The sequence below is a fragment of the Pseudomonas sp. PAMC 26793 genome (genome assembly GCF_000313235.1).
Classification (GTDB): Bacteria; Pseudomonadota; Gammaproteobacteria; order Pseudomonadales; family Pseudomonadaceae; genus Aquipseudomonas; species Aquipseudomonas yamanorum.
Window position 1 is genome coordinate 1 of the sequence record NZ_AMXG01000004.1, and the last position, 55362, is coordinate 55362.

Annotated in this window: 61 protein-coding genes and 1 pseudogene (1 of these 62 only partly in view); 27 read left to right on the forward strand and 35 right to left on the reverse strand. The window is 61.0% G+C overall.

Features of this window, described 5'->3' with window-relative positions; translation table 11 throughout:
* On the forward strand, positions 1 to 530 hold a 530-nt coding region (locus D109_RS01000000131640; protein ID WP_032868019.1), incomplete at its 5' end, for a YjbH domain-containing protein.
* Between the two features lie 282 nt (positions 531 to 812).
* Here D109_RS01000000131640 and D109_RS0100155 read toward each other — a convergent pair.
* The 5 genes from D109_RS0100155 to D109_RS0100175 form a co-directional block, all read right to left on the reverse strand.
* Positions 813 to 2207: an undecaprenyl-phosphate glucose phosphotransferase gene (locus D109_RS0100155; RefSeq protein ID WP_026077666.1), complete on the reverse strand. Its 1395-nt coding sequence runs from the start codon at positions 2205 to 2207 to the stop codon at positions 813 to 815.
* 220 nt (positions 2208 to 2427) lie between these two features.
* Positions 2428 to 3117: a winged helix-turn-helix domain-containing protein gene (locus D109_RS0100160; protein ID WP_026077667.1), complete on the reverse strand. Its 690-nt coding sequence runs from the start codon at positions 3115 to 3117 to the stop codon at positions 2428 to 2430.
* Positions 3118 to 3149: 32 nt separating this feature from the next.
* Positions 3150 to 3908 carry an EAL domain-containing protein gene (locus D109_RS0100165; RefSeq protein ID WP_026077668.1) on the reverse strand — a complete coding sequence of 253 codons (759 nt, stop codon included), beginning with the start codon at positions 3906 to 3908 and terminating at the stop codon, positions 3150 to 3152.
* Positions 3901 to 4629, reverse strand: a complete 729-nt coding sequence (locus D109_RS0100170; protein ID WP_017475074.1) for a winged helix-turn-helix domain-containing protein — start codon at positions 4627 to 4629, stop codon at positions 3901 to 3903. The genes D109_RS0100165 and D109_RS0100170 overlap by 8 nt, the downstream gene beginning before the upstream one ends.
* Positions 4630 to 4919: 290 nt before the next feature.
* Entirely contained in the window at positions 4920 to 5771 is an 852-nt protein-coding gene (locus D109_RS0100175; protein WP_026077669.1) for a helix-turn-helix domain-containing protein, read from the reverse strand.
* Positions 5772 to 5879: 108 nt separating this feature from the next.
* Between D109_RS0100175 and D109_RS0100180 the strand changes: the two genes are divergently transcribed.
* On the forward strand, positions 5880 to 6290 hold the full coding sequence (locus D109_RS0100180; RefSeq protein WP_017475076.1) for a hypothetical protein: 411 nt from the start codon (positions 5880 to 5882) through the stop codon (positions 6288 to 6290).
* Between the two features lie 217 nt (positions 6291 to 6507).
* Here the strand turns inward: D109_RS0100180 and D109_RS0100185 are convergent, their stop codons facing one another.
* Positions 6508 to 7005, reverse strand: a complete 498-nt coding sequence (locus D109_RS0100185; RefSeq protein ID WP_032868028.1) for a signal peptidase II — start codon at positions 7003 to 7005, stop codon at positions 6508 to 6510.
* Positions 7006 to 7176: 171 nt separating this feature from the next.
* Here D109_RS0100185 and glsB point away from each other — a divergent pair, with 171 nt between their 5' ends.
* Positions 7177 to 8085 (forward strand): glutaminase B, encoded by a 909-nt coding sequence (gene glsB / locus D109_RS0100190; RefSeq protein WP_017475078.1) that lies wholly within the window; start codon positions 7177 to 7179, stop codon positions 8083 to 8085.
* A 117-nt stretch (positions 8086 to 8202) separates the two neighbouring features.
* Positions 8203 to 8889 carry a M24 family metallopeptidase gene (locus D109_RS1000000132280; protein ID WP_017475079.1) on the forward strand — a complete coding sequence of 229 codons (687 nt, stop codon included), beginning with the start codon at positions 8203 to 8205 and terminating at the stop codon, positions 8887 to 8889.
* 62 nt (positions 8890 to 8951) lie between these two features.
* On the opposite strand, the gene D109_RS0100200 is transcribed toward D109_RS1000000132280, so the two are convergent.
* The 4 genes from D109_RS0100200 to D109_RS0100215 are packed head-to-tail and all read right to left on the reverse strand — an operon-like array spanning position 8952 to position 12409.
* Positions 8952 to 10217: an FAD-binding oxidoreductase gene (locus tag D109_RS0100200; protein ID WP_017475080.1), complete on the reverse strand. Its 1266-nt coding sequence runs from the start codon at positions 10215 to 10217 to the stop codon at positions 8952 to 8954.
* Entirely contained in the window at positions 10159 to 10965 is an 807-nt protein-coding gene (locus D109_RS0100205; protein ID WP_017475081.1) for an amino acid ABC transporter ATP-binding protein, read from the reverse strand. Before D109_RS0100205 ends, D109_RS0100200 begins: the two co-directional genes overlap by 59 nt.
* Positions 10962 to 11630 carry an ectoine/hydroxyectoine ABC transporter permease subunit EhuD gene (ehuD, locus tag D109_RS0100210; RefSeq protein ID WP_017475082.1) on the reverse strand — a complete coding sequence of 223 codons (669 nt, stop codon included), beginning with the start codon at positions 11628 to 11630 and terminating at the stop codon, positions 10962 to 10964. Before ehuD ends, D109_RS0100205 begins: the two co-directional genes overlap by 4 nt.
* Positions 11627 to 12409 (reverse strand): ABC transporter substrate-binding protein, encoded by a 783-nt coding sequence (locus D109_RS0100215; RefSeq protein ID WP_017475083.1) that lies wholly within the window; start codon positions 12407 to 12409, stop codon positions 11627 to 11629. The genes ehuD and D109_RS0100215 overlap by 4 nt, the downstream gene beginning before the upstream one ends.
* Before the next feature lie 215 nt (positions 12410 to 12624).
* Between D109_RS0100215 and D109_RS0100220 the strand changes: the two genes are divergently transcribed.
* On the forward strand, positions 12625 to 13404 hold the full coding sequence (locus D109_RS0100220) for an IclR family transcriptional regulator (RefSeq protein ID WP_017475084.1): 780 nt from the start codon (positions 12625 to 12627) through the stop codon (positions 13402 to 13404).
* A gap of 210 nt (positions 13405 to 13614) precedes the next feature.
* Here D109_RS0100220 and D109_RS0100225 read toward each other — a convergent pair whose 3' ends face one another.
* Positions 13615 to 14859: a saccharopine dehydrogenase family protein gene (locus tag D109_RS0100225; RefSeq protein ID WP_017475085.1), complete on the reverse strand. Its 1245-nt coding sequence runs from the start codon at positions 14857 to 14859 to the stop codon at positions 13615 to 13617.
* 29 nt (positions 14860 to 14888) lie between these two features.
* Positions 14889 to 15986 carry a carboxynorspermidine decarboxylase gene (locus D109_RS0100230; protein WP_017475086.1) on the reverse strand — a complete coding sequence of 366 codons (1098 nt, stop codon included), beginning with the start codon at positions 15984 to 15986 and terminating at the stop codon, positions 14889 to 14891.
* Between the two features lie 445 nt (positions 15987 to 16431).
* On the opposite strand from D109_RS0100230, the gene D109_RS0100235 reads away from it, so the two are divergent.
* The 7 genes from D109_RS0100235 (at position 16432) to D109_RS0100265 (ending at position 23399) form a co-directional block, all read left to right on the forward strand.
* Complete coding sequence (locus D109_RS0100235; RefSeq protein WP_017475087.1) at positions 16432 to 17436, forward strand: LacI family DNA-binding transcriptional regulator; 1005 nt, start codon at positions 16432 to 16434, stop codon at positions 17434 to 17436.
* Positions 17436 to 18440 carry an ABC transporter substrate-binding protein gene (locus D109_RS0100240; protein ID WP_017475088.1) on the forward strand — a complete coding sequence of 335 codons (1005 nt, stop codon included), beginning with the start codon at positions 17436 to 17438 and terminating at the stop codon, positions 18438 to 18440. The genes D109_RS0100235 and D109_RS0100240 overlap by 1 nt, the downstream gene beginning before the upstream one ends.
* A complete protein-coding gene (locus tag D109_RS0100245) occupies positions 18441 to 19262 on the forward strand; it encodes an iron ABC transporter permease (protein WP_017475089.1) in 822 nt (273 codons plus the stop codon).
* Positions 19259 to 20053, forward strand: a complete 795-nt coding sequence (locus tag D109_RS0100250; RefSeq protein WP_017475090.1) for an ABC transporter permease — start codon at positions 19259 to 19261, stop codon at positions 20051 to 20053. The genes D109_RS0100245 and D109_RS0100250 overlap by 4 nt, the downstream gene beginning before the upstream one ends.
* A complete protein-coding gene (locus D109_RS0100255; RefSeq protein WP_017475091.1) occupies positions 20050 to 21081 on the forward strand; it encodes an ABC transporter ATP-binding protein in 1032 nt (343 codons plus the stop codon). The genes D109_RS0100250 and D109_RS0100255 overlap by 4 nt, the downstream gene beginning before the upstream one ends.
* A gap of 16 nt (positions 21082 to 21097) precedes the next feature.
* A complete protein-coding gene (locus tag D109_RS0100260) occupies positions 21098 to 21931 on the forward strand; it encodes a phosphodiesterase (protein ID WP_017475092.1) in 834 nt (277 codons plus the stop codon).
* A 148-nt stretch (positions 21932 to 22079) separates the two neighbouring features.
* On the forward strand, positions 22080 to 23399 hold the full coding sequence (locus tag D109_RS0100265) for an OprD family porin (protein ID WP_017475093.1): 1320 nt from the start codon (positions 22080 to 22082) through the stop codon (positions 23397 to 23399).
* 45 nt (positions 23400 to 23444) lie between these two features.
* Here the strand turns inward: D109_RS0100265 and D109_RS0100270 are convergent, their stop codons facing one another.
* From D109_RS0100270 to D109_RS1000000132400, 3 genes and pseudogenes are all read right to left on the reverse strand, one after another.
* A complete protein-coding gene (locus D109_RS0100270; protein WP_017475094.1) occupies positions 23445 to 23894 on the reverse strand; it encodes a GNAT family N-acetyltransferase in 450 nt (149 codons plus the stop codon).
* On the reverse strand, positions 23887 to 24279 hold the full coding sequence (locus D109_RS0100275; protein WP_026077671.1) for a GFA family protein: 393 nt from the start codon (positions 24277 to 24279) through the stop codon (positions 23887 to 23889). Before D109_RS0100275 ends, D109_RS0100270 begins: the two co-directional genes overlap by 8 nt.
* A gap of 75 nt (positions 24280 to 24354) precedes the next feature.
* Positions 24355 to 24534: pseudogene (locus tag D109_RS1000000132400) on the reverse strand (spermidine/putrescine ABC transporter substrate-binding protein PotF); the annotation flags it as partial.
* A gap of 120 nt (positions 24535 to 24654) precedes the next feature.
* On the opposite strand from D109_RS1000000132400, the gene D109_RS0100285 reads away from it, so the two are divergent.
* Complete coding sequence (locus D109_RS0100285; RefSeq protein ID WP_026077672.1) at positions 24655 to 25500, forward strand: LysR family transcriptional regulator; 846 nt, start codon at positions 24655 to 24657, stop codon at positions 25498 to 25500.
* Position 25501: 1 nt separating this feature from the next.
* Here the strand turns inward: D109_RS0100285 and D109_RS1000000134770 are convergent, their stop codons facing one another.
* Positions 25502 to 25627, reverse strand: coding sequence for a hypothetical protein (locus D109_RS1000000134770; protein WP_017475098.1), 126 nt, complete (start codon positions 25625 to 25627; stop codon positions 25502 to 25504).
* Positions 25628 to 25840: 213 nt separating this feature from the next.
* On the opposite strand from D109_RS1000000134770, the gene metE reads away from it, so the two are divergent.
* Entirely contained in the window at positions 25841 to 28129 is a 2289-nt protein-coding gene (gene metE, locus D109_RS0100295; protein ID WP_017475099.1) for a 5-methyltetrahydropteroyltriglutamate--homocysteine S-methyltransferase, read from the forward strand.
* Positions 28130 to 28373: 244 nt separating this feature from the next.
* On the opposite strand, the gene D109_RS0100300 is transcribed toward metE, so the two are convergent.
* A complete protein-coding gene (locus D109_RS0100300; protein WP_017475100.1) occupies positions 28374 to 29432 on the reverse strand; it encodes a HoxN/HupN/NixA family nickel/cobalt transporter in 1059 nt (352 codons plus the stop codon).
* A gap of 103 nt (positions 29433 to 29535) precedes the next feature.
* Here D109_RS0100300 and D109_RS0100305 point away from each other — a divergent pair, with 103 nt between their 5' ends.
* The gene (locus D109_RS0100305; protein WP_017475101.1) at positions 29536 to 30084 is read left to right on the forward strand and encodes a DUF924 family protein; all 549 of its coding nucleotides are present in this window, start codon (positions 29536 to 29538) and stop codon (positions 30082 to 30084) included.
* Here D109_RS0100305 and D109_RS0100310 read toward each other — a convergent pair.
* Entirely contained in the window at positions 30081 to 31511 is a 1431-nt protein-coding gene (locus D109_RS0100310) for a hypothetical protein (RefSeq protein ID WP_017475102.1), read from the reverse strand. The two genes, D109_RS0100305 and D109_RS0100310, sit on opposite strands and share 4 nt — an antisense overlap.
* 170 nt (positions 31512 to 31681) lie before the next feature.
* On the opposite strand from D109_RS0100310, the gene yfcF reads away from it, so the two are divergent.
* Positions 31682 to 32314, forward strand: a complete 633-nt coding sequence (gene yfcF, locus D109_RS0100315; RefSeq protein WP_017475103.1) for a glutathione transferase — start codon at positions 31682 to 31684, stop codon at positions 32312 to 32314.
* 33 nt (positions 32315 to 32347) lie between these two features.
* On the forward strand, positions 32348 to 33079 hold the full coding sequence (locus D109_RS0100320) for a GntR family transcriptional regulator (RefSeq protein WP_026077673.1): 732 nt from the start codon (positions 32348 to 32350) through the stop codon (positions 33077 to 33079).
* Between the two features lie 15 nt (positions 33080 to 33094).
* Here D109_RS0100320 and D109_RS0100325 read toward each other — a convergent pair whose 3' ends face one another.
* Positions 33095 to 33358 (reverse strand): hypothetical protein, encoded by a 264-nt coding sequence (locus D109_RS0100325; RefSeq protein WP_017475105.1) that lies wholly within the window; start codon positions 33356 to 33358, stop codon positions 33095 to 33097.
* Positions 33359 to 33501: 143 nt separating this feature from the next.
* Between D109_RS0100325 and D109_RS0100330 the strand changes: the two genes are divergently transcribed.
* Positions 33502 to 34140: a hypothetical protein gene (locus D109_RS0100330; protein ID WP_026077674.1), complete on the forward strand. Its 639-nt coding sequence runs from the start codon at positions 33502 to 33504 to the stop codon at positions 34138 to 34140.
* A 29-nt stretch (positions 34141 to 34169) separates the two neighbouring features.
* Positions 34170 to 34511, forward strand: coding sequence for a hypothetical protein (locus D109_RS0100335; RefSeq protein ID WP_017475107.1), 342 nt, complete (start codon positions 34170 to 34172; stop codon positions 34509 to 34511).
* A 90-nt stretch (positions 34512 to 34601) separates the two neighbouring features.
* On the opposite strand, the gene D109_RS0100340 is transcribed toward D109_RS0100335, so the two are convergent.
* Positions 34602 to 35351, reverse strand: a complete 750-nt coding sequence (locus tag D109_RS0100340) for a creatininase family protein (RefSeq protein ID WP_017475108.1) — start codon at positions 35349 to 35351, stop codon at positions 34602 to 34604.
* A gap of 86 nt (positions 35352 to 35437) precedes the next feature.
* Positions 35438 to 36151 carry a murein L,D-transpeptidase catalytic domain family protein gene (locus tag D109_RS0100345; protein ID WP_026077675.1) on the reverse strand — a complete coding sequence of 238 codons (714 nt, stop codon included), beginning with the start codon at positions 36149 to 36151 and terminating at the stop codon, positions 35438 to 35440.
* A gap of 37 nt (positions 36152 to 36188) precedes the next feature.
* Here D109_RS0100345 and D109_RS0100350 point away from each other — a divergent pair, with 37 nt between their 5' ends.
* Positions 36189 to 37751: a murein L,D-transpeptidase gene (locus D109_RS0100350; RefSeq protein WP_017475109.1), complete on the forward strand. Its 1563-nt coding sequence runs from the start codon at positions 36189 to 36191 to the stop codon at positions 37749 to 37751.
* Here the strand turns inward: D109_RS0100350 and chrA are convergent.
* The 5 genes from chrA to D109_RS0100375 all read right to left on the reverse strand — a co-directional run bounded on the left by chrA (position 37741) and on the right by D109_RS0100375 (position 41890).
* Positions 37741 to 38931 carry a chromate efflux transporter gene (gene chrA / locus D109_RS0100355; RefSeq protein WP_017475110.1) on the reverse strand — a complete coding sequence of 397 codons (1191 nt, stop codon included), beginning with the start codon at positions 38929 to 38931 and terminating at the stop codon, positions 37741 to 37743. The two genes, D109_RS0100350 and chrA, sit on opposite strands and share 11 nt — an antisense overlap.
* Before the next feature lie 54 nt (positions 38932 to 38985).
* Positions 38986 to 39912, reverse strand: coding sequence for a CDF family Co(II)/Ni(II) efflux transporter DmeF (gene dmeF, locus D109_RS0100360; protein ID WP_017475111.1), 927 nt, complete (start codon positions 39910 to 39912; stop codon positions 38986 to 38988).
* Positions 39913 to 39925: 13 nt separating this feature from the next.
* Positions 39926 to 40201, reverse strand: coding sequence for a metal/formaldehyde-sensitive transcriptional repressor (locus tag D109_RS0100365; protein WP_017475112.1), 276 nt, complete (start codon positions 40199 to 40201; stop codon positions 39926 to 39928).
* A gap of 78 nt (positions 40202 to 40279) precedes the next feature.
* Entirely contained in the window at positions 40280 to 40786 is a 507-nt protein-coding gene (locus D109_RS0100370; RefSeq protein WP_017475113.1) for an AAA family ATPase, read from the reverse strand.
* A gap of 45 nt (positions 40787 to 40831) precedes the next feature.
* Positions 40832 to 41890, reverse strand: a complete 1059-nt coding sequence (locus D109_RS0100375) for an alginate lyase family protein (protein WP_017475114.1) — start codon at positions 41888 to 41890, stop codon at positions 40832 to 40834.
* A 131-nt stretch (positions 41891 to 42021) separates the two neighbouring features.
* Here D109_RS0100375 and dapF point away from each other — a divergent pair, with 131 nt between their 5' ends.
* Positions 42022 to 42855: a diaminopimelate epimerase gene (gene dapF, locus D109_RS0100380; RefSeq protein ID WP_017475115.1), complete on the forward strand. Its 834-nt coding sequence runs from the start codon at positions 42022 to 42024 to the stop codon at positions 42853 to 42855.
* On the opposite strand, the gene D109_RS0100385 is transcribed toward dapF, so the two are convergent.
* Entirely contained in the window at positions 42824 to 43999 is a 1176-nt protein-coding gene (locus D109_RS0100385; protein ID WP_017475116.1) for a PAS domain-containing sensor histidine kinase, read from the reverse strand. The genes dapF and D109_RS0100385 overlap by 32 nt on opposite strands.
* Positions 43986 to 44804, reverse strand: coding sequence for an alpha/beta fold hydrolase (locus D109_RS0100390; RefSeq protein ID WP_017475117.1), 819 nt, complete (start codon positions 44802 to 44804; stop codon positions 43986 to 43988). The genes D109_RS0100385 and D109_RS0100390 overlap by 14 nt, the downstream gene beginning before the upstream one ends.
* 127 nt (positions 44805 to 44931) lie before the next feature.
* On the opposite strand from D109_RS0100390, the gene D109_RS0100395 reads away from it, so the two are divergent.
* From D109_RS0100395 to D109_RS0100410, 4 genes are all read left to right on the forward strand, one after another.
* Positions 44932 to 46137, forward strand: coding sequence for a YgcG family protein (locus D109_RS0100395; RefSeq protein ID WP_017475118.1), 1206 nt, complete (start codon positions 44932 to 44934; stop codon positions 46135 to 46137).
* A 121-nt stretch (positions 46138 to 46258) separates the two neighbouring features.
* Positions 46259 to 46786 (forward strand): GNAT family N-acetyltransferase, encoded by a 528-nt coding sequence (locus tag D109_RS0100400; RefSeq protein WP_017475119.1) that lies wholly within the window; start codon positions 46259 to 46261, stop codon positions 46784 to 46786.
* Positions 46787 to 46861: 75 nt separating this feature from the next.
* Positions 46862 to 47407 (forward strand): hypothetical protein, encoded by a 546-nt coding sequence (locus D109_RS0100405; RefSeq protein ID WP_017475120.1) that lies wholly within the window; start codon positions 46862 to 46864, stop codon positions 47405 to 47407.
* A complete protein-coding gene (locus D109_RS0100410) occupies positions 47400 to 47612 on the forward strand; it encodes a hypothetical protein (protein ID WP_017475121.1) in 213 nt (70 codons plus the stop codon). The genes D109_RS0100405 and D109_RS0100410 overlap by 8 nt, the downstream gene beginning before the upstream one ends.
* A gap of 10 nt (positions 47613 to 47622) precedes the next feature.
* Here D109_RS0100410 and D109_RS0100415 read toward each other — a convergent pair whose 3' ends face one another.
* From D109_RS0100415 to D109_RS0100425, 3 genes are all read right to left on the reverse strand, one after another.
* A complete protein-coding gene (locus D109_RS0100415; RefSeq protein ID WP_017475122.1) occupies positions 47623 to 48048 on the reverse strand; it encodes an N-acetyltransferase in 426 nt (141 codons plus the stop codon).
* Positions 48045 to 48536 (reverse strand): GNAT family N-acetyltransferase, encoded by a 492-nt coding sequence (locus D109_RS0100420; RefSeq protein ID WP_017475123.1) that lies wholly within the window; start codon positions 48534 to 48536, stop codon positions 48045 to 48047. The genes D109_RS0100415 and D109_RS0100420 overlap by 4 nt, the downstream gene beginning before the upstream one ends.
* Before the next feature lie 223 nt (positions 48537 to 48759).
* Positions 48760 to 50175 (reverse strand): cytosine permease, encoded by a 1416-nt coding sequence (locus D109_RS0100425; RefSeq protein WP_003210161.1) that lies wholly within the window; start codon positions 50173 to 50175, stop codon positions 48760 to 48762.
* A 251-nt stretch (positions 50176 to 50426) separates the two neighbouring features.
* On the opposite strand from D109_RS0100425, the gene D109_RS0100430 reads away from it, so the two are divergent.
* Positions 50427 to 51338 (forward strand): LysR substrate-binding domain-containing protein, encoded by a 912-nt coding sequence (locus D109_RS0100430; RefSeq protein ID WP_017475124.1) that lies wholly within the window; start codon positions 50427 to 50429, stop codon positions 51336 to 51338.
* A gap of 117 nt (positions 51339 to 51455) precedes the next feature.
* Here D109_RS0100430 and argE read toward each other — a convergent pair whose 3' ends face one another.
* The 4 genes from argE to D109_RS0100450 are packed head-to-tail and all read right to left on the reverse strand — an operon-like array spanning position 51456 to position 55051.
* On the reverse strand, positions 51456 to 52601 hold the full coding sequence (gene argE, locus D109_RS0100435) for an acetylornithine deacetylase (protein WP_017475125.1): 1146 nt from the start codon (positions 52599 to 52601) through the stop codon (positions 51456 to 51458).
* Positions 52598 to 53275: a DUF1028 domain-containing protein gene (locus tag D109_RS0100440; protein WP_017475126.1), complete on the reverse strand. Its 678-nt coding sequence runs from the start codon at positions 53273 to 53275 to the stop codon at positions 52598 to 52600. The genes argE and D109_RS0100440 overlap by 4 nt, the downstream gene beginning before the upstream one ends.
* A gap of 10 nt (positions 53276 to 53285) precedes the next feature.
* On the reverse strand, positions 53286 to 53696 hold the full coding sequence (locus tag D109_RS0100445; RefSeq protein ID WP_026077677.1) for a RidA family protein: 411 nt from the start codon (positions 53694 to 53696) through the stop codon (positions 53286 to 53288).
* Between the two features lie 23 nt (positions 53697 to 53719).
* Positions 53720 to 55051, reverse strand: coding sequence for a flavin-containing monooxygenase (locus tag D109_RS0100450; protein WP_371103559.1), 1332 nt, complete (start codon positions 55049 to 55051; stop codon positions 53720 to 53722).
* A gap of 195 nt (positions 55052 to 55246) precedes the next feature.
* Here D109_RS0100450 and D109_RS0100455 point away from each other — a divergent pair, with 195 nt between their 5' ends.
* On the forward strand, positions 55247 to 55362 hold the start of the coding sequence (locus D109_RS0100455) for a helix-turn-helix transcriptional regulator (protein ID WP_050555028.1). 682 nt of this gene lie beyond the right edge of the window; the window shows 116 of its 798 coding nt (coding positions 1-116); it begins with the start codon at positions 55247 to 55249; the stop codon falls past the right edge of the window.

The window sequence follows — 55362 nt, forward strand, 5'->3', positions numbered from 1 at the left end:
GCCGCGCCGCATGGTTGAACTGGAAGTTCGGCATCGTCACATCGGACGTCGTCATGTATTGGCGCTGGTCGGTGGGTGCAGACCTGAACTTCGTGCGCCAGCGTGATTTCAATCAGGGCTTCGGCCTGCGGGATTACCAGACCATCACCGGGCATGTCACCAGCTACACCGAGCTGCCCTACGACACACTCGCGGCCGTCAGTGTGGGGCGTTACCTGGCCCGGGACTGGGGCACCACGGTCGACATCTCGCGGCAGTTCAAGAACGGCGTGAAATTTGGTGGCTGGGTCACGCTGACCACGGCCTCGAAGGAAGAATATGGCGAGGGCAGCTTCGACAAGGGCATCTATATTTCCGTCCCGTTCGACGAGTTGATGAGCACTTCGACCATGCGTCGCGCCAACGTCGTATGGGCCCCACTGACCCGTGATGGCGGCGCCCGCCTGAACCGCGCGTACTCACTGCAAACCATGACCGACGGGCGTGACAGCGAGCTGTTCTACAACAACTTCGAGAAGATCACTGAGTGATGTAGCGGCGTCTGCCGACGAGGTAACTCACTGCCCGGTGCTCATGCGCCGGGCGGTGAGCAAGCCGCAACAGTAAAGCGCCAGGTGCAATGCCGGCGCGCGACACGTCCCTGACTTTCCTCTCTGACTTATATACGAATGGCTTGGGCCTGGGGCCCAGGCGCTGCTGTGGGCGTTAGCTACGCGCCGGGCGGGGATGATGAGGGGGAGGGGAGGATAACGCCCCAAAGGGCGCGTGTGGTGCCCCGCGCCGCCGGTGTGGTGGCGCGGGGAAGGGAGGGCTTAGTAGATGTCTTTGGAGAGCAGGGTGAACGGCGTCTTGAACAGGATCTTGATGTCCAGCCACAGCGACCAGTTGTTGATATAGCGCAGGTCGATATCGACCCGTTGCTGCATCTTTTCCAGGGTCTCGGTTTCGCCCCGGCAGCCATTGACTTGCGCCAGGCCGGTGATACCGGGCTTGATGCGATGCCGCGCCATGTACGCGCGAATCTTGCCCGAGTAATAGTCATTGTGGGCCACGGCATGGGGGCGTGGGCCCACCAGCGCCATATGCCCTTGCAGCACGTTGAACAGCTGCGGCAGTTCGTCGATGGAGGTACGGCGGATAAAGCGCCCCACCGGGGTTATGCGTGAGTCGTTGCGGCTGGCCTGGCGCACCTCGCGGTCGTCATGCACACGCATCGAGCGGAACTTCCAGACCTTGATCACTTCGCCATTCCAGCCGTGACGGTCCTGCTTGAAAATCACCGGGCCGGGGGAGGTGAGCTTGATCAGCAGGGCGAACAGCAGCAGCAAAGGGCTGAGCAGCACAATCGCCACCAGCGCCAGGCTCTTGTCCAGCAGTGACTTGCTCAGCGCCGCCGTGGGGCGGCTGGTCAGCGGGCTCTCATTGAGGAAGATCGCGGGTAGGCCGTCTACCTCGGCCACGCTGTGATTGAGCAGCAGCATATTGTTGAGGTCGGGCACCCAAATCACGTCCACGCTGATCTCCAGCAGGTTGAGGTACAGCGCCTCGATGTGCGTGGCTTCCTGGAGGGAGTGAGTGATGTACAGGCGGCGTATGCCGTGTTGTCGGATCAATGAGGGAAGGTCGGGCAAGTCGCCGAGAATCTGCGGTTGAGTGCTGTCTTGAGGTGAAGCGGGGCCGGGACCGACGAGGCCGACTAAGGGTGAGCGTTTTTGTCTGGCAAGCGTATTGGCCAAGTCGGTTGCTAGTTTACCCGTGCCAATAATCAGTGATTTCTGGCGCTCGTGAAGTTGCCGATGGTAGTACCTGGACAGACTGTGAATCGGAATGTAGCAGAGTGCTAGTATTGGGTAGCTGACGGCTGCCCAGAGTAGCAGGATCTCCAGGGGAAACAGCGAGCTGGCATTACAGGCAATGCCAACCGCCGATAATATGCCCAAGGTCAATAACCAGCCCGTAAATAGTCGTCCCAGTCCTACAAAAAAATCATCTTTTTTGCTATAGACGTCACATAACATGTAAGCGGGGATAGAGGCCAGTATTGTAATGGCCGCCAATATCCGGTAGTGGGATTCCAATTGTCCGGTCTTGAACAGTACCAGTGAAAACAAAAGTACAACGACCACACTCAAGGCAATTGCCCACTGCCCCCAAAAGGTCAGACCCTTGGGTGTAAGGTTACGATGCATTCTTCTGTTGTTAAGCATACTTCTGCTCCCTGTGGTATCCACTCACGTACTGGCAGGTTAAAGCGAGGCGTGGTTTTAATGACTATCAAATGGCAGGCGCACGCGTAGGCGTGCGTATTGATAGTAATGAATGGCAGGGAGCAATGGCTGACGACTTATAACGCGGTCATGTTGTTATAAAATGGCAGATATAACGAGGTTTTAATAGGCAGGGTGAATTGTAATTTTTATGAAATAATTATTGTTCGGCGACGTTGTTGCGGTTGCTCAACGGGCTTTTTATTTTTTGTGTGAGGCAATAACCGCGATTGCGTACCGCCCGGAACAGGCGCTCGCCATCGTTGACGCGTTTGAACTTGTCCTGCAGCCGGCTAAGGCACATTTCAAGCCCGCGATAAAGGTCGGGTTCGCGCCCAATGTTACGAATAAGTTCCTCCTTGCTCACCACACGTTCTTCATGGTGCAGCATCTTTTTAATCAGCGCCGACTCAATGGTGGTCAAGGAAATTCGTAGCCCGCCTTTGACCAATGCTCGGTCTTGCTGGGTGAGCAGCCAGACATCGGGAGTGCGTAATACGGGTGCTGCATTAACAGTTTCGGTCGGCGTGTTATTAGGGTGCGGGTGTGGGGTGTCTGATTTTAGTGCAGTGATGTTCGGGTTTTTTGAGGCATCGTAAAGTTTTCGGGTCAGGCGATTGCTGGCCTCGTACAGTCTTTTCGCGGCCACATAGTTGCTGAGCCAGAGATTAAAGTTCTGCTCACTGGTAACGGCATAGGAACTGGTCGAAGCGTCCGATGTTTTTTCTGCCGTTTCGATCAGCGGTCCGCTGTCGACGTCGTAATGTAAAAATGCCACATTCGGCGTGAAGTCCTGCAGTGCGATTGACGGGTACGTCGATGTAAATGTGTGTTTCTTGAGAGAACTCATGGCATTCACCGATTCCAGGAAAGTACGGGGGTTCATAAACTATCAGCAGGGGAGAAGTAGGGGCCCTGAAAATAGTCAAAAGGCAAGCGTCTGGCGAGAAGTGCGCTGTCGGCGTGCTCGACGTTTTCGGCGATGAACGAGACCCGGGAGGTGCTCATCACCCCCAGCATCTGGTCGTAAAGCCGGTCGAACAGGCCCGAACGGGTGTTCAGACTGAGCCTGAGGGCCGAGTCTGGAAAAGGCATTTTTATATAGTCATAAAGACTCAAGTCAGTCAGCAGGTCAGCTTTTTTTGTATCGAGTGTGTAATTGTTATAGGCAAGTTTCAGGCTGCTTCGGTCTTTCAGGCTATAGAGCTGGCGGATCATATTTCGACGCTCCACCGGGCCCGGCAGAGTATCCAGCGTGTTTTCGACGCTGACGATGAGTTGTTGTTTGTGTTTTTCCAAGGTATTGGAAGTGCTGACAATTTCCTTGAGCAGGTCCTCATTCATCAATAATGACTGCTCGATTCGGAGGAACTTATGGAGGAGGCCCGAACGTTTGTCCACACGCAAACGTTTTGCTTGTTGAACGACCGAACTCGGTTTGGTGTATTGCAGGGCTTCACTGTAGGCGACTTTAAGTTGTTCAGAATAAAAGGCGCACGTATCAGCGGGCAGGTTGTCAAGAACATGCTCGGCATGGACCCGGATCTCGCTGCCCCATAACGCACAACTTCGTTCAAGTATCGCTTGTCGTGAAAATGTAAACTCGACAGAGTCCGCAAGCAATAGAGTTCCGCTATTCACGGTTCGGCCGCTCCCTGACGGGTTGAATATGATTAACCGAAGCCAGCCCTCTGCTCAGTTTGTAGCCGTAACCCCGGATGCTTTGAATAATATTACTTCCATAGTGCGATTTTATTTTGCCGCGCAAACGGCTGATTGATTTTTCGAGCGCCCTGGAATCATAAAATCGGGCGTTAAGCCCCATCACCACGGCAATCTCATCGTGGCTGAGCAGGCGGTTATGAATGAGTGCTTCAAGCACTTTCATTTCAACGAAGGAAATTTCGAGTTTTTTGCCTCCCCCGTAGATGCACATGCGGTCCTGATCAAGTAGCAAATCAGTATTACTTAGCCAGTACGTCTCGCTGAGGAACGCGGCAAACAGGGCAAGTTTTTTCTCGGGCGAGCTCTCGACGACCTTTATGCAATAGTCGGCGCCTGCGAGATAGTATTTGGTTTTGCTTAGTGTGGTGGCGAAGGTGACAACCAGGAAAATCGTGCTGCCAGGATTTTCGGATCTGGTTTTTTTAATAATGTCCAGCGTTTGGGTGCTGGCGGAGGGGGTGTCGATCTCTATGATGATGGCACGGTAATGTCCATGGCTTTCACAGGGACCAATTAGTTGGCCGTAGGAGCGTGTATCGACTTTTAGATTTTTCGGTACAGTACGAACTATAAGCTCGCTGAAGTCCTCGGATTTCGATGGGGTCCGTGCAATAGCGAGGACGTTGGAAAAATGCATCACGTTGCTCCCTTTTCCGGCATGCGAGGCCGTCAATTCAATCGCTGCAGGCGTTTAGATGTTAATCGAATTGAATACGCCAAAACGTGACAAATTTTAACATTCGCCACGTTATTTACAGGGGATAAGGCGGATTTCAGGCGGGTGTTGAAAGCGGATTTCTGGGCAGGAGTATTCATATGCTAGTGCAAATTTTTTAGTGTGCGATAAGTATTTTAGGCGGGTTGATATTTTTTGGCTGGAATGATTTAACCCTTCTAGTCTTTAAGCTCTAAAGAGCTTATACGTGACTATTTATAATAATCCAGCAAGGCGATAGCGGGGGTTGTGTGCTGGGAGATGCTCGCGCGGTCGGCGAGGTAGCGCGCCGGGGGTTGGCCGATGGCCTTGCGGAACATGGTGATAAAGCCGCTGGCGTTTTCATAGCCGAGGTCCAGCGCTACCGTCTGCACGCTTTCGCCTTTCGCCAGGCGCTGCAGTGACAGGGTCACATGCAGCTGCCGGCGCCAGCGGCCGAAACTCAGGCCAATCTCCTCCAGCAACAGCCGGGTCATGCTGCGTTCGCTCATGCCGATGCGCACGGCCCATTCACCCAGGGTGGCCTTGTCGCTGGGGTTGGCCAGCAAACTGTCGGCCAGGCGCCGCAGCCGAGTGTCCCGGGGCATGGGCAGGTGCAGGGCCTCCACCGGCGCCAGCGCCAGTTCGTCCAACAGTGTGGCTACCAACCGGCCTTGGGCGCCTTCGGTGTCGTACAGCGGCGGGAAGCTGACGGCCTTGCTGATCAATTCGTGTAACAACGGCGATACCGCCAGCGTGCAGCATTGCTGTGGCAGGGCACCGGCAGCGTCCGGGTCGACCAGCAGGCAGTAGACATCCGCCGCTCCCGACCCGCGTGCGGCATGGGAAAGTCCGCCGGGAATCCATAGTGCGCACTGGGGTGGCACGATCCAGATACCTTCTTCGATGACGCAATGGATCACCCCGCGCAACGTGTACATCAACTGACCCTTGCGATGCTGGTGCGGTGCGTGCTCCCAACTGGCAGAAGTGCTCGAGGCGCTCACCGCGACCACGGCACGGGGAATCGCATCGGCAAGGGCCGGGCGCAATGGGTCACGGGTTTCGAGGCGGTGGTTGTACATGGTGGGGTGCGTCGTGGCTGGATTGCGAAACATTCTGGCCATTCTGTGCAATGGCGTCCAGTGATGGCATGGTTACTATGAGAAACATTCTCGTTAAAGGAGCTTCCCATGCAACTCGACAGTTCAGCATTCCCCGTGGTGAAAATCGTGTTTGACGCCCCCAGCGACACGCCATCGCAAGACACCTTTGGGGCCTTCGAGGCCTTGTTGCAGCGCGAAGAACCCTTCGTACTGCTGCATGAAAAAGCCGTCGACGAAAGCGCTCACGAGCACTCCCATGAAGAGCGTAAACAAGCTTCTATCTGGATGAAGAAGAACAAGGCGGCCCTGCGTGCTTTCGTTAAAGGCATGATCCAGGTCGAGCCCAGCGCGGCCAAACGCCTGGCGCTCAAGCCGTTTGCGGTGATGTTTGGCAAGGCGTGGGGCTACCCGTTACTGGTAGTCGAATCCACGGATCAGGCTTGGGCACTGGCGCGGGATGTGCTGGATACCCAGGTGTCGGATGTGGCGCACTATTGAGTGGAGGGCGGGTTTTCGGTGGCGTTCAAGAGCGCACATGGTTGGCTGGAAAAAACCTCAAACGTAGGAGCTGTCGAGCTTTAGCGAGGCTGCGAAAGCGGAGGGTCAGCCGACCTCAATGTTGCAGAACTGACGCCATCGCAGCCTCGCTAAAGCTCGACAGCTCCCACAAGTGTTCAGGGTTTTCCGGCAGCCATTCGGGTTGACTGGACAAACCTCAGACGTTACCCGGGTTCTTGAACAGATCAACCATCAGCAACAACGCACCCAAGGTGATCGCGATATCCGCAAGATTGAATACGCCTGTATGCAGCGAGCCGACATTCACCACCATGTAATCGACGACATGGCCGTCACGAAAGACGCGGTCGATCAAATTCCCAGTGCCGCCCAGGGCAATCAAAAAAAGCGGCGCGGCTTTGCGCAGGGAATGGTTCCAGTTCTTCCAGGCCCAATAACCGGCCCAACACACTACGGCGGCCACACCGACGATAAAGATCAGTTGCTTGACCTGCGGCGGCAAACCAGCGCCGAGGCTGAGGAATGCGCCCGGGTTCAGGCTCAGTTCCAACGCCATGTTCACCGGGCTTGAGCCGAACCGGAACGTCGTGGCTTGCAGCGAAAACAGCGCCAGCAGTTTGATCAACTGGTCCAGGGCAATAAAGGCAATGCCCATCAGCACACCAAAGCTTCGTCCTCTCAAAGCGTCCTGCATCTTCAACGTTCCACTCCTTCGTGTGTTTTCGCCTGAACCGGCGGCGGCCAGAAGATATCGCACGGCCTGCGCAGCGTCCATCTTTGCACCAGCAGCCCGCCTGGCCCCGGCGTTTCAGGTATCCTCCGCGCCCCGCTCAACAACTATTCCCAAACCATGCCAGAACACAACATGCAGGCCCTTTTGGAGTCGATCCTCGACGAAGTCCGTCCACTGATCGGCCTCGGCAAGGTCGCCGATTACATCCCCGCATTGGCCGACGTACCGGCGCAGCAGTTGGGCATTGCCGTGTATGGCAATGACGGCTCGTTCTACTGCGCGGGTGATGCTCACACCCTGTTCTCCATACAGAGCATCTCCAAGGTGTTCAGCCTGGTGCAGGCCATCGACCATGGCGGCGAAAGCATCTGGGAACGCCTGGGTCACGAACCGTCGGGGCAACCGTTCAACTCCATGGTGCAGCTGGAGTTTGAGCGTGGCCGGCCACGCAACCCGTTTATCAACGCCGGTGCGCTGGTGATTTGCGACATCAACCAGTCGCGCTTTGCCGTGCCGATTTTGTCCATGCGTGATTTTGTGCGGCGGCTGTCGGGCAATCCGCAGATCCTGGTCAACAGCGTCGTGGCCGAATCCGAAGCCCAGCACGGCGCGCGCAATGCGGCGATGGCGTACCTGATGAAGTCGTTCGGCAACTTCCACAATGATGTGGATGCAGTGCTGCACAGCTACTTCAACTACTGCGCGTTGCAGATGAGCTGCCTGGATTTGGCCAAGGCGTTTTGCTTTCTGGCGAATGAGGGCGTGTGCACCCACAGCGGTGAGCAGATTCTGACGGCGCGGCAGACCAAGCAGGTGAACTCGATCATGGCCACCAGCGGGCTGTATGACGAGGCGGGGAATTTTGCTTATCGCGTTGGCTTGCCGGGCAAGAGCGGGGTCGGCGGCGGAATTCTCGCCGTGGTGCCGGGGCAGTTTACGGTATGCGTGTGGTCACCGGAGCTGAATGCGGCCGGCAATTCCCTGGCGGGGATGAAGGCGTTGGAGTTGTTGAGCGAGCGTATCGGATGGTCGGTTTTTTGACGAGAATTGATCGCTCCCACGCTCTGCGTGGGAACGAGCTTAAAATCCGAGCACGTCTCCCTGTCGAGGAGGGTGCTGATACTATCGACGCAATCCCCCATCCGTCAGAGACAATCCATGTTGCCTAATCGCGTGGTCCAGGCCGCCGCCAAGTCGGTGCTGCAGCAGCTCGTTACGCGAATCACGCCACAGTCCACCGAAGCCTCCATCGCCGAAATGGCGACGCAGATGCTTGCGGATTCCGGTTATCCGGAGACCTGGTATTACGACTGCCCGGCCTTCGTGTTGCTGGGTTCGCGCAGTGCGCTTTCGGTGTCGGGACGCGACTATCAGCCCAGTGATGAAGCCGTTGGTTTACACAATCTGATCACGGTGGATTTGAGCCCGAGAGCAGGCAATGTGTGGGGCGATTGTGCCCGCTCTTTCTATGTGGAGGAGGGCGTGTGCCGGGCGGTTCCGGTGGGGACCGGGTTCAGCAGGGGCTATGAAGTCGAGCACCAGCTACACGCGATGATGCGCACATTCGCCCGGCCTGAAACCACGTTCAACGATCTCCACGCGTTCGCTAATGACATGATCGCATCCGAGGGGTTCGAGAACCTCGATTTCGCTGGCAACGTCGGTCACAGCATCTGCGAGCGGCGCGACCAGCGGCTCTACATCGAGGCGGGGAATCACCGGCGTCTTGAGGAAGTGGCGTGCTTTACCTTCGAGCCGCATATTCGCGAGCGAGGTGGTCGCTGGGGGTATAAGCACGAAAATATCTATTTCTTCAGCGACGAGGCTGAGGCCTGCGAGCTTTGACGAGGGCGCCGGTCTCCTGACGAAACGCGGCGCCTTCGAGTTTTTCGCGAGCAAGCTCGCTCCTACAGGGAGAGGCGATCCAGCAAGCTGTACCACGCCACGCCCGCGCCGATGTAGAACCGCTGCAATCCATGCAAGGGTAGTCGCTGCAGTGGAGTTACCGGATAAGAAAAATCCGAACGGCTGTCACACAAGCGCCCCGCCAATTGCTGGCCCAGGCTGGTACACAACGCAATCCCGCGCCCGTTGCAGCCCAGCGCCAGGGTCAAGCCGGGTGCGGGCTCGTGAACGTGGGGCATAAAGTCCCGGGTGATCGCGATCCGTCCTGCCCAGCGGTACTCGAAATCCAGCTTGCCCAACTGCGGGAACAACAACGCCAGGGAGCGTTCCAGGTGCGCAAAGTCCGCTGGCCCGGTGGGGTCTTCGAACAACCCGCGCCCGCCCATCAGCAGGCGACCATGGGCATCCTTGCGGAAGTACAGCAGCAGGCGTTGGGCGGTTGAGACGGTTTCCTGCCCGGGCAAAATGCTTTCTGCCGCTGCCCCGCTCAAGGGCCGGGTGGCGACGATAAAACTGTTGGCCGCCAGCACGCTCTGGGCCATGCCGGGCCACAAGTCGCCGCTGTAGCCGTTGGTGGCCAGCACCACTTGGCCGGCCGACACCTGTGGGCCGTTGGCGGTCTGCAACTTCCAGCCAGCCCCCGCCTGTTGCATCGCAGTCACCGCGCTTTGCCCATGAATGCGTACGCCGGCCGCCTGGGCTGCACGCACCAGGCCGCGCGCATAGGCCAGGGGTTGAATGGCACCGGCGCGACCGTCCAGCCAGCCGCCGGCAAACGCCTGGCTGCCCATGCGGGCGGACACCGCGCTGGCATCCAGGCGCTGCACCGGCACCCCGCGACGCTCCCATTGCTCGGCGCGAGCATGCAGGCCTGCCACGCCTTTTTCGGAATAGGAAACCTGCATCCAGCCTTTGCGCGTGGGGGCGCAGTCGATGCCATGGCGCTGGATCAGGTTGAACACCAGGTCTGCCGAGTTGGACACGGTGTTGATCAGCGGCTCGGCGTGCTCGGCACCGTACCTCTGCACCAGTTGATCCGGGTCGTATTTGAGCGTCGGGTTGACCTGCCCGCCATTGCGCCCGGACGCCCCCCAGCCGGGTTCGTTGGCTTCCAGCACGCACACGCTCACGCCACGTTCCGCCAGGTGCAGGGCCGTGGACAAACCGGTATACCCGGCGCCGACGATGGCCACGTCCACCTTCAACGACTCAGCCAGCGCGGGTGTCGGCGGTGCAGCGGGCGCCGTCGCCGCCCAGAGTGACTTCATGAAGGCTCCGGGTGTTGGCCGTGGGATGCAGCACGCGGCGCAGGAAGTCCTGGGTACGTGGTTGTTGCGGGTTGCCCAGTACCTGCTCGGCCGGCCCGCTCTCGACGATGTAGCCGCCGTGCAGGAAGCACACGCGGTCGGCCACTTCCCGGGCAAAGCCCATTTCGTGGGTCACCACAATCATGGTCATGCCTTCATCGGCCAGGGTGCGCATCACCTCCAGCACATCGCCCACCAGTTCCGGGTCGAGGGCCGAGGTGGGTTCGTCGAACAGCATGGCGTCGGGCTTCATCGCCAGTGCGCGGGCGATGGCCACCCGTTGTTGCTGGCCGCCGGAGAGTTGTTCCGGGTAGGCATCGGCCTTGGCCGACAGGCCGACTTTATCCAGCAACGCCAGGGCTTCTTCCCGGGCCTGTTTCAGCGGTTCGTGTTTGACGTATACCGGGCCTTCCATCACGTTTTCCAGCACGGTGCGATGGGGGAACAGGTTGAAGCGCTGGAACACCATGCCCATGCGGCTGCGCAGGGCGTGCACGGTCTTGCTGCTGCGCTGCACGGTTTCGCCGAATACGCGGATGGTGCCGCCGTCGTAGGCTTCCAGGGCGTTGATGCAGCGCAACAAGGTGGATTTGCCCGAGCCGGACGGACCGATCAGGCACACCACTTCGCCCTTGGCCACGTCCAGGTCGACGCCGTGCAGCACGCGATGGGTGCCGTAGTGTTTTTGCAGTTGGCGAATCTCGATCATGCTTTTTTCCTCCGGCCCAGGTGCTGTTCCATGCGGCGCAGGCCATACACCAGCGGCAGGCTCATCAGCAGGTAGAGCAGGGCGACCAGGGTGTAGACGGTCATGTTCTGGAAGGTGGACGAGGCGATCAGTTGCCCCTGGCGCGTCATCTCGGCCACGGTGATGGTCGACACCAGGGACGAGTCCTTGAGCATCATCACCAGGGTGTTGCCATAGGGCGGCAGCGCGATGCGAAAGGCCTGGGGCAGGATCACCCGGCGCATCATCAGCACCGAGCGCATGCCCAGGGCCTCGGCGGCTTCACGCTGGCCTTGCTCCACGGCGATGATGCCGGTACGGAAGTTTTCTGCCTGGTACGCCGAGTAGGCGATGCCCATGCCGATCACGCCCGCCTGGAACGCGCTGAGGTGCACGCCCATGTCCGGCAACACGAAGTAGATGTAGAACAGCTGCACGATGATTGGCAGGCCGCGAATCACATTGATCACGGTGCTCGCTGCCCACGACAGCGCACGGATCGGCGACAGCTTGAGCAACGCCAGCACCAGGCCAATCGCGCTGCTGAGCAGGAACGACAATACGGTGATCTGAATCGTCACCCAGGCGCCCTGCAGCAGGATCGGCAGGAAGTCACGGGCGTTTTGCAGGAATTCAGCCGGGTTCATGGCTGCACCTGGGCATCAAGCCCCCACTTCTTGAGGATCGCCTCCAGGGTGCCGTCGGCCTTGATGCTGGCGATGGCCTGGTTCAGGCGGGCGAGGGTTTCGCTGTCGCCCTTGCGTACCACCAGGCATACCTCACCGACGTTGACCGGCTTGTAGTCGGCGGCGAGCTTCACGCCTTTGAACAGCTTCTGGCGGATCTGGTAGGCCACCACCGGCTGGTCGCCCACCGCGGCCTTGATGCGGCCCAGGCTCAGGTCGCGGACCATTTCGCCGATGGAGTCGTAGGTGCGGATTTCCTTGAAGATCCCCAGCTTGTTGAGCATGTCGTAGAAGATCGTGCCGGCTTGTACGCCGACCACTTGGTCCTTCAAGGAACTGAGGTCGGTATAGGTCGCGTTGTCGTCGGCACTCACGATCAGGCCCTCGCCGTAGGCGTACACCGGCGCGCTGAAGTCCACCACCTGGGCACGCTCCGGGGTCTTGAGCATGCCGGCGGCGATGAAGTCGAGCTTGCCGGAAGTCAGGGACGGAATCAGTGCGGCAAAGTTGGTCTGCTCGATTTCACTGGTGAAGCCACCGGCCTTGCCCACGGCATTGGCGACATCGACCATCACGCCCTGGATGCTGTTGCTCTTGATGTCGAGGAAGGTGAACGGCGAACCGCTGGCCGTTGCACCGACTTTGTACGAGGCCGCACCGGCGGCGTGCACGGTTGCTACGCAAAAGGTGGCGCAAATACCGAAGGCGAGGCGGCGAAACAAGGGCGAAAGACTGTTCATCGGGTTACTCCAGAAGGAAAACGGATCGTCAGTACCGCAAGCGGTTGGAAAGCAAACCGCAAGCTCTATGCCATTTCGATTCAATAAAATCGTTAAGCGGTATAGAAAATCGACAAAATGAACCAATCGTATCGGTATGCGATTTTTAGTAGTCGAATTTGGCAGTTTGGTGTAGAAATATCGCTACGCTTGATCGACCTGACCGCGAGTTCGCCATGTCTGAAGAACGCAACAGCTTGCACAATCAATCCCTGGAAAAAGGCCTGTCGGTGCTCAAGGCATTCAGCGCACAGCGCCGCAGCATGAGCCTTGCAGAGGTGGCCGAGGCCGCCGGCATGACCAAAAGCTCGGCCCAGCGCATGGTGTTTACCCTGGAGAGCCTGGGTTACCTTCGGAAACACTCGCGCACGCGCCATTACCAACTCACACCGCGGGTGCTGGAGTTGGGCTTCAGTTATCTGGATGCGCATTCGTTGATTGAGGTGGCCAACCCGTTCCTCTCGGAATTGACCCGCCTGACCGGAGAAACCTCCTGCCTGACCGAGCCTGCGGGTTACGACATGACCTATATCGCGCGGTTTGTCAGCGCGGGCTTTGTGCCGGTGCACATGCCGATTGGCTCGCGGGTGCCGATGTACTGCACGGCGTCGGGGCGGGCGTATTTGAGTGCGTTGCCGCAGGATGAGGCGTTGGTGTTGATTGAGAACAGCCAGCGGGTGGCCCATACCAGCCAGACATTGACTGAGGTCGACAGGATCATGGCGTCGTTGCAGCAGGTGCGCGAGCAGGGTTATGCGGTGAATGGCCAGGAACTGTTCCTGGGCGACATGACCATCGGCGCGCCGGTGCTGGGGGCGAATGGCCGGCCGGTGGCGGCGGTGCATGTGGTGGCGCCCACCAGTCGGTGGAGCCGGGCGGATGCGGAGAAACAGTTGGCGCCGGCGTTGTTGCAGTGTTCAAGGGCGTTGAGCAATTCGGCGCGCAACCTGGAGTAACTCGCCCTCAAGAACACAGCAAATCCAATGTGGGAGCGGGCTTGCTCGCGAATGCGGTGTATCAGTCGCCAGATGCAGTGACTGGCACACCGCTTTCGCGAGCAAGCCCGCTCCCACATTTTGATCTTCATTGTTCTTTGAGATTTATGTGGCCCCAACAAAAAATGCGCCCCTGAGGGCGCATTTTTTTGTTCGGTCAACGATCGCCTATCAGGCAATTGCATCCCAGGCACGGTCACCGTTCTCGTCTTTGATCCGAGTCGGCAAGCCCATCACGTCCAGCGCCTTCAGGAACGGCTCAGCCGGCAGTTCCTCGACGTTGGCCATGTGCTTCACGTCCCACTCGCCACGGGCAACCAGCAGCGCTGCGGCCACAGGCGGTACGCCGGCGGTGTAGGAGATGCCCTGGCTGTCGGTCTCGGCAAAGGCTTCTTCATGGCAGGCCACGTTGTAGATGAACAGCTCGCGTGGCTGGCCGTCCTTGGTGCCCTTGACCAGGTCGCCAATGCAGGTCTTGCCGGTGTAGCCCGGTGCCAGTGACGACGGGTCGGGCAGCACGGCCTTGACCAGTTTCAGCGGCACGACTTCCAGGCCTTCGGCGGTGGTGACCGGTTTTTCGGAGAGCAGGCCGAGGTTTTTCAGCACGGTGAACACGTTGATATAGTGTTCGCCGAAGCTCATCCAGAAACGCACATTGGGCACGTCGAGGTTTTTCGACAGCGAGTGCACTTCATCGTGGCCGGTCAGGTACAGGTTCTGCGAACCGACCACAGGCAGGTCGTCGGTGCGTTTGACTTCGAACATGGTGTTGCTGGTCCACTGGCTGTTCTGCCAGCTCCACACCTGTCCGGTGAATTCGCGGAAGTTGATTTCCGGGTCGAAATTGGTGGCGAAATATTTGCCATGGGAGCCGGCATTGACGTCGAGAATGTCGATCGAATCAATGCGGTCGAAATGCTTTTGCTGCGCCAGCGCGGCATACGCGTTGACGACACCCGGGTCGAAGCCCACGCCGAGAATGGCCGTGATGTTCTTCTGTTTGCACTCTTCCAGGTGGTTCCATTCGTAGTTGCCGTACCACGGCGGGGTCTCGCAGACCTTGCCCGGCTCTTCGTGGATGGCGGTGTCGAGGTACGCCACGCCCGTGTCGATGCAGGCACGCAGTACCGACATGTTGAGGAACGCGGAACCGACGTTGATGACGATCTGCGATTCGGTTTCGCGGATCAGTGCCTTGGTCGCTTCCACGTCCAAAGCGTTCAGCGCAAAGGCTTGAATCTGGGCGGGTACCTTGAGGCTACCCTTGGCCTTGACGCTGTCGATGATGGCCTGGCATTTGGAGATGTTGCGCGACGCGATAGCAATACGACCGAGTTCGTCGTTGTGCTGCGCGCACTTGTGGGCCACCACCTTGGCGACACCTCCTGCACCAATGATAAGAACGTTCTTTTTCAATTGCTTTATCTCTCCTTTATCTGTCCGCTTTACGAAAGGCTGGACAGGTAGTCGTCGTAACCAAATTCACGAACCACTTCGACTGTACCGTCGAGTTGTTTCACTACGATGGACGGCATTTTCAGGCCGTTGAACCAGTTTTTCTTGACCATGGTGTAGCCTGCCGTGTCGATGAACGACAGTCGATCGCCGATGGCCAGCGGCTGATCAAATTGATACTCACCGAAGATGTCCCCGGCCAGGCACGATTTGCCGCACACCATGTAGGTGTGTTCGCCATTGCTTGGCGTCAGCTTGGCGTTGAGGCGATAGATCAGCAGGTCCAGCAGGTGGGCTTCGATGGAGCTGTCTACCACGGCGAGGTTCTTGCCGTTGTAGAGGGTGTCGAGCACGGTCACTTCCAGGGAGGCGCTGTTGGTGATCGCGGCTTCGCCGGGCTCCAGGTACACCTGCACGTCGTACTTCTGCGAGAACGCCTTGAGGCGCTGGCAGAAGGCGTCGATGGCATAGCCTTCACCGGTAAAGTGGATGCCGCCGCCGAGGCTGACCCAGTTGACCTTGTGCAGCAGCGCGCCGAAGCGTTCTTCGATGGTGTTGAGCATCTGGTCGAACAGGTTGAAGTCACCGTTCTCGCAGTTGTTGTGGAACATGAAGCCGGAGATCTGCTCGATCACACCTTCGATCTTCACCGGGTCCCACTCGCCCAAACGGCTGAACGGGCGCGCCGGGTCGGCCAGCAGGTAGTCGGAGCTGCTCACCTGCGGGTTGACGCGCAGGCCGCGGGTCTTGCCTTCGCTGCGTTCGGCAAAGCGCTGCAGCTGGCTGATGGAGTTGAAGATGATCTTGTCGCAGTTATCGAGCATCTCTTCGATTTCATCGTCGGCCCAGGCCACGCTGTAGGCGTGGGCTTCACCTTCGAACTTCTGGCGACCCAGCTTCAGCTCGTACAACGACGACGAGGTGGTGCCGTCCATGTATTCCTGCATCAGGTCGAACACCGACCAGGTGGCGAAACACTTGAGGGCCAGCAAAGCCTTGGCGCCGGACTGTTCGCGCACGTAGGCGATCTTCTGCATGTTGACCAGAAGCTTCTGTTTGTCGATGAGGTAGTACGGCGTTTTGATCATTTTCAGAGCCTGCGGCGGTGCCTGCCAAAAAAGGACACGCATTGTGCCCGCACTTGGGACAGATCGAAAGGTTAGTCAGCGGAATTTGCTGGCCCGGTTATAAGCTGGCCTGTGAATATGACAGCCCGTAGGTATGATGAGCCGCTTTGATAACGGACCACAGCTTCGGCGACGAGAGGTGAGAATGGACGCTGCATCTGTGATCGTTCCCACGCTCTGCGTGGGAATGCCGCCTCGGACGCTCTGCGTCCATCGGGCTATGCAAGGTTCAAGTCTTGCGCAGTGGTGACGCGGAGCGTCACGGGATGCATTCCCACGCAGAGCGTGGGAACGATCAAGCTCGACAGCTCCCACACTGACATCAAACCGTCATCTCCCCATCGCCTGACTGCCACATTCCCCCGTTACTGTCCTCGCCAATGAGATCGATCTCAAGCGAGTGACAATGACTGATTTGAAAGACGTAGCGCGGTTGGCCGGCGTATCCCGCGCCACCGCTGCCCGCACCTTTGCCTCCCCGGAGCAGGTGCGTCCGGCCACCCGTGAGCAGGTATTCGCCGCCGCCCGGGAGCTGGGCTTCAGGCCCAACCTGCTGGGCCGCCAACTGCGCCTGCAAACCACCAACCTGATCGGCGTGGTGGTGCCCAACCTGCTTAACCCGGTGTTCGCCGAGCAGTTCCAGGCCATGGAGCGCGCCGCACGGCTGCGTGGCTATAACCTGTTGCTGGCCACCACCGACTACAGCGCCGAGCGCGAAAGCAGTGTGGTGGAAGAGCTGCTGCGCCAGCGTGTCGATGGTTTGGTGCTGACCGTCACCGACGCCGAAAGCAACAGCGTGCTCCACAGCCTGGCCACGGAAGAAACGCCGTTCGTGCTGGCCTACCACCAACCCGACAACCCTAACTACAGCGCCGTCTCGGTGGACAACCGCGCCGGCATGGCCCTCGCAACCCGTTATCTGCTGGAGGCGGGCCATCGCCGGATCGCCATGGTCGCCGGCCCCGCGTTGCAGTCCGACCGCGCCCGCCTGCGTTATGCCGGGTACTGCGATGCCATGGGCGAGTACGGCCTCGATAGCCAGCCAGTGATTGAGATGCCGGCCCATACCCAGGCCGAATTCGCCGCCATCGAACCCTTCCTGCAAGGCCCACAGGCCCCCACAGCGCTGGTGTGTTCCAACGATTTTCTCGCCATCAGCCTGATTGCCGAACTGCGTCGCCACGCCTGGAATGTGCCCGAACAACTTTCGGTGATGGGGTTCGACGGTATTTCCCTGGGCACCCAGATGCACCCGACGCTGTGCAGCGTGGTGCAGCCCATCGCGCTGTTGGCCAGCACCGTGATCGACCAACTGCTGGCGCAAATCGCCGGCAACGCGCCGACTTCCCACTGCCTGCCGTGCCATGTCCGGCCGGGCGAAAGTACCCAACCCCATAAAGGAGACGCTTGATGAGCATGCTCAGTAAAACCCTGGCGGCATTGCTGCTGTGCGGCACGGCCAGCCTGGCCCAGGCCGCGGACACCGCGATTTGCTACAACTGCCCGCCAGACTGGGCGGACTGGGGCACGCAACTCAAGGCCATCGCGGCGACCACCGGCGTGCAGGTGCCGCTGGATAACAAGAACTCCGGCCAGTCCCTGGCGCAGTTGGTGGCCGAGAAAGCCGCGCCGGTGGCCGATGTTGTCTACTACGGCGTGACGTTCGGCTTGCAAGCGCAGAAGGCCGGGGTGGTGGAGGGCTATAAACCCAAAGGCTGGGAGCAGATTCCCACCGGCCTGAAAGACCCGGACGGCCAGTGGTTCGCGACTCACTCCGGCACCCTGGGCATCATGGTCAACGTCGATGCCCTGGGCGGGCTGCCGGTGCCGCAAAGCTGGGCCGACCTGCTCAAGCCTGAGTACAAAGGCATGGTCGGTTACCTCGACCCGTCCAGCGCTTTTGTCGGCTACGTCTCGGCGGTGGCGATCAATCGTGCTCTGGGCGGCGACCTCGATAACTTCGCCCCGGCCATCGACTACTTCCAGAAGCTGGCGAAAAACGCCCCCATCGTGCCCAAGCAAACCGCCTATGCGCGGGTGCTCTCCGGCGAGTTGCCGATCCTGGTGGACTACGACTTCAACGCCTACCGCGCCCGCTACAAGGACAACGCCAACGTCGCCTTCGTGATTCCCAAGGAAGGCAGCATCAGCGTGCCGTACGTGATGAGCCTGGTGGCGAACGCACCGCATCGTGCCAACGGTGAAAAGGTCCTGGACTTCGTCCTGTCTGATGCGGGCCAGGCGCTCTGGGCCAAGGCCTACCTGCGCCCGGTCCGGCCTGTGAAGATGCCGGCGGACGTCGCCGCGCAGTTTCTGCCGGACAGCGACTACGCCCGTGCCGGCGTGGTGGATTACCAAAAAATGGCCGCCGTGCAGGAAGCCTTCGCCGCGCGTTACCTGAGTGAGGTCAAGTAAGTGAAGGCACTCTTGCGGCCAAATCCCGCCTGGGCACTGGCCCCGGCGTTTGCGGTGCTGCTCGCGTTCTGGTTGTTGCCGTTGGCGCACCTGATGGTGCTGGGCGGTGAACGCCGCGACAGCCACGGCAGCGGTTACTGGCAGGTCCTGAGCAGCGCGCAATACCTGGGCAGCCTGGCGCAAACCTGCGTGCTCGCGGTGCTGGTGACGTTGGCGGCGCTGCTGGTGGGCGGCATCGCCGGTGTGTTTCTCGCCCGCCAGCAATTCTTCGGGCGTTCGGCGCTGGTGGCGTTGTTGACGTTTCCCCTGGCGTTCCCCGGTGTGGTGGTGGGCTTCCTGGTGATCCTGCTGGCGGGTCGACAAGGCTTGTTCGCCGCACTCGGGCTTCAGTTGGCCGGTGAACGCTGGATCTTTGCCTATTCATTGGCAGGGTTGTTTGTCGGCTACCTGTACTTCTCGATTCCGCGGGTGATTCTCACGGTGATGGCGGCTTGTGAAAGCCTCGATCGCAGCCTGGAGGAAGCGGCCCATTCACTGGGAGCCGGGCATTGGCGGGTGGTGTGCGACGTGATCGTGCCGGGCCTGGCACCGGCGTTGGCCTCCTGCGGGGCGATCTGTTTTGCCACGTCCATGGGCGCCTTCGGCACGGCGTTCACCCTGGGCACGCGGCTGAACGTGACGCCCGTCGCTATCTATAACGTGTTCACCAACTACGCCAATTTTGCGGTAGCCGCGGCACTCTCGGTGGTGCTCGGCGCGGTGACCTGGGCCGTGTTGTTACTGACGCGGCGTCTGGTGAAAAACGCGGGGACCGTCCTGTGAAGCGCTCATCGCTGTTTGTCATCCAGTTGCTGTTTACCTTGCTGGTCTGCGCCTTCATGTTGGTGCCGGTGTTGATGTCATTGCTGGCGGGGCTGACGCGCAACTTCTTCGTCGGCCTGTCCAGCGGCCTGACGTTCGACTGGTTGATTCAGGTCTGGCAGGCCTATTCGCCGACGGTCTGGCTCTCGCTGCAACTGGCCCTGGCCTGCGCGGTGTGTGTCTGTGTGATCGGTGTGCCGGCGGCGTACGCCTTGGTGCGGATGAACAACCGCTTCAGCCGCGCCTTCGAGGAATTGATGGTGCTGCCGGTGGCCATGCCTGGCCTGGCAAGTGCCCTGGCGTTGTTGCTGACCTACGGCCAGTTCGGCGGGTTTCGCAGCAGCTGGTTGTTCATCCTGGTGGGGCACGTGTTGTTCACCTTGCCGTTCCTGGTGCGCCCGGTGATGGCGGTGATGCAACGCCAGCAGTTGCCGGTGCTGGAAGAGGCTGCTGCGAGCCTGGGAGCCGGTCCCCTGCGACGCTTCTTCAGTGTGGTAGTGCCCAACTGCCGGGCGGGGATCCTCGCCGGGGTGCTGATGGTCGTGACCCTGTCCCTGGGAGAGTTCAACCTGACCTGGATGCTCCATACGCCGATGACCAAGACCTTGCCCGTCGGCCTTGCCGACAGCTACGCCTCGGCCCGCCTGGAAATCGCCAGCGCCTACACCCTTATCTTTTTGCTGATGATCGTGCCGCTGCTGATTGCGTTGCAGGCCATCAGCGCTCGTCTGTCCCGTGGAGAGCGTCGATGACCGCTATCACCATTCGCCTGAAGGGTTGCCGCAAGGCATTCGCCGACGGCACCGTTGCCGTGCAGAACCTCGACCTGACCATCGAGGGCGGCGAAACCCTGGCCATTCTCGGCCCGTCCGGTTGCGGCAAAACCACCACCTTGCGCTTGATCGCCGGCCTTGAGCGTCCCGATGTGGGCCAGGTGTTTTTCGGTGACCACGACGTCACCCGCCTGCCCATCGAGCGCCGTGATGTGGGCATGGTGTTCCAGAATTACGCCTTGTTCCCCAACCTGGATGTGGCCGGCAATATCGTGTACGGCCTGAAAATTCGCGGCGTCGCGCCGGCAGAGCGCAACAAACGCTGTGACGAACTGCTGGAGCTGGTGGGCTTGCAGAACCACGGCAAGCGCAGCATCCATGAACTGTCCGGCGGTCAGCGTCAGCGTGTGGCATTGGCTCGCGCCTTGGCGCCTCGGCCCAAAGTGCTGTTGCTGGATGAACCGTTGGCCGCCCTCGATGCACAGTTGCGTGAGCGCCTGCGCAGTGAGCTGGATCAGCTATTGCGCGGCCTCGGCATCACCTCGGTGTTCGTCACCCACGATCAGGGTGAAGCCATGGCCCTGGGAGATCGCATCCTGGTGATGGAGCAGGGGCGTATCGCGCAACTGGCCAGCCCGCGGGAGATCTACCAGCAGCCGGCCAACGCGTTTGTTGCAGGCTTTGTGGGCAACCTGAATGCCTTTTCGGTGGTTGATCGCACGGCCCATGGCTTGAAAGTGTGCGGCGGCGAACTGCCGTGGCACGAAGCCCATCTGCCAGCCACCGTGTACTGCCGCCCCGAGCACCTGCGGGTGATGGAGAGCGAAGGGCACCTGCACGGGCATTTGCTGGCGCAGTTTTTCCAGGGCGCGCAAAGCCGCCTGCTGGTGGATGTCGGTGGCCCGCAACCGTTGCTGGTGGACAGCAGCGACAACCAGCTTCACACCGTCGGCGCACCGATTGCACTGGCCATCGCCCCACACAAGCTGTTCACCCTGCATGCCTGACTTCAGAGAGCCTATTTTGAACCGTCCGTTTCTTGTTGCGCAGATCAGCGATCTGCACCTTAAAGCCGGCCAGCGTCTGACTTACGGCGTGGTCGACACCCTCGGTGCATTGCGCCGTGCCGTCGACCACCTGAATGCCAGCTACCCGAGGCCCGATATCGTGGTGATCAGCGGCGACCTGGTGGACTTCGGTCGCGCCGATGAATACGCCGTGCTGCACCCCGAACTGGCCCGTTTGCAGATGCCTTGCTACCTGGTGCCGGGCAATCACGACAACCGCCAGCATTTGCTCGCCGCCTTTGGTGATCACCGCTATTTGCCGGCGAGCGCCGATGGCCCGCTGGACTGGGTGGTGGACGACTATCCGGTGCGGCTGATCGGCCTGGATTCGACGATTCCCGATGCCCATGGCGGCCAGCTGCTGGACAGCCAATTGCAGTGGCTTGATGAGAAACTGGCGCTGCAACCGAACGTGCCGACCCTGCTGATCTTGCATCACCCGCCGTTTATCAGCGGCATCGGCCATATGGACCGCGAGCCGTTCATCAACGCCGCTGCGCTGGAAAAGGTCATCGCCCGTCACCCCCAGGTGGAACGCCTGTTGTGCGGGCATTTGCACCGGCCGATGCAGCGCCGTTTCGGCGGCAGTGTGAGCTGCGTATGCCCGGGCACGTCCCATCAAATCGTGCTGGATCTACAGGAGGCTGCTCCAGCGCATTTCAACCTGGAACCGGCGGGTTACCTCTTGCACCGCTGGGATGAACAGCAAGGGTTGATCAGCCACAACGGTGTATTCGGGGACTACCCGGGGCCGTACCCGTTTTATGACGCTCATGGATTGATTGACTGAAGTTTCCCGGAGGTCCATCTCGCCCAACTTAATACCCAAGCACTTCTGAACAGTTGTTAACGCACCGGCCAACCGAAGTTTGGCCGAGTGCTTCCTGCTGCCTTTTTTATGCGCCCGCAACAGTGATTGCGCGCCGGAGTTCGTCCTGATGAAAGCCACACTACATGTATTAAGCGTATTGACCGGCGGCCTGGGCATGGCCCTGAGCCCCTTGGCTTCTGCTGATTTCCTGGGGGACAGCAAAGCCAACTTGAGCATGCGTAACTTCTACTTCAACAACGACAACCGCGACGGCGCCGCTGCACCGTCGAAGACCGAAGAGTGGGGCCAGGCGTTCATCCTCAACTACCAGTCGGGCTTCACCGACGGCACCCTCGGCTTTGGCCTGGACGCCATCGGCATGCTCGGCGTGACCCTCGACAGCAGCGCGGCGAAGCATGTCGGCAGCTCGATGATCCCCACCGATGATGGCAAGGCCGCCGACGATTGGACCCGTGGCGGCGTGACCGCGAAGGCGCGCTTTGCCAAGACCGAACTGCGCTACGGCTACTTGCGCCCGAACCTGCCGATCCTGGTGAGCAACGACGGCCGGCTGTTGCCGCAGTCGTTTGAAGGCGGCCAAGTCACCAGCAACGACATCGACAACCTGACCCTGATTGGCGGCCAGCTTGAGCATACGACGGGCCGCGGTTCCAGCGACGCCAGCGGCCTGGCGGTAGCCGGCGCGACCCAGGAAAGCAACAAGTTTACCTACGGCGGCGCCGACTACAACCTGACCAAGAACCTCTTGGTGCAGTACTACTACGCCAACCTTGAAGACTATTACCAACAGCACTTCGCCGGCCTGGTGCACGTATTGCCCATGGGCGACTACGGCTCGCTGAAAACCGACTTGCGTTACTTCAAGACCACCTCCGACGGCAAGAACGCAAGTGCCGCCGGGCGTGCCGATGGCTACAAGTTTGGCGGCTATACCAAGGGTGGAACCGGGGAGATCGATAACGACACCTGGAGCGCCGCGTTCATCTATTCCCTGGGGCCCCATGCAATCACGGCGGGCTACCAACGCGTGTCCGACGACAGCAACTTCGCCCAACTCAACCAGGGCGGCCTGGTGGGCAAAGGCGAGGCGGGCCCGAGTCTGTACCTGTACACCGACCGAACCATCCAGACCTTCATCCAGGCCGGTGAGCGTACCGCTTTTGCCCAGTACGCCTACGACTTTGCGGCGCTGGGCGTACCCGGCTTGAAGGCCTCGGTGATGTACCTCAAGGGCGACCATATCCTCACCACCAGCGGCAACGACGGCAGCGAGTGGGAGCGGGATATTTCGCTGGATTATGTGGTGCAGAGCGGCACGTTCAAGAACGTCGGGTTCGGCTGGCGCAACGGCATGTCCCGCAGCGACGTGGCACGGGATCAGGACCAGAACCGGGTGTTTGTGAACTACTCGATTCCGTTGATGTAAATCCTGAAGTCAATGCACCAGCCCTTGCGGTGAGGGCTGGTGCGTTCATAGCGACTTTATATGCGTTGCATGCTCATCCTGTATCGGCTCAAAACCGCAGCGCAGATAAAAGGCGGCGCCCTCGTGGGTGTCGGTAGACAGGCGCACAACACGGAACTGCTGCGCAGCGCGTTCCAGCAGTTGGCCCACCAACGCCTTGCCTACATGCCGTTCCCTCGAAGCCCGTGCGACGTACACCCGGCGCAGCCTGCCAACGTCGGGCCCGGCGTAAGGGTCACGGGATAAACCGCCAACGGCGATCAATTGCCCGCTATTGAAAACGCCCAGAAGACATTCGCCTGGCTGGTCGAAACGGTTGGCGCCGCTGTGCCACTCTGCAATCAGGCGCGTTAGAAATCTGAACCCTTCAGCTACCGCCTCTGTTTCCATTACCTGGATTTGTTCGGGCAATACCGAGATGGCGCGTATCGACAAACCGTCCTCTGATTCAGCCACTGCGATTCTCCAGATCCAGCCAAGCGACCTTGGAGTCAACACAGGAATGCTTCTGCTTGCCGGGCAAGAACGGCGTATCGAGTGTGACGATCGCTATCGAAATCCAGTCCGGGTAGACACCATTGGTATCGGACCAGAACAGCGACGAGCCGCAGCGTGAACAAAACTCACGAAACACACCCTCGGACGATTCGTAAGCCTTGAGCGTTTGCAGCGAAGACTCGATGTGCACCGACGATTTCGGAGCACTCGCGTATGTCGCGAATGCGGCGCCATGACTCTTCTGGCATTTTTTGCAGTGGCAATGTGTCACGGCTTTCAGCGGTGTTGATACTCGGTAGCTGACCGCGCCGCACAGGCAGCTACCCTGGTGAAGTCCTTCCATGTTGATTCAATCCCAAGCTCAATGGAGTGACTATACCGCTCTCCCATGAGCCTTGAGCAAGTCCGGTTTTCGGTATCACGTGTTGGTCTTCAACTGGGTCCACAACCGAGTGGCCAACCGCGCAATCGTCGGCGGCAGGTCTTCGACGATGAACAGCTTGTCCATAACGTTTTTCGACGGGTAGATTGCCAGGTCCTGCTCTACCTCGGGAGTCACAAACTCATCCGCCGCGCTGTTGGGGTTGGCGGGGTGTATGCATTGTGTTTGCAGCCATCGGCGGCGTCACACCCAGGCTCTGTGCTGATCATGCAGTGGTTTGGTCAGCAGGCGCGGCATGCTAACGTCACGTCTTGACTCTCTATCGCCAGCCCATCCATGAAAATGCCCGATATCGACGCCATCCAGGCGTTCGTCCTGGTCGCCGAACTCAAGAGCTTTACCCGCGCTGCCGATGCCATCGGCGGCACCCAGGCGGCTATCAGCCTGAAGATAAAACGCCTCGAAGAAAGCCTTGGCCGCAAGCTGCTGGAGCGCACGCCGAGACGGGTCACGTTGTCGGCCCATGGGCAGATGTTTTTGGCCAGCGCGCGCCGTTTGCTGGACAACTACCAGGAGGCGATGAACTGTTTTGGCCCGCAGAAACGCACCTTGCGCGTGGGCGTCAGCCACCACATTGTCGGCGCCGATCTCAGCCTGTGGCTGCGGCGTTTGGCGACCACCGACCCGGACGTGATCGTGGCGTTCAGCCTCGGCACCTCGCGTGACATGTTGATGAACTACGAGCAGGGCAAGCTGGATGTGGCGATGATCCTGCGGCATGACAACCGTCGCCAGGACGGCGAAGTGGTGGGCGTCGAACGCTTTGGCTGGATGGCTTCCCATGACTTCGAATTACGCCAGGGCGGGGCGTTGCCCCTGGCGATCCAGCCGGAACCCTGCGGCATGCGCAGCATGGTGATGGCGGCGCTGGCCGAACAGAACCTCGCCTGGGAAGAGGCGTTCGTGGGCAGCGGGATTCTGGCGATTGGTGCTGCGGTGGTGGCGGGGATTGGCATCGGCGCGATGGTGGGGCGGATGGCGCCTGGTGGCTGCGTCGACGTGGAGCAGCGTTTCGACCTGCCGCCGCTGCCCAGTCGTGAAGTGGTGCTGTATACGGCGCAGCGGGACACTCAGGCGCAGGCGCTGATCCGCACCTTGAGCGCCGATATTCCCGCCGATTGAACTAGAACATCAGGCGCCCGGCCCAGGCCATCAGCAGGGCCAGGCTACTGATGCCGAGGATGGCCACGCCCAACGCGGCGAGGTGAACGAGCAGGGCGGTTACGGGCTGACTTCGATGGGGTTCCATGTGAGGACTTCCTTGGGTGTTCGGGAAGCAAAAGTATGGGTAGCCATCGCGCACCAAAACAGACGCTGCTGGCTATTTCAGTGATAAGCAAAACCGAAGGAACGCCCGAGTATCATGAGTAGAACTTGTGATCATCTGGAATAAAATGAGTTTGTCTCACTATCCGCCGATCCCGACAATAGCTCCCATACACACACATTGGAGCTTTACGTCATGGCTGTTGCCCATTCCCTTGGATTCCCGCGCATTGGTCGCGATCGTGAACTGAAAAAAGCGCAGGAAGCGTTTTGGAAGGGTGAACTCGACGAAGCCGGCCTGCGCGCTGTAGGTCGTGAGTTGCGCAAGACGCACTGGGACCTGCAAAAGAAGGCCGGCATCGAGTTGCTGCCCGCCGGTGACTTCGCCTGGTACGACCAGGTGCTGACTCACTCTCTGATGTTCGGCGTGATCCCTGAGCGTTTCCGCCCGGCCGATGGCAAAGCCACCCTGCACACCCTGTTCGGCATGGCCCGTGGCGTCAGCGACAGCTGCTGCGGCGGCGCCCACGCCCAGGAAATGACCAAGTGGTTCGACACCAACTATCACTACCTGGTGCCTGAGTTCAGCGCCGACCAGCAGTTCCAGCTGGGTTGGGATCAACTGTTCGACGAGGTCAAGGAAGCCCGTGACCTTGGCCACACCGTCAAGCCGGTGGTCATCGGCCCGCTGACTTACCTGTGGCTGGGCAAGGCCAAGGGTGGCGATTTCGACAAGCTCGACCTGCTGGACCGCCTGCTGCCGTTGTACGGCCAGATCTTCCAGCGCCTGGCGGACCTGGGCGTGGAGTGGGTACAGATCGACGAGCCGATCCTGGTGCTGGACCTGCCGCAGGAGTGGAAAAATGCCTTTGAGCGTGCCTACAACCTGATCCAGCGTGACCCGCTGAAGAAGCTGGTGGCCACCTACTTTGGCGGCCTGGAAGAGAACCTCGGCCTGGCTGCCAACCTGCCGGTGGACGGCCTGCACATCGACCTGGTGCGTGCACCGGATCAGTACCCGACGATCCTTGATCGCCTGCCGGCGTATAAGGTGCTGTCCCTGGGCGTGGTCAACGGCCGTAACGTGTGGCGCTGCGACCTGGAAAAGGCCCTGGCCACCTTGCAGCATGCTCATGAGCGTCTGGGTGATCGCCTGTGGGTGGCGCCGTCCTGCTCGTTGCTGCACAGCCCGGTAGACCTGGGCCGTGAAGACAAGCTGGATGCCGAGCTGAAAAGCTGGCTGGCGTTTGCCGTGCAGAAGTGCGAAGAAGTGGCGGTGCTGGCGCAGGCCGTGAACCAACCTGAAGCGCCAAACGTGGTCGCCGCCCTGGCTGAAAGCCGCGCCGTGCAAGCTGCCCGCGCCGCTTCCCCACGTATCCATAAGCCAGCGGTCCAAGCCCGGGTGGCGGCGATTACCGCCAAGGACAGCCAGCGCCGCTCGCTGTTTTCCCAGCGGATCGAAAAACAACGGGCCGGCCTCAACCTGCCGTTGTTCCCGACCACCACCATCGGTTCGTTCCCGCAAACCGCCTCGATCCGCCTGGCCCGCCAGTCGTACAAGGCCGGCAAGTTGAGCGAAGCCGAATACGTCGAAGCCATGCACAGCGAGATCCGTCACGCGGTGGAAGTGCAGGAAAACCTTGGCCTGGACGTACTGGTGCACGGTGAGGCCGAACGCAACGACATGGTCGAATACTTCGCCGAGCAACTCGACGGCTACGTGTTCACCCGTTTTGGCTGGGTACAGAGCTACGGTTCCCGTTGCGTGAAACCGGCGGTGATTTTCGGTGACCTGAGCCGCCCGAAAGCCATGACCGTGGAGTGGATCCGCTACGCCCAAGGCCTGACCAACAAGGTGATGAAGGGCATGCTGACCGGCCCGGTGACCATGCTGATGTGGTCGTTCCCCCGGGAAGATGTAAGCCGCGAAGAACAGGCGCGGCAACTGGCCCTGGCGATTCGTGACGAAGTGGTGGACCTGGAAGCCGCCGGGATCAAGATCGTACAGATCGACGAAGCCGCGTTCCGCGAAGGCTTGCCGTTGCGCCGGGCGCAGTGGAAGGAATACCTGGACTGGGCCACCGAAGTCTTCCGCCTGTGCGCCTCCGGCGTGCGTGATGAAACCCAGATCCACACCCACATGTGCTACAGCGAGTTCAACGATGTGATCGAGTCCATCGCGGCCATGGATGCCGACGTGATCACCATCGAAACTTCGCGCTCGGACATGGAACTGCTGGAGGCGTTCGAAGCCTTCGCCTACCCGAACGACATTGGTCCTGGGGTGTACGACATCCACTCGCCACGGGTACCGGATGCCTCGGAAATGGCCAACCTGCTGCGCAAGGCGGCCAGACGCATCCCGGCGGAGCGCCTGTGGGTCAACCCGGATTGCGGTTTGAAAACCCGTGGCTGGCCGGAGACTGAAGCGGCGCTGATTCACATGGTGACTGCGGCGCGTCAACTGCGAGCCGAACTGGCCTGATCCAAACACCCGGGATCACACGCCGGGTGGAGATCAAAAATGTGGGAGCGGGCTTGCTGTGGCGAGGGAGCTTGCTGTGGCGAGGGAGCTTGCTCCCGCTGGGCTGCGAAGCAGCCCCAAAAAGCCACGGTGTTCTTTCAGGTGGATCTCGATTGCTTTATTGGGGCCGCTTCGCGGCCCAGCGGGAGCAAGCTCCCTCGCCACAGCAAGCTCCCTCGCCATAACAAGCCCAAATGTCCCACGGTCAACCCGCATTCACCTCAATCCGGTCAAAGCCCTTGAGGCGATACAGCATCACCGAGATCGCCCAACTGGCAACGAAGATCCCGATGATCAGGTAGCCCAGCATCCCGAAGCTGTCGTTCAACGCACCGATAAAGCCCCAGAACGATCCCTTCAAATCCAGCTGGTCACCCATCAACCCCAGCGCTTCAATGCTGCCGATCACCACCGCAACCACCACCGACACCAGGGTGATGGTCATGTTGTAGTAGATCTTGCGGATCGGCTTCATGTACGCCCAGCCATACGCCCCCAGCATCAAGTGCCCGTCGAGGGTGTCCACCAAGGACATGCCGGCGCTGAACAGCAGCGGGAACACCATGATCGCCCACGGCGACAGCCCTTGAGAGGCCTGTGTCGCGGAAATCCCCAGCAGGCCGATCTCGGTGGCCGTATCAAACCCCAGGCCGAACAGGAAACCCAACGGGTACATGTGCCAACTGCGGCTGATCAGGCGAAACACCGGGCGGAAAATCCGCGCCATGAACCCCCGGTCCGCCAGCAACAGGTCGAAGTCATCCTCCACATACGCGCCGCCCTGGCGCACATGGCGCCAGGCCTTGTAGATCGCGTGCAGGATCACCAGGTTCATCAAGGCGATAACCAACAGGAACGCGGCCGAGACCGACGTGCCGATCACCCCGCCAATGGCCTTGAACCCTTCAAACCGCTCTTGCATGGTCGACGCCGCAAACGCGACGCCAATGGATGCCAGCACCACCACCGAAGAATGCCCGAGGGAGAAAAAGAAACCGACCGCCACCGGGCGTTTCTTTTCCTGCATCAGCTTGCGGGTTACGTTGTCGATGGCGGCGATATGGTCGGCATCCACCGCATGCCGCAGCCCGAAGCCGTAGGCCAGCAACGCGGTGCCCAGCAGCACCGGATGCTCATGGAACGCCACCAGCGCCCAGATCCAGGCGGCCACGTTAATGCCGATCAACAGCCCGTAGATGCCAAACAGCTTGGCGCGAACCTGGGTGTTGGAGTCACTGAAAGCCTGGGCAAGGCGTAGGATCATCAACGGTACCTTTGTACAGTGGAAACATTCAGACATATTCCGGAACTTTAAAGGTTTTGTTTAAGGCGATGATGAAACCTGTGGGCTTATTGAGGAGAGGACGGTGACGACGATCGAGAATGGAGCGCTGGCGGTTATTGAATTCTGGAAGGAGGCGGGGCCCAAGCTCTGGTTTGCCAAGGATGAAGGGTTTGACCGGCGTTTTCGCGAGGCTTTCTACTCCGCGCATTTGCAGGCGGCCCGCCGCGAACTGGAGAGTTGGATGCGAACGCCGGAAGGCGCGCTGGCGTTGCTGTTGCTGCTGGACCAGTTCCCGCGCAATACCTTCCGGGGCACGGCGCATATGTTCGCCACCGACCCGCTGGCGCGTCTGTATGCGCGGCAGATGGTCGAGGCGGGGATGGACACCTTGATCGAAACCCCGTTGCGGGCGTTTTGCTATTTGCCCTTCGAGCATTCTGAAGACTCCGAGGATCAACAGCGGTCGCTGGCCCTGAACAAGGACCTTGATGCCAATACCTATCGCTGGGCCAAGGAGCATGCCCGCATCATCGAGCGGTTCGGGCGCTTTCCCCATCGTAATGAGGTGTTGGCCAGGGTCACGACAGAAGAGGAGCGGGCGTTCCTGGAGGACGGTGGCTTTTCGGGCTAGGACTCTGGTTCGGCCACTGCGTCTCTGACGCCTGTCTGGCGAAAACGCCGCACACCCTTGAGGTCAATCGCCCAACGCAACGCTTCAGTCGCCGACGGACGTTCGCCTTGGGTAATTGCCGCGTCATCGGTGGTCAGGTTATTGAGGTAGCCCTTGGCGCCGCCGCGTTCGCTCCAGTAGTGGGTGTGGCTGAGCCAGGACTTGGCGAGCCAGCCTTTCCATTTGCCCACGGTGACCGGCAGGTCCAGCACCCCGGGGCCCATCACTGGGCTGACCGGGCCGCCGACGATGTCGCCAAACAGGCCCAGGGGCGCGGGGAAGTAGAGGTTGGTCCAGCGGGTCACGGCGAAGGCCGCGGCATGGTGCAGGTACAGGGGTGAAAATGGGCGACCGCCCACCGTGAACGGAAGCCGGCCGCTGTAGCCGTAGCCCTTTTCGTCGAGCGTCGGTGGGCACGCGGGGGCTTCGCGGCGTTCGATGCGGCGCTTAAAGTCGCTCACGCTGCGGCCCAGCAACAGGCTGGCGTGGGCCATCGGGCTGCCGAGGGTGACCAGGTCGGTGATGCGCCACGGGTTGCCGAGGTTGCGTTGTTCGATAAAGGCTTCGGCCTGCTGCTCGCGAAACCTGAGGAGGCTTTGAAGGCGGCCGTCGAGGGCGTTCCCGGCCTTCGGCAGCGTGTCCTGCACCACCGGCTGCAGTCGCTCGTGGTTGGCGTAGCGGGCGGCGAGTTCCGGGTTGTTGGGGTGCACCTGGTCGTGATGTTCATGCCACAGGTAACCGACGATGTCGTAGGCAATCACGCTGCCCAGGCTGTGGCCGACGACGATGATGCGGTCGTAATCACCCTTGTCGTGCAGGGCGCGCAGCAGGTCAACACCATCGGCGCGGATCTGTTCGCGCACCACCACGTTCTGCGGGTTGGGGCTCAGGTAGCGGGCGGCGTCGCCGAGGTACGACAGCGCCGAGTACTTCAGGGCCAGGCCGATCACCACCAGCAGCACCGGGATCAGGGCAAAGGGGTTGTCGCTGTGGGGAAACCGGCCATACAGCGTCGCCAGGGTGCCGCTGACCAGCAGCACAAGCATGGCCAGCAAGGTCCAACGGGTGGCGCGCCAGATCGGCACGATGGCCGTGGGAATATCCCGGCGCGGGCGCTTGAAAATGTCCCATAGCCAACTGAGCAGGTGGCCGACCTTGGTGCCCTGCATCTTGTGGGCCCAGTAGTACTCATAGAAGTCGGTGGAGTTACGGCCCGCCGACTTCAACACGCGCAAGTCGAAGTTGCGGGAAAACCGGTCGGGTTTGCTCCAGTAGAACGGTGTCGCTTCAGGGGTGTTCGCCGGGATCACGGCTTCCACGAAGCCGCGCAGGGTGTCCATCGGGCGCTGCTCGCCGATTCCGTGGATGACGACTACCGCTTGTTTCATCTGTTGATCGTTCCTTGATCTGTTTTCGGGGCGTTACGGGTGGGGTGCAAGGGGCCATAGTATTGCCATTATCGATGGTATTCCAGCCAGGAATGCCCCCATAAAAACCGCGCATTTTATTTGCACGGCGCGATCTCGTAGTGTGTTGCTCCCACCAAGGAGATGTCGCCGTGAACCATCCCCCGCTGAGCCTGTACGTTGACGCCCACTTCACCAGTCCCTACGCGATGTCGGCGTTCGTGACCCTGCGGGAAAAAGGCCTTGAATTTGAACTGATCCCCCTGAACCTCGACACGGCCGAGAACCAGACCGAAGTGTTCACGCACTTGTCGCTGACCGGGCGCGTGCCGACCCTGGTACAGGGTGAGTTTGCGTTGTCGGAGTCGTCGGCGATTACCGAGTACCTGGAGGACGTGTTCTCGCAGGCACCGGTGTACCCGGCTGAGCCCCGCCAGCGGGCGAGGGCGCGGCAGGTGCAGGCGTGGTTGCGCAGTGACTTGATGCCGATTCGGCAGGAGCGCTCGACCTTGGTGGTGTTCTACGGGCTCAAGGGCGAACCATTGTCGTCGGCAGCGCAAGCGGCGGCCCACAAGCTGATCAACGCGGCACAGGCGCTGTTGGCCGACGGCCGCGACTACCTGTTCGGCGAGTGGTCGATTGCCGACGTGGACCTGGCCGTGATGCTCAACCGGCTGATCCTCAACGGCGACAGCGTGCCCGCCAACCTGGTGGCGTATGCCCAGCACCAATGGCAACGGCCTTCGGTCCAGGAATGGGTCAAGCAGGCACGACCGTCGCTGTAGTCACCTCCTCAATTACTAAGTGAATCCTGATCCATGAATAGACTGTCGAGTGACTCCCGCCTGCCGTTGTATCAGCGTTTTCGGGATCATCTGATTGAGCAGATTGCCAATAATCACTGGCGTGCCGGTGCGGCTATTCCTCCTGAAGCGGTGCTGTCCACCCAGTACCAGTTGTCTACCGGCACCGTGCGTAAAGCGATTGAGGCGTTGGTGGGGGAAGGCATTCTGGAGCGTCAACAAGGCCGGGGCACGTTTGTGCGTCGTCCGAAGTTTCAGTCGTCGTTGTTCCGGTGTTTCCGCTTCCAGGGCCCGGGTGGCGAATGCCAGCTGCCCCAGAGCCGGATCCTGTCGGTCAAGCCGGTGAAGGCGCCGTTGTCGGTGAGCGAGGTGCTGGGGTTGGCGTCGGATGCGCCGGTGATTTGTATTGTGCGGGTGCACGTGCTGGACACGGGGCCAGTGCTGGCAGAGGAAATCTGGCTGCCGCGCGAGCGGTTCCAGGCGCTGCTGGACGTGGACCTGACCCGGCAGGGCTTGCTGTTGTACCCGACCTACGAAGAAGTCTGCGGGCAAGTCGTGGCATCTGCCGAGGAAGCCCTCACCGCCGAGTCCATCGATGACGTGTGGGCCCGCTGGCTGCAGGTGCCGGTGGGCAGCCCGGTGATGGTGATCGAGCGGCTGGCCCGGGATTACGCTGGCCAACCTCTGGAGTTGCGACGCGGCCGTGGCCACGCCGAGCATTTCCGTTACCGCGTGGATATTCGCTGAACCGATAGCGCGGTGCTATTCGGCTTTCAGTAGCACCAGCCAGGCTTGCACCACCCGGCGGTCAAGGTCTTCCCAGTCGGCCATGCCCAGCACCCGGGTGGTGTTCAAACCGCGCAAGTAGCCACGCAGTTGCTGGGCGATGGCGTAGACCAGCTCGGGTTCTGCGGCGTCATCCAGCAGCACTTCCTCATAATCGACCAGGTAATCGGCAACCCGGTCGCGAAATTCCGGCAGCACGGCTTCACGGATGCGATCGAAGGTTTTCTGGTGGGGCTTCATAGGCGTTCCTTATCATTTTGTGTGAGGCGGCCTGCACGACACTATTGCTCTAGATAATAGTCACCATCAAGTATTGCGAGTTCTGTTTTTCTGAAAAAGGAGGACAATTGCCATCATTGAACCTGATGTGCAAGGACCCTGCGATGAGGACTTTTACCGGATTGGCCCTGGTGGCGCTGCTGATGAGCACAATGGTTGGCGCTGCGTCGGCCGGGGGGCTTCAAGCCAGCCACCTGGCGCCAATCGTCGCCAGCCCGATGAGTTTGCAGCATTCGCAAACGGTCGGCGTGCTCTACAGCGACAATACCCTCGACAACCTGCAGTACCTGGCGCGTTACCACACCATGGCAGTCAATGGAGCCAAGGATCAGTTGGACGAGCGGATTCGCCAGGCCTTCGTCGACAGCTCCGACCCGGACCTGGCGATTGACTGGCTGATGGCATCGTTGCGGCACACCTTTGCCTCCGTCACCCGTTACGACAACCTGGATACGCTGTTACAGGCGCACCCGGATGTGGTGGTGATGCTCGACACCTACAACCAGTTGCTGACCCAGCGGAACGACTTGGTCGAGGCGCGATTTGTCGCCAAATTCTATGACCTTGACTTGCAGTACATCGACAAAGCCGAGGGTTCGGCGCAATTGCACTTGCCTTCTGTATGGGTACATGACAAAACGGCGCCCCAGATCGCTGCACAGATTGGGCAGCAGCGCGACGTTCAGTTGAATGCATTAAAGCAGTTCGATGCCTCGCTCAAGGCGTTGGTCGCTGCCGGTTAGCCCACTTCGTTTATTTTTCAGGAATTTCTATGCGCTTGTTGTTAGTGCCAGCGATGGCTTCTGCTTCTTTATTGATGACGGGCTGCGCGTCTGCCCCCAACGCACCGACCCTGACGCTGCAAACCAGCAAGTCTCCCGATGCGTATGTTGAGTGCGTAGTGCCCAAGTTCGAGAAGAACGGCATGACCTCCACGGTCACGCAGAACTCTCGGCATGCGCGGATCGTGGTGACCAGCAAGATCGCTGCGGACAACATCCTGGAGGTCTACAAGGCGCAGGACGGCGGCAAGGTGTTCTTGTATGAGCGCAAACCGTTGGCGTCGGCGTTCAAGCCATCGCGGTTCGAGCATGCGGCGCAGGATTGCCTGTAATCGACTGGCGCCGGTCTGTCGGCTGGCGGGGATCTAATGTGGGAGCTGTCGAGCCCCCACAGTTGATCTTCATTGCATTGAGCGAATGATTCAGCTCGGCTTTGGCTCGCTGCTGAACGTCTCGACAGCCTTCACCAACCCCTTGGCCGCCAGCGCCACCAACTCACCGCCTTTTTGCGGGGTGGCCAGTGCCGGGTCCGAACCCATGCGCCCATCCGGGAAACGCGCGCGGAAGTCGCGAGCTTCGCGGATCGGGCCGGTGTTGGCGATTTGCGGCGAGTAGTCAGCCGACTTGATCGAGTCCGGGTAGGCCCATTGGGTCACGGCGATCTCCGACGGCGTGGCATGGCTGCCATGGCCCACCGGGAACTGTTGGTGCGCCAGCTCGTTCACGCCTTCCAGGTCCCACCAGTTGCACAGTTTCAGCGCATAGCCTGACGGACGCCCGCTGAAGCTGGCTTCGGCGTACAGCTCGGAGAACGCCGCTTCGATCGAGGCGATGTTGCCGCCGTGGCCGTTGAGGAACAGGATTTTCTCGAAGCCATGACCCGCCAACGAACGCACCCAATCACCAATCGCCGCGATAAAGGTCGAAGGGCGCAGGGAAATGGTACCGGGGAAACCCAGGTGGTGTTGCGCCATGCCGATATTGAAGGTCGGGCCGATCAGGATGTCGGCATTTTTTTGCGCTTCATGGGCGATGATTTCCGGGCACATCCAGTCGGTGCCCAGCAGGCCGGTGGGGCCGTGTTGCTCGTTGGAGCCGATGGGAATCACGATGCTGCGGCTGCGTTCCAGAAACTGGCCAATCTCGATCCAGGTGGATTGATGTAAAAGCATCTCAGGTTCTCTCTCTCATCAAGCCCAGGAACACGGTGGAGTTCCTGGTGGCGTGTGCCGCATGGTGCACGGCAACGGCCAGCCCATCAACCGCCTTTGACGGTACCGGCACTCGCCATCTGGCGCGGCTTGCAGTTGAGATACGCCGATGACTTCAGCCAGCGCTGGTCTGGGTACCAGGAAAACATGAACTGGCCGTCCTTGAGTTTATCCACCACCTGGCGCGCCACTTGCGGGCGCACGGCCGGGCAGCCCTGGCTGCGGCCGATGCGGCCCTCGCGCTTGCTCCACAAGGGGCTTACGTAGTCGGCGGCATGAATCACGATGGCGCGGTCCCGCGCACGGTCATTGAAGCCGGGCTCCAGGCCGTCCATGCGCAACGAGTAGCCATGGGCGCCTTCGTAGCTCTCCTGGGTGCGGAACAAGCCGATGCTGGACTGGTAGCTGCCTTCGCGGTTGGAGAACTGGGTGGCGAAGTTTTCCCCGGATTTTTGTCCGTGGGCCACCAAATCCCGCAGCACTAATGTCTTCTTGCGCAGGTCGAAGATCCATAGACGACGAGCGGTCGAAGGTTGGGAATAGTCGATAACGGCCAGCCGGTCGGACTGTTCGATGCCATTGCCCACCGCACACTGCATGGCGCTCAAGGCTCTTTTCAATACGTCGGGGTTGAGTTCTGGAGCGGCGTGGGCGAGGCTGCTATACAGAGTATGAGGTTTACCCGTGTCTGCGAGCGCAACGGTGCTCAGCGAGGCAAAGGTCGAGATGATCAGGCCAAGTCGGCAGCAAAAGGTCCGCATGTATAAAGCATCTCCGCCGTGGATGGGAGTTAAGCGATTGTTCAAAAAACACGCATGTTACTTGAGCATTTGCCTGCTCGTTGCACCGCTGGTCGCGACAGCCGAAGACCTGTTGGTGGTGTCACCGGCCCCGGTGCAACTGGCGCTCTCGCAATTGTCGACGGTTTGCCCAGGCCTGGCCGGGCAGGTCGATGCGCCTTCCCAGGCGCGTTTGCAGGCGTTTTATCAGCAGCAGGGCGATGTGGTGCTGTGGTCCGAGGGGGATCGCCGCGCCGCCTTGCAAGCCCAACTGCAGTTGCTGGCCGACGATGGCCTGGACCCGACTCACTATAGACTGCCCCCGGCGGATGCCACGGGGAACGTGCTGTGCCTCGACATCGGTACCAGCCAGCAGTACCTGCAAGCCCTGCAGGATCTGCATTTCGGCCGCTTGCAGCAGTCGCGCTTCGAGCCCGTCTGGCACTCGCAACCGGCCCCGGACTCCGACACCCAAGTACTGGCCATGGCCGAGGCCGGTATGCAGGACGTCGCCCAGGCTTTCGACCAGGCCCGCCCGAGCGCGCCGCTATACCTTGGCCTGCGCAGCGCCTATGCCGCCTTGCGCCAGCAACCGTTGCAGCATTGGGAAGCCGTGGCCAGCGGCCCGTTGTTGCGCCCCGGGATGGACGATTCGCGGGTGCCGCAACTGGCACGGCGCATGGTCAATGGCGGCTATCTGAGCGGCACCTCCGCCGGGACACAGTACCGTGGCGAACTGGTCAACGCGGTGAAGACCTTCCAGCAAAGCCATTCCCTGCAAGCCGACGGTGTGATCGGCCCGGGCACCGTCACCGAGCTGAACATCAGCCCGGCGATTCGCCGCGAACAACTGCGCATCAACCTGGAGCGGTTTCGCTGGTTGTCCCGAGACCTGGAGCCTGACGGCGTGTTGGTGAACGTGGCAGCGGCGCAACTGAGTTTCTACCAAGGCGGTGTGCCGGTGTGGCAAACCCGCCTGCAAGTCGGCCGCGCCGACCGCCAGACACCGCTGCTGAAATCGCGCATCACCCGGCTGACCCTGAACCCCACCTGGACCATCCCGCCCACCATCATGCGCGAGGACAAGCTGCCGGCGATCCGCCTGAACCCCGAATACTTGCGCCAACAGAACCTGCAAGTGCTCGACAGCCAGGGCAACCCGCTGGCGCCGGAACAGGTCGACTGGTCGCACCCGGGCAACATCCTGCTGCGCCAGGGCGCAGGCCCGCGCAACCCGCTGGGCCGAATCGTGCTGCGCTTTCCCAACCCGTACTCGGTGTACCTGCACGACACGCCGAGCCAGCCGCTGTTTTCCAAGGGACCGCGGGCTTTCAGTTCGGGGTGTGTGAGGGTTGAGCAGCCGTTGCAATTGCGGGACTTGCTGGTTAGCCCGGCGGAGAAGATCCGCACCGAAGAGCTGCTGGCGACGGAAACCACCCACGAGTTCCGGCTCGCCACGCCGGTACCGGTGCTGCTGGGGTACTGGACGGTGCAGGTCGATGGCAAGGGCGCGTTGCTGTACGCGCCGGATATTTACGGGCGGGATCCGGTGTTGATGAAGGCGATGGGCGTCACGCTATAAACCAGCCAGCAAGGGCGCCCACAGCGACCACCAGCCACGGCGGCAGCTTCCAGAACATCAGCGCCACAAGAGCAACAAGCGCCAGGGCGAAATCCGCCGGCCGAAAAATCGCGTTGGTCCAAACCGGCTGGTAGAGCGCCGCCAACAACAGGCCGACCACGGCGGCGTTCACCCCGGCCAGGGCGCCTTGGGCACGCACGCTGCGGCGCATGCTGTCCCAGAACGGCAAGGCCCCCATGATCAACAGAAACGAGGGCGCGAAGATCGCCAGCAAGGCAATCACGCCGGTGGTCCAGCCCTGGCCCATCGACGCGCCGAGGAACGCCGCGAAGGTAAACAACGGGCCCGGAACGGCCTGGGTGGCGCCGTAGCCGGCCAGAAAAACCTCATGGCTGACCCAGCCGCTGGGCACCACCTGCGCTTGCAGCAGCGGCAGCACCACGTGCCCGCCGCCGAAGACCAGTGAGCCCACCCGATAGAATGCATCCACCAGCGCCAGGGTCGGGTTCGGCAGCCAGTGGGCGGCCAGCGGCAGGCCAAGCAGAAGCAACACAAACAGCGAGAGCCAGAGCATACCGGCGCGGCGGCTGACGGTTATTGGGAGTGCTTCATGCTCGACGCCGGCCCTGGGCGTGAACAACCGCAATCCGGTAAGCGCTGCGATGGCAATCACCCCAACCTGTCCCCAGGCGAACGGTACGAGCAGGGCGACGCAGGCGGCAATCATCATGATTGTCGCGCGTGGCACATCGTTGCACAGGTGCCGCGCCATGCCCCAAACGGCTTGGGCAACCACCGCCACCGCGACGACCTTAAGCCCATGCAAGGCCCCCGAGGAGAGCACGGCGGCATATTCCGAGAGGCCCACTGCAAACAGGATCAGGGCGGTGGCCGAAGGCAGGGTAAACCCCGCCCAGGCGGCCAGCGCTCCGGCATATCCCGCCCGGGACAGGCCCAGCGCAATGCCGACCTGGCTGCTGGCCGGCCCAGGCAGGAACTGACAGAGCGCGACCAACTCGGCGTAGCTGCGCTCGCTCAGCCAGCGGCGTCGCGCCACAAACTCATCGCGAAAGTAGCCCAGATGCGCGACGGGCCCGCCGAAAGAAATCAGCCCAAGGCGCAGGAAAATCAGGAACACCGAGCCTGCGCTATCGGCGTGACGGGCATCCGTGTTGGCCATGCAGTTGCCTTGTTCGTTGGAAAGGACGGGGCATCCTAATCAATCACCGTGACTTCAAGAAGACAGCGTGCGGTATTCCACGGTCAGGTGGGACACTTCATGCACCGGCGCCAGGCGCTCGCGGATGATGTCGGCGTTTACCTCGGCATTGCCCAGCACACTCACAATCGCGGCGCGTGCTTCTGGCCCTACCTGCCATACGTGCAGGTCGGTAATGCTGACGTCGCCGGTGGCACCGAGGATCTCGCGGATTTCCTCGGCCACGTGCTCATCGGTGCGGTCCAGCAGCACGCCTGAAGTGTCGCGCATCAAGGTCCAGGCCCAGCGTGCGATCACCAGTGCACCGACAACCCCCATCAGCGGGTCAAGCCACACCCAACCCAGGTAACGCCCGGCCAGCAGCGCGGCGATGGCCAGGATGGAGGTCAGCGCGTCGGCCAGCACATGAACGTAAGCCGAGCGCAGGTTGTTGTCGTGACCATGGCTGTGGCCGTGATCATGCTCGTGGTCATGATGATGACTATGACCGTGGCTGCCGGAGAGGAGCAGGGCGCTGACGACATTGACCGCCAGGCCTGCGATGGCGATCAGCGTCGCGCTGCCGAAGTCGACCTGGGTCGGCTCCATCAGGCGGATCAGCGACTCGACGCCAATGCCGATCGCCACCAGGCCCAACACCAGCGCCGAAGCAAACCCGCCCAGGTCGCCGACTTTGCCGGTGCCAAAGCTGTAGCGAGTGCTGGCGGCATGGCGCCGAGCATAGGCGTAGGCCGCTGCCGCGATGCCGAGCGCGCCGGCATGGGTAGCCATGTGGAAACCGTCGGCAAGCAGGGCCATGGAGCCGGTGATGTAGCCGGCGGTAATTTCCCCGACCATCATGACAACGGTGAGTGCGACGACCCATAAGGTGCGCTTGGCGTTCTCATCGTGTGAGGCGCCGAGAAACACATGCGGGTGGGTGTGGGTGTGGGTGGCGCTCATGTCAACGAACTCTTCATTTGCTGTAGCGGCGGATGGCTTCGAGTAATTCGTCGACGCCCTTGGCGCGTTCTTCTGCGCTCAAATCGGGATGAGCCACATGTTCACGGGCGTGGTCTTCGATGATTTCATCCATCAACCCATTGATTGCGCCTCGTGTGGCGGCCACCAGGTGCAGGGTTTTGGCGCAGTCGTCGTCAGACTCCAGCGCCCGTTCCACGGCCTGGATCTGCCCGGCGATGCGTTTGACACGCTTGAGCAGGTCATCCTTGCCTGATTTGATGTGAGCCATACCATACCCCCCCTACCTATATTTGAAGCGGATAGTTACAGGTGCGGGTGATTCGCGCAAGGGGCGGCGGAGAAGGAGTCAGCACAGGTCGGCAAGTCGGCGGGTAATCAGCGCCAGGGCTTCATTGGCAGGCAGTTGTGCGGTGTCGACGGTAAAGGGCGCGTCGTGCCATGGCTCATATTCATGGGCCAGGACAGACTGCCAGGTGGGCGGTGTGAGCCCCGGAATGTCGCTGGTGCGTGATTCCACCCGGCGTTGGTGTTCCTGCGAGTCGGAGCAAATCACCTGGATATTCACCAGCGGCGTATCGGCGCTTAGCGCGGTGTCGCTCCACGCCTGACGACTTTCAGCCACCGGGTTAACGCAATCTACGACAACCCTGTGGCCCAGCAGAAGGTTGCTCAACGCCAGCGCATTGGCCACCTGATAGCCGCTGCTGCCCACGCCCTGTGCCAGAACCCCCGCATCCCGGATGGCCTGCTCGATGGCGTCGATGCGCAGATACACGGCGCCGGATTGGCCGGCAAGGGCCTTGGCAATCGTGGTCTTACCGCTGCCGGGCAGGCCGCTGAACACAATAAGCATCGTCGATCCTTCGAGTGGGTGAGCCGGCTCAGTCTACCGGGCGACTCACTTCAAATAACAGGCGCTGATCCAGTCCGAAGGCTTGGGCGCGAGCTGTTCGGCCACCGGCAGATACCGCGCGTCCAACTGCGCGGCCAGCCAGTACAGGGTATTGCTGCTCTTGGGGTTCCACTCGCCGCTGTAGCCCGGTTCGCCGATGCGGGCGCGGTCCCTGTCGAACTGCACATGGGTGTTCACGAACTCTTCATGGCTGCGCTGGCCTTTGGCATACGGCGCGAGCCAGTCCAGTGCTTCGCTCAGCGAGCCGCCGTGGGGCGCGGTGAAGTCCAGCCAGTTGCCGCCAATGCCGTAGGGCTTGGCCGCCAGCGCCGCCTGAACCAGCGGCTCCAGGTCGTAGACCACGTAGTGCAGGGCGTCACGGTCCTGGAAGTCGGTCACCGAGCCGTCAGGCAGCACGTTGTCGGTGATCTGTTGCTGGAACAGTTTGAAGGCCTCTTCCAGCATCTCGCGGTCGCCCAATGCCGCCGCGGCTACCGTGACCAGCTTAACGCGGTGGCTCTGCCAGTTATTGGTGTTGGTGGCCTTCTTGGCGCCATGGAACTGCTTGATGCGTTCGATATAACCGTTGCCCAGGTTGATCAGCAGCGCGCGAGTGGCGTCGCGGGTCTGGGGGCGAAGGTCGCCGGCGGTGAGCGCGTAGGCGTTCATCAGCATGTCGAGGTTGGTTTCGTCGATCGGGTTGAAATCCGGCTGATAGGTGCTGGCCCACGCGCTCAGGTAGTCATCCACCTGCTTGAGATAGCGCGTGTCGCGGCTCAGGCGCCAGGCCAGGGCAGCCTGGCGCATCACTGGCCAATCCTTCTCGGCGGCGATGCTTTGCTCGCGGATGCCCTGGTTCGGCAGCGTGCCTTCGGTGTGCAGATGGGGCAGGGCGTCGGGTTGGTCACCGAGGTGGCGCTGGGCGGCGGCCAGGAGCGATTTGGAGGTCGGGTTCGAGGTGGCGGGCTGGCAGGCACTCAGGACCTGGGGCGCGGCAAGGGCGGCTTGGGCGAACGAGGCGAGCAGCGCGGCCAGTGCCACGGTTTTCAGAGAGCGTTGTAGCATGCTGTTCCTCAGGGATGGATTGACCCGGGCGGGGGCAAAGTCACGCTACCATGCCCGTGATGGGGATTTGATGAAATACCCGCCAGCCCTCTATCCTAGCCTGCCAAGCCCGGTCGAGAACAGGACGCCCCATGACCTTGCAGTTCGTGAAGATGCACGCCCACGGTGATGACTTCATCGTGATCGACCGGCGCGGCCGGGATGACCCGATCACCGCGCACATCGCCCGCCGTCTGGGGGACCGTCATCGCGGCATCGGCTTCAATCAATTGGCCGTGGTGCTCGATTGCGCTGACGCCGCTGCCCGCATCACATTCTGGAACCCCAACGGCACCCCGCTCGATACCTGCGGCAGCGCTACCCGTGGGGTTGCGGACATGCTGATGCGCGAAGCCGGCACCGCCACCCTCGTGCTGCGAACCAACCGGGGGCTGCTGACCTGCGCGCGCGAATCGGGGCAGCGGGTGTCGGTGGACATGGGGCGGCCGTCATTGGGCTGGGAAGACATCCCGCTGGCGCAAGCGATGGGCACCGAACGCTTGCCGCTGGAGGGCGACCCGGCAGCGTGCAGCATGGGTAACCCGCATTGCACGTTCTTTGTCGACGACCTTGCGGCGGTCGATATCGCGACGCTTGGGCCGTCGCTGGAAAACCACCCATTGTTTCCCAACAAGACCAACGTGCATTTCGTGCAAGTGCTGGACCGCAGCCATATCCGCCTGCGGATCTGGGAGCGGGGCGGCGGCATCCCGCAGGGCTCGGGCTCGTGCTGTTGTGGTGCGGTGGTCAACGGGATTCGTCGTGGGCTATTGGACGACACCGTCGACGTGCAATGCGATGGCGGTACGGTGACGGTGCATTGGGATGGGCACGGCGGCGTGGTGTTGACGGGGGCTGTCCAAACCGTTGTTCACGGCACGGTGGCTGCCGCGCTCATGGGTGGCGCAATGGAAAGTGCACACTGAAGGTGGTGCCCCGGTCCGGGCTTGAGCTCACCGAAACACCTCCATCATGGGCCTTGGCGATTTCCCGCACGATAAACAGCCCCAGGCCAACGCTACGCACCTCACTGTCCTGCTCCGTGCCTCGGGTCATGGGTTCAAACAATCCGGCCATCAACGCTTCGGGAATGGCCGCGCCCTGGTTATGTACCGAGAGCCGGCTCTCTTGCGCGTCCTGGTGCGAGGTGATGGTAATCGGCTGTTGCAGGTCGCCGTACGCCACGCTGTTGGCCACCAGGTTGCCGATGATTTGTTGGATGCGGTCGGCATCCAGGAACGTGCGGGCGCTGCCCGTGGCGTGATGTTCGAGGGTCGCCTTGGGGAACGCCACCCGCAACTCGTCGAGACTGTCACGGGTGACGGTGTGCAGGTCGAGTGCTGTGGGGTTGATGCCGATGCCCTGGCCGACTCTGGCCTGGGTGAAGTCCAGCAAGTCGGCGATCATCCGCTGCGCCCGCTCGGTGGACTGGCCGATATGCCCCAGCAGTTGGCGCTCCTTGGCGCTGCGCTCGCCACGGGCGAGGAACTCCGAGGCCATCTTGATCGCGGTAAGCGGGTTCTTCAGGTCATGGCTGACAATCGCGACCATCTGTTCGGCAAACAGCGCCCGGCGCTGGGCGATTTCATAGGCGCTGCTCAGTTCGGCCTGGGCCTGCTGCAGCGCGACTTCAGTGGCGGTCTTTTCCTGCAACAAGGCTTCAGCCATTTTGCGGGCATTGAGCAATTCACGCTCGTACTTGTCGCGGTCGGTGGTGCCGAAGAGGGCCAGTTCGTTATAGGCAATGCCGGCATGTTCATACCTGACGCCGTTGAGCAATACCGTGACGGTGCGCCGGTCACGGTGCAGCAGGTCGAGTTTTACTTCAGCGATGGAGCCCTGCATTTTCATCAGTGGCCCCAAGTGCGTCTGATGGAAGATCCGCCCGCCCATCGTCAGCAAGTCCTGAAATCGCCGTTCCTTCAACTCATCGACGCTGAAGCCGGTCCAGTCGCTGAAGCACTGGTTGGCCTGCACGATGGTGCCGTCTTCCCGGGTCACCACCAAGGCGCAGGGCGCGCCGTCGAACAAACGTTGAGAGTCCGGCAACGACAGGTTATCGGCTGGCATCGGCACCTACCCATGGCAACAGGAAACTGTCCATGGCCACTGAGCAGGCCCCGGGTGCACTCATGTGCGGGCAATGCCCCACGTTATCGACCAGGCAATAGATGCTGGCGGGCAACGCCGCATGCAGGTATTCACCCACGCAGACCGGTGCGATCAAGTCGTCGGTGGATTGCAGAATCAGGGTCGGGGTCATCAGGCCCGCGATGTCCTGGCGGTTGTCCGACAGGAAGGTCACCCGTGCGAAGCGCTTGGCGATGTCGGGCTCGGTGCGGCAGAAGCTGTTGGTCAGTTCTTCGCCGAGGGCCGGTTGCCCGGGCGCGCCCATGATCACCGGGGCCATGGTGCTGGACCAGCCGAGGTAATTGCTGTCGAGGGTATCGAGCAACGAATGGATATCCTCAAGGGTGAACCCGCCCGTATAGGCACCGGAATCGATGTAGCAGGGCGAAGGACCGATCATCACATGGGCGGCTACTCGCCCTGGGGACTGCCGATCGGCCAGTGCACCGATCATGGCGCTGACGGAGTGCCCCACCAGCACCACCGGGCCCACGGCGTATTCATCAACAATCTCGCCCAAGTCGTGGGCGTAGCCGGTCAGTGAGCTGTATTTTTCGCTGTCGTACGCGCTCAGGTCAGACCGGCCAGCCCCCACCAGGTCATACAACACCACGCGGAAGCGCCCGGTGAAGTGAGGAAACAGGTAATTCCACATGGTTTGATCACACCCGAAACCATGGGAGAAAACCAGGGTCGAGGGACCGCTGCCAAACACCTTGACGTTGTTGCGCTGCTGAAGGTCCATGGCATTCTCGTGTAGGGCCTGTGTGGGGGTGGCGTAAGTCTAGATAGTCGGTGGCGTCGGGTCACCTGTTTATAGCGTCGATAGGGTAAAGTCGGCCGATTCAGGATGAAACTTCAGGTAACAAAACATGATGGTGTTCCTACGGCAATGTGTCTTGGGCTTGCTACTGATCGTTTCCGGCTCGCAGGTGTGGGCCGATACCGTTCCCCCGGCGCCGGTCACGGTTGCGCTGGACCAGCGCGTGATCGACCTGACCCGCACCCTCGACGCCGCCACTCAGTCCCGTATGACCGCGCAACTCGCCGGCCTGGAACAACGCAAAGGCGCCCAGGTCGCGGTGATGCTGCTGCCGAGCACCCAGGGCGTTGGCATCGAGGACTTCGCCAACCAACTGTTCCGTGCCTGGAAACTGGGGCGCAAGGACGTCAACGACGGCATCCTGCTGCTGGTGGCGAAAGACGATCGCAAGGTGCGGATCGAAGTCGGTTACGGCCTGGAAGGCGTGGTCACCGACCTGCTGGCCCACCGCATCATCGAAGAACACATCACCCCGGCCTTTCGCCAGGGCGATTACGCCGGCGGCGTGCAACAGGCGGTGGACGACCTGACGCTATTGGTGGACGGCGGCAACTTGCCCGAGGTGGCCAAGGCCGGGTTTCCGCCTGAAGCGTATGCGGTGCTCCTGGCGTTCATGTTTGGCGGGGTAGTCGGGGTATTGATGGGCGCCGAAAAACTCCCTTGGCGCCGAGCCCTGATGGCGGTAGTCGTTGTCACTGTGGCGCTGGTGGCGGTTGCAGGCGGCAAGGACTGGCCGGTCTATTTGCTGTTGCTGCCCCTGTGCATGTTGATTGGCGGCGCCACGTTTGGCGCGTTGTGGCAGGCGAGGGCGGCGTTTTATGCCGTGCTGGGGTTGTTGATCTATATCGCCGGGGTGCTGCTGACCGATCACTTTGTTAGCGACCTGTCGCTGATCCACTGGCTGGCTTATCCCATGGCCGGGCTGCTGATCCTGGGCCTGTACTTCGGCCTGTTCCTGGTGATGAAAAGCCTGTGGAAAGAGAGCCAGGGCGGCTTTATCGCGCGGCTGGTGGCGGTGCTGGTGGTGTACGGGGTCGCTGGGGCATTGATTGATAAGGGCGCCACGGGATGGCTGCTGGCGTTTCCATTCGCTTCGTTCGCGGCGCTGTTCATCTTTGCCCACGGTATCAGCGGCGGGGCGGGGTCGGGGTCTGGTGGGGGCTCCAGCTCCTCCGGTTCGAGTTCCAGTTCCAGCAGCAGCTCTTCGGGTGGTGGCGGTTCCAGCGGTGGGGGTGGGGCGTCGGGGAGTTGGTAAGGCTCCCCCGGAAGCTAGGCGGGCTTGTAGGCAATCCAACCCTTGAAACTGAAGCCCGCGTAGAACTGGTGTGCCGTTGTGTTAAAACGTTGCCCTTCCTGATGATGAGAGCGCCCATCGAATGCTCCCCGACATACTTATCCGCGATGCGCTCCCTGAAGACGCGTTATGCATTGGCGTGCTGGGCATGCAGGTTTTTCTCGATACCTACGCCACAGAAGGCATTCGCGATTCAATCGCTGCCGAGGCGTTGCAAGCGTTTTCGCCCCACGCGATCTCTGGACTGATCGCCCAGCCGGGCACGGGGATTATCGTCGCTGAATCCAATGGGCATCTGGTGGGGTTTGCCCAGGTGGCGATGGACACCGGCCATGCGCTGATCTCAACCCCGAAAGCGGCGGAGTTGCAGCGACTCTACATCCAGGAACGGTTTACCGGGCTCGGACTCGGCTACCGTTTGCTGCAAGCGGCTGAACAGCGTGCAGGGCAGGGTGGCGCGTCTTTGTTGTGGGCGACGGTGTGGGTCGGCAACGAGCGGGCGCTGGGTTTTTATCCGCGCCGTGGTTATGAACTGCTGGGAGCGCCGACTTACACGTTTCAGAATGAGAGCCATGAAAATCGGCTGTTTGGTAAAAGACTTCAGTCTTAACGCGTGAGCAATTGCACTTAAGAAAATCGAAATGATGTCGATATGATGTCATCGCTCACAAGGACCGTTTATCCGATGAAAGTGTTAAAGCTCGCCGTTGCCTGTGTATTCCCGCTGCTCGGCGCCTGTTCCGACTACCACTACAAGAACTACCAAGGCGATTGGGCCCCGGAAAAAATGCAACCGGTCGACCTCTCCGACAACCACCCGAATGCAGCGCTGGTGTACTTCGAAACGTTCCGGGTACGTGAACTGGGCGTGCCGTTTCACCGCTTGGTGTTGGCCACGGAAGTAGACGGCGTTGCGCTCCCGGGCGCCGGTCGACGTTCGATCCTTGATGTGTCCGGTGAACAGGCGCTCAAGTTGGCTCCGGGCAAGCATTCATTGCGCTGGTGCAACGTGTCGATGAACGCCTTGGGCACCGGCGGCGCCTTCTGCAACAAAGGCGCCGATGATGTGGTGTTTGCCGGGGGCCAGCGGTATGTCGTGACCTTCCGCATGACCGCCAGCACCAAGGGCTACCCGGGTGCCTACAGCGTGGAGTACCGCACGTACTCGACGATCAAGAACCTGGACACTCAGGAAGTCATTTTCCCGTTGGAAGGACAGGGTGATGGCTGAGCGCCTCGCACTGGAGAAGTTGGCTTATCTGGAGTTCCTGCGCCTTCTTGAGGCGAGTCATTTTGAATCGCAGCGCACCGGCCAAGCGTTCTACAACCACTTCAACTTGCACCGGCTTTCGGATCAACAAGCGCTAGCTGGGTTGTATGCGGCGGATGGGCGTCAGGCGATAAAGCTGATTGAGCGTATGTTCGACATCGAGTGAAGTAAGTTCCTCAGAGCATTTTGCTCAGGAACACCCGGCTGCTGCCTTCCGGGTCGCAAGGGATTTCACCAAACCGCACCCAGCCATTCTTCTCGTAAAACTCCGGGGCCTGGAAACTGAGGGTGTACAGCATCGCCGAGAGGCAGCCACGGTGACGGGCTTCGTCTTCGAATGCTTTCAGCAGCGTTGTGCCCAGGCCTGAGCCACGCAGGGCCTCGGGCAGATGAAACAGGTCGAGAAAGGCCATGCCGAGGCTGGTTTTGCCGGTGATGCCGCCGAGGGTTTCACCGGTGTCGGGATGCTTGATCAGCACCGTCAACGGACGTCGGTCATTGGACCCGGTGACGTGCTCGTTGAAGGCGGCGAGGCCGCTGCCCAGGAGCTGCTCGGCCTTGGCGTCTGGCTGGTCGCCGACCTCAATCAGATGCGGCTTCACAGATCCATCACCATCTCATGCCACGCCATCCCGCCATGGTCCGACGCCGACGGCTGCACATAGCGATAGCCCATGCGCTTATACAGCTCCACGTGGCGGTCCTTGCACATCAGGTGAATGGTCTTCTTGCCCATCGCCTGCATGCGCTGGATAAACGTCTTCATCAACTGCGTCGAATAACCCTTGCCCTGATGAGCCGGGTCAACCACCACCGACATGATCACCACATTCGGCGCATCGGCTGAATGCCCGACCAACTCCTTGAAGGCCTCATCCGACATCACCACTTCATCGGCGCAACCGCAGTTGATGAAACCGACCACAACACCATCCGCCTCCAGAATCAGAAAGCCTTGGGGGTACAGCGCGATGCGCGTGGCGATCTTTTCCAGGGTGGCGGCTTCGTCGCCTTCGTAGGCCGAGATTTCGATCTCGTAGCAACGGTTGGCGTCGGCGGGTTTGGCGTTACGGAAGGTGAGGGCGGGCATTGGGTTACCAGAGTGGAAATTGAACGACAGCCCCCATGATAAAGAAAGAACACCCCGACAGCACCGCCGAACACAAAACCCACCCACACCCCGATCCCCTGTGGGAGCCGTCGAGCTTTAGCGAGGCCGCGATGGCGGCCTTCCTGACACCACCAAGACTCGCCAAGCCCTATAACTAGAAAACCCGCAAATGCGGGTTTTCTCATAACTGAGCCGGGCTCTATTAAACCCCACCCACCAACTTCCCCCCCTCCAACCGGCGCTTATACGCACTGTCCCGACTCGCCAACCAGAAATACAGCGGCGATGTCACCACCAACCCCACCAACCAGGACAAATCCGCCCCGTTGATGTGTGCCGAAATCGGCCCGACATACAGCGGCGTATTCATAAACGGAATCTGCACCACAATCCCCACCGCATAGGCCACCAGCGCCTGAGGGTTGTACCGCCCGTAAATCCCGCCATCCACCCGAAAGATCGAGCCGATGTCGTACTTGCCCTTATGGATTGCATAGAAGTCGATCAGGTTGATCGCCGTCCACGGCACCAGTACCACCAGCAGCACCAGCACCATGTCCACGAAGTGCCCGATAAAATCCTTCGACGCAAACACCGCCGCAATCGAACACGCCGCCAGCACCAGCACCGAGATCACGGCGCGCGCCTTGGCGGTCGGGATCCAGCGGTAGGCAAAGGTCTGTACCAGGGTGATCAACGACAGCACCGCGCCGTACAGGTTAAGCGCGTTGTGGCTGATCACGCTGAGCAGGAACAGCAACAGCATCAGCGGGCCAATGGAGCCGGTCGCCAGTTTGACCGCGTCCATGGTGTCCATGCCCACCGGCGTGGCCAGTACCGCAACCGCACCGAAGATGAACGACAGGCTGGAACCGAGCACGGTGCCCAGATAGGTGGTCCAGAAGGTCGACGCCACCGGCACATCCGCCGGCAGGTAGCGGGAGTAGTCAGACACATACGGTGCAAACGCGATCTGCCACAGCGCAGCCAGCGAGACGGTGGCCAGCCAGCCGGAGATGTTGAAGTTGCCGCGCGTCAGGAAGTCGGCCGTCTGCACATGGGTGAAGATGTAGCCGAAACCCAGCACGATGCCCGCGCCCAGCACCCAGGTGCCGATGCGGTTGAGCACGTGGATGAAGCGGTAGCCGATGATGCCGATGATGCCCGAGCCGATGGCGCCGATGACGATGCCCACTGGCACCGGGATCGCATCTACCACGCCGTGCAGGGATTTGCCCGCCAGTACGATGTTGGAGGCGAAGAAGCCGATGTACATCACCCCGGCGATCACCACCACCAGCAGCGCCCCGAGGGAGCCGAACTGGGCGCGGCTCTGGATCATTTGCGGGATGCCCATTTGCGGGCCCTGGGCCGAGTGCAATGCCATCAGCACGCCGCCGACGAGGTGGCCGACGAGGATGGCGATGATGCCCCACACCAGGTTCAGGCCGAACAGTTGCACGGCCAGCGCGCCGGTGACGATGGGCAACGGCGCGATGTTGCCGCCGAACCACAGGGTGAACAGGTCTCTTACCTTTCCGTGGCGATCTTCCGGGGGCACGTATCCAATCGTGTGTTTTTCGATAAGCGGGGCGGAGGATGTTGCAGTGGTAACCATGACGAGCTCCAAGGCAAGGTGAGTACGTTGACGTACTTCGCTGGGCGGCGCGTGTGCGTCGCTTTTGTTGTTGGAGTGATCATGTGCAATGGTCACGGGTAGGTAAATTAGTAAGTTTGTTGCTATAGACCTTAAAAATAATATCTCGCGGTGTTTTTCGCTCCGGTATGTTGCATGGACTTGAATCGTCAAAAAAAGCGGTTTTTTCTTGCACTTGTTTGGGGCGAATTCCCACGTTTCTGGAGGTCCCGATGGCTGCCTATAACCTGCGCCAGCTCAAATATTTTGTAACCACCGCCGAGTGTGGCAGCGTGGCAGAGGCCTCGCGCAAGCTCTATATCGCGCAACCCTCGGTGTCGACCGCCATCAAGCAGTTGGAAGACAGCTTTGGCGTGCAGCTGTTTATCCGCCATCACGCCCAAGGGGTGTCGCTGACGCCGAGCGGTGCAAGGTTTTACCGCAAGGCCCTGGAGCTGCTGCGGGTCGCCCATGAATTTGAGCAGAACGCCCTGGCAGACAACGACGTGGTGGCCGGGCAGATCGATATCGGGTGCTTCGAGACGGTGGCGCCGCTGTATTTGCCGCGTTTGATTGCGGGCTTCAAGCAACGCTGGCCGGGGGTTGAAATCCGCCTGCGGGACGGTGAGCAGCAGGAGCTGGTGCAGGCGCTGACTGCCGGCAGTATCGACGTGGCGATGCTGTTTGAGCATGACCTGGGCAGCGCCATCGAGACCACACCGTTGATGCCGCCGCAGCAGCCCTATGCGTTGTTGCCGGCGGATCACCGGTTTGCACAACAGGCCAAGGTGTCGCTGGCGGATTTAGTGCTGGAGCCGATGATTCTGCTGGATGTGCTGCCGAGCCGGACGTACTTCGTGAGCATCTTTGAGGAACGTGGGCTGACGCCGAATATTGTCTTCAGTTCGCCGTCGATCGAGATGGTGCGCGGGATGGTGGGGCGCGGGTTTGGCTTTTCGATTCTGGTGACCAAGCCGTTTTCGCCGTACTCCTATGACGGGCAGAAACTGGTGTGTGTGCCGTTGGCGGAGACGGTGACGGGGTCGGGGCTGTCGGCGGTGTGGTTGCGGCGGGCGCCGTTGACCAAGCCGGTGCAGTTGTTTGTGGAGTATTGCCGGGAAGAGCTGGCTCAGTTATTGAGTTAGACACAGAACTAAAATGTGGGAGCGGGCTTGCTCGCGAAAGCGATGGATCAGTCAATACATCGGGTGACTGCCACACCGCTTTCGCGAGCAAGCCCGCTCCCACATTTGGCCCGCGTTTCAGGCGCGAATCGAGTCGAGCATGCGCAACAACATGGCATCGCAACCTTTCAGTTGCGCAACGCTCACAAACTCATCCGGCTTATGCCCCTGGTCCATGCTCCCAGGCCCGCACACCACCGTCGGAATGCCCGCCGCATCAAACAACCCACCCTCGGTCCCGAACGCCACGGTGCCAAATTCCCGCGAGCCGCAAAACGCCGCAATCAGCTCCGCCGCCTGGCTGCGCTGATCGGTGGCCAACCCTGGATACGCCGACAACTCACTGAAGCGAATCGCACTCTGCCGGCTCACCGCCTGCATGCGCGGCAACACCTGCTGCATCGCATAGGTTTGCAGCTCCTCGGCCACTTCCCCCGGGTCCATCGACGGCAGGGCGCGCACTTCAAAGTCGAAGCGGCAATCCGCCGGGACGATATTCAGCGCCTTGCCCCCGGAAATCACCCCGGTTTGCACGGTGCTGAACGGCGGGTCAAAGCGCTCGTCCTGATGCACCTTGAGGCGCTGGCCAATCCGCCCCAGCTCACCAATCAACTCCGCCGCATACTCGATCGCATTCACACCCTGAGGCGCATACGCCGAATGGCACGCCTCGCCATGCACTTCGCAGCGCATGGCGAGCTTGCCTTTATGGCCCAGTACCGGCGTCAACTCGGTAGGTTCGCCGATAATGCACAGCAGCGGTTTCACCGACCATTGCTCCAGCACCTTGAGCAGCGAACGCACCCCAAGGCAGCCGACCTCCTCGTCATAGGACAACGCGATATGCACCGGCATCCGCAGGTCTGCGTTCACCAGCGACGGCACCAGCGCCAGCACGCAGGCGATGTAGCCCTTCATGTCCGCCGTGCCCCGGCCAAACAGGTTGCCGTCGCGCTCGGTCAACTCAAACGGCGGCAACGTCCACGGCTGGCCATCCACCGGCACCACGTCGGTGTGCCCCGACAGCACAATCCCGGGCAACTGCGCCGGGCCAATGGTTGCGAACAGATTGGCCTTACTGCGCGCATCGTTGTAGATCAATTCGCAGGACACGCCGAACCCTGCCAGATAATCGCGCACGAACTCGATCAGCTTCAGGTTGGATTCGCGGCTGGTGGTATCAAACCCCACCAGTGTCTGCAGCAATTCGCGGCTGGTGCTCATCGGTCGTCTCCAGCCACGCCGTAGCCCGGTGAGCGGTCCGGGGCCAGCGCGCGGTCGATGTAGTCCTGCACCTGCGGGCGGTAGGCGTCCCACAATTTTTGCAGTTCGCCAATCGGATTCTCATCTGCCCAATCCACCCGCAGGTTGATGATCGGCCAGGTCAGTTCACCCACCACTACCACGGCTGCCGAATGCACCGGGCCGGCTTCGCCACCGGCGGCGATGGCTGCGTGCATCGCGGCCAGCAGGCGATCGGTGAGTTGGCCTTCGCCCTGTTCAAATGCGGTGACCATGGCCTGGATCACCGAGCGGTCGGCGAGCATATTGCCGGCCGCGACGCACTGTTCACCCGACACCGCGTTATGGGTGCCGAGGGTTTCGCTGCCGCTGAAATGCACGGTGCGCCCCAGGTGATCAATCGCCGTCAGTTGCCGGTATTGGCTGTAGCCGTTGCGGGTGAGCGCCTTGTCCACCGCGTCGGCAGGGGCCAGGCCTTGCTCCAGCAGGTCGAGTACATCCGGGCCGAGGGCCGGCAGGGTGATGTTCTGGGTCGAGACCGCACCCACACCGGGCCGCAACCATGGGCAGCGGGCACCCACGGCGATGCTCGATGAGCTGATGGCAATGCCCATCTGGCCGGTTTCCACGCAGCGGGCGACGATTGAAAAGGTCATGGGCGACTCCTTATTCGGGGATGACGGCGATCACATCAATTTCCATCAACCACTGCGGCTGACCCAGGGCCGAAACCACCAGCCCGGTGGAGATCGGGAACACGCCCTTGAGCCACTTGCCGACTTCCTGGTACACCGGCTCGCGGTAGCGCGGGTCGATCAGGTAGGTGGTGGTCTTGACGATGTGGCTCAGGTCGCTGCCGGCTTCTTCCAGCAGTTGCTTGACGTTACGCATGGCCTGCTCGGCCTGGGCGCGCGGGTCGCCGAGGCCCACCAGCTTGCCGTCGAAATCGGTGCCCACCTGGCCCCGTACATACACCGTGTTGCCGGCGCGTACGGCCTGGCACAGGTCGTTGTCCAGGCTCTGGTTGGGGTAGGTTTCCTTGGTGTTGAACATGCGGATGCGAGTGTGAGTAGGCATCAAAAAACTCCAGAAAAAAGTGATCAGGCGCTGACAGGTGAGGTGTGAACAACCGGTGCGGGTTCGCGGTATTCAAGGTATTGACGCTGGATGGCGATATGGTCGGCCACGTACTTGGCGTCATGCCACACGCCCCAGATAAACGACGAGCCCCGGCGCGACTGCCATGGCAAACCGAGGAAGTAGATGCCCGACTCGCTGGCCACGCCGCGCTGGTGCTGCGGCTTGCCGGCGGCGTCAAATGCATCGACCTTCAGCCAGCTGTAATCCACGGCAAAACCGGTGGCCCAGATGATTGACGTGATGCCGGCCTTGGCCAGGTCCAGTTCCAGAATCGGCTGCTTGATGCACGCGGCATCGGGAAACACGCGGCGTGCTTCGGGCTCTGGCGGCAGGTCCAGGCCGTTGCGTTCGATGTAGGCATCCGCCGCATCCAGCAGGGCCAGGTAGTTCTCGTCACCGCGGGCGAGGTTTTCCACCAGGTTGGGTTGGAAGCGGGCGACGCTGCCGTCGAAGGATTGGGTCAGGCCGACCAGGGTCATGCCTTGCTGGGCCAGCTCGCGGAAGTCGATGGTCTTGCCGCCGTGGGCGCCGCTGACCGCGATGGTCACATGCTCGCGGCCGGGTTTCATCGCGGCCTGGTCCCACTCGCCCAGCACCCCCAGCCACCAGCAGAAATCGCGGTTGCGATAGGCGCGCGGTGGGCGGTCGTGGGCACCGACCGACAGATACACCTGGCGCCCGGAGCGTTGCAGTTCATCGGCGATCTGCACCCCGGATGAACCTGCCCCGACCACCAGCACCGCGCCAGCCGACAATTGTGCAGGGTTGCGGTAGTCGGCGGAGTGGATCTGGTGCAGCGCGGTGCCTTGCGGCGCAATCGCCGGAATCACCGGCTTCTGGAACGGCCCGGTGGCCGCCACCACACGGTTGGCTTCGATCACGCCTTCGCTGGTGTGGATGGTAAAGCCTGGACGACCGACATTGCGCACCACGGAGGTCACGTCCACGCCGGTGCGAATCGGTGCATTGAACTTGCGTGCATAGGCTTCGAAGTAGTCCGCCACGCGCTCTTTCGGCGCAAAGCCATCGGGGGCGACGTTATCGAAGGCCAGGCCCGGAAAACGGTCATGCCAGGCCGGGCCATTGGCGACCAGCGAATCCCAACGGCCGGTGCGCCAGCGCTCGGCGATACGGCTGCGCTCCAGCACCAGGTGCGGCACGCCTTGTTTGCTCAGGTGCTCGCTCATGGCGACGCCAGCCTGACCGGCTCCCACCACCAGCGTGTCTATTTTTGTTATTGCTTGAGTCATGTGTCTGTCCTTGCGTAATGCAGTTGGATTCAGCTTGGGCATGGCTTCAAGGCTAGGGGGAGGGCGGTTTTTAATAAAATATTATTAAGCTGGGAAGTGAGCATAAATATCGGATGCAGGCTCACCCTATCGGGTGATTTCGGCGACGGGGCAGGTGTGTGACCATCCTGGCAGTTCTTTCAGCGAGTGTTTGAAGTGGAAAACGACCGGCTTTCTTCTGCGCAATGGTTCGAACAGATGGCCCGGGTGACCGACAGCATCGGGCAATCGGGGTTCGCCGCGATCCTGTTCGAGGCCCTCGGCTGTATCTATCCGATTCAGGCCACCACGCTGTATTTCTACCCGCGTGGCGG

Coding starts and splice junctions, on each gene's coding strand:
- D109_RS0100155 (WP_026077666.1), bottom strand. CDS start 2,207: ATGCTTAACAACAGAAGAATGCATCGTAACCTTACACCCAAGGGTCTG.
- D109_RS0100160 (WP_026077667.1), bottom strand. CDS start 3,117: ATGAGTTCTCTCAAGAAACACACATTTACATCGACGTACCCGTCAATC.
- D109_RS0100170 (WP_017475074.1), bottom strand. CDS start 4,629: ATGCATTTTTCCAACGTCCTCGCTATTGCACGGACCCCATCGAAATCC.
- D109_RS0100175 (WP_026077669.1), bottom strand. CDS start 5,771: ATGTACAACCACCGCCTCGAAACCCGTGACCCATTGCGCCCGGCCCTT.
- D109_RS0100180 (WP_017475076.1), top strand. CDS start 5,880: ATGCAACTCGACAGTTCAGCATTCCCCGTGGTGAAAATCGTGTTTGAC.
- D109_RS0100185 (WP_032868028.1), bottom strand. CDS start 7,005: ATGCAGGACGCTTTGAGAGGACGAAGCTTTGGTGTGCTGATGGGCATT.
- glsB (WP_017475078.1), top strand. CDS start 7,177: ATGCAGGCCCTTTTGGAGTCGATCCTCGACGAAGTCCGTCCACTGATC.
- D109_RS1000000132280 (WP_017475079.1), top strand. CDS start 8,203: ATGTTGCCTAATCGCGTGGTCCAGGCCGCCGCCAAGTCGGTGCTGCAG.
- D109_RS0100200 (WP_017475080.1), bottom strand. CDS start 10,217: ATGAAGTCACTCTGGGCGGCGACGGCGCCCGCTGCACCGCCGACACCC.
- D109_RS0100205 (WP_017475081.1), bottom strand. CDS start 10,965: ATGATCGAGATTCGCCAACTGCAAAAACACTACGGCACCCATCGCGTG.
- ehuD (WP_017475082.1), bottom strand. CDS start 11,630: ATGAACCCGGCTGAATTCCTGCAAAACGCCCGTGACTTCCTGCCGATC.
- D109_RS0100215 (WP_017475083.1), bottom strand. CDS start 12,409: ATGAACAGTCTTTCGCCCTTGTTTCGCCGCCTCGCCTTCGGTATTTGC.
- D109_RS0100220 (WP_017475084.1), top strand. CDS start 12,625: ATGTCTGAAGAACGCAACAGCTTGCACAATCAATCCCTGGAAAAAGGC.
- D109_RS0100230 (WP_017475086.1), bottom strand. CDS start 15,986: ATGATCAAAACGCCGTACTACCTCATCGACAAACAGAAGCTTCTGGTC.
- D109_RS0100235 (WP_017475087.1), top strand. CDS start 16,432: ATGACTGATTTGAAAGACGTAGCGCGGTTGGCCGGCGTATCCCGCGCC.
- D109_RS0100240 (WP_017475088.1), top strand. CDS start 17,436: ATGAGCATGCTCAGTAAAACCCTGGCGGCATTGCTGCTGTGCGGCACG.
- D109_RS0100255 (WP_017475091.1), top strand. CDS start 20,050: ATGACCGCTATCACCATTCGCCTGAAGGGTTGCCGCAAGGCATTCGCC.
- D109_RS0100265 (WP_017475093.1), top strand. CDS start 22,080: ATGAAAGCCACACTACATGTATTAAGCGTATTGACCGGCGGCCTGGGC.
- D109_RS0100275 (WP_026077671.1), bottom strand. CDS start 24,279: ATGGAAGGACTTCACCAGGGTAGCTGCCTGTGCGGCGCGGTCAGCTAC.
- D109_RS0100285 (WP_026077672.1), top strand. CDS start 24,655: ATGAAAATGCCCGATATCGACGCCATCCAGGCGTTCGTCCTGGTCGCC.
- D109_RS1000000134770 (WP_017475098.1), bottom strand. CDS start 25,627: ATGGAACCCCATCGAAGTCAGCCCGTAACCGCCCTGCTCGTTCACCTC.
- metE (WP_017475099.1), top strand. CDS start 25,841: ATGGCTGTTGCCCATTCCCTTGGATTCCCGCGCATTGGTCGCGATCGT.
- D109_RS0100300 (WP_017475100.1), bottom strand. CDS start 29,432: ATGATCCTACGCCTTGCCCAGGCTTTCAGTGACTCCAACACCCAGGTT.
- D109_RS0100310 (WP_017475102.1), bottom strand. CDS start 31,511: ATGAAACAAGCGGTAGTCGTCATCCACGGAATCGGCGAGCAGCGCCCG.
- D109_RS0100320 (WP_026077673.1), top strand. CDS start 32,348: ATGAATAGACTGTCGAGTGACTCCCGCCTGCCGTTGTATCAGCGTTTT.
- D109_RS0100325 (WP_017475105.1), bottom strand. CDS start 33,358: ATGAAGCCCCACCAGAAAACCTTCGATCGCATCCGTGAAGCCGTGCTG.
- D109_RS0100330 (WP_026077674.1), top strand. CDS start 33,502: ATGAGGACTTTTACCGGATTGGCCCTGGTGGCGCTGCTGATGAGCACA.
- D109_RS0100335 (WP_017475107.1), top strand. CDS start 34,170: ATGCGCTTGTTGTTAGTGCCAGCGATGGCTTCTGCTTCTTTATTGATG.
- D109_RS0100340 (WP_017475108.1), bottom strand. CDS start 35,351: ATGCTTTTACATCAATCCACCTGGATCGAGATTGGCCAGTTTCTGGAA.
- D109_RS0100345 (WP_026077675.1), bottom strand. CDS start 36,151: ATGCGGACCTTTTGCTGCCGACTTGGCCTGATCATCTCGACCTTTGCC.
- chrA (WP_017475110.1), bottom strand. CDS start 38,931: ATGGCCAACACGGATGCCCGTCACGCCGATAGCGCAGGCTCGGTGTTC.
- dmeF (WP_017475111.1), bottom strand. CDS start 39,912: ATGAGCGCCACCCACACCCACACCCACCCGCATGTGTTTCTCGGCGCC.
- D109_RS0100365 (WP_017475112.1), bottom strand. CDS start 40,201: ATGGCTCACATCAAATCAGGCAAGGATGACCTGCTCAAGCGTGTCAAA.
- D109_RS0100370 (WP_017475113.1), bottom strand. CDS start 40,786: ATGCTTATTGTGTTCAGCGGCCTGCCCGGCAGCGGTAAGACCACGATT.
- D109_RS0100375 (WP_017475114.1), bottom strand. CDS start 41,890: ATGCTACAACGCTCTCTGAAAACCGTGGCACTGGCCGCGCTGCTCGCC.
- dapF (WP_017475115.1), top strand. CDS start 42,022: ATGACCTTGCAGTTCGTGAAGATGCACGCCCACGGTGATGACTTCATC.
- D109_RS0100385 (WP_017475116.1), bottom strand. CDS start 43,999: ATGCCAGCCGATAACCTGTCGTTGCCGGACTCTCAACGTTTGTTCGAC.
- D109_RS0100390 (WP_017475117.1), bottom strand. CDS start 44,804: ATGGACCTTCAGCAGCGCAACAACGTCAAGGTGTTTGGCAGCGGTCCC.
- D109_RS0100395 (WP_017475118.1), top strand. CDS start 44,932: ATGATGGTGTTCCTACGGCAATGTGTCTTGGGCTTGCTACTGATCGTT.
- D109_RS0100400 (WP_017475119.1), top strand. CDS start 46,259: ATGCTCCCCGACATACTTATCCGCGATGCGCTCCCTGAAGACGCGTTA.
- D109_RS0100405 (WP_017475120.1), top strand. CDS start 46,862: ATGAAAGTGTTAAAGCTCGCCGTTGCCTGTGTATTCCCGCTGCTCGGC.
- D109_RS0100410 (WP_017475121.1), top strand. CDS start 47,400: ATGGCTGAGCGCCTCGCACTGGAGAAGTTGGCTTATCTGGAGTTCCTG.
- D109_RS0100420 (WP_017475123.1), bottom strand. CDS start 48,536: ATGCCCGCCCTCACCTTCCGTAACGCCAAACCCGCCGACGCCAACCGT.
- D109_RS0100425 (WP_003210161.1), bottom strand. CDS start 50,175: ATGGTTACCACTGCAACATCCTCCGCCCCGCTTATCGAAAAACACACG.
- D109_RS0100430 (WP_017475124.1), top strand. CDS start 50,427: ATGGCTGCCTATAACCTGCGCCAGCTCAAATATTTTGTAACCACCGCC.
- argE (WP_017475125.1), bottom strand. CDS start 52,601: ATGAGCACCAGCCGCGAATTGCTGCAGACACTGGTGGGGTTTGATACC.
- D109_RS0100440 (WP_017475126.1), bottom strand. CDS start 53,275: ATGACCTTTTCAATCGTCGCCCGCTGCGTGGAAACCGGCCAGATGGGC.
- D109_RS0100445 (WP_026077677.1), bottom strand. CDS start 53,696: ATGCCTACTCACACTCGCATCCGCATGTTCAACACCAAGGAAACCTAC.
- D109_RS0100450 (WP_371103559.1), bottom strand. CDS start 55,051: ATGCCCAAGCTGAATCCAACTGCATTACGCAAGGACAGACACATGACT.